Origin of the sequence: Burkholderia lata (assembly GCF_902499025.1) — a bacterium.
Classification (GTDB): Bacteria; Pseudomonadota; Gammaproteobacteria; order Burkholderiales; family Burkholderiaceae; genus Burkholderia; species Burkholderia lata_C.
The window spans coordinates 1-57,671 of the sequence record NZ_CABVPW010000004.1 but is presented as its reverse complement, the minus strand read 5'-3'; the positions used below and the strand labels follow the sequence as shown (position 1 = coordinate 57,671).

Annotated in this window: 46 protein-coding genes (1 of these 46 running past the window's edge); 23 read left to right on the top strand and 23 right to left on the bottom strand. The window is 67.3% G+C overall.

Translation table 11 applies throughout. The features are described 5' to 3' along the window. On the bottom strand, positions 1–452 hold the beginning of the coding sequence (locus BDI24065_RS05075) for an SDR family oxidoreductase (RefSeq protein ID WP_175030283.1). Its footprint begins 760 nt before the window's first position; only the first 452 of its 1,212 coding nucleotides appear in the window; it begins with the start codon at positions 450–452; its stop codon lies off the left edge, out of view. A 650-nt stretch (positions 453–1,102) separates the two neighbouring features. Here BDI24065_RS05075 and BDI24065_RS05070 point away from each other — a divergent pair. From BDI24065_RS05070 to BDI24065_RS05055, 4 genes are all read left to right on the top strand, one after another. Continuing rightward, on the top strand, positions 1,103–1,447 hold the full coding sequence (locus BDI24065_RS05070; protein WP_011355389.1) for a DUF3564 family protein: 345 nt from the start codon (positions 1,103–1,105) through the stop codon (positions 1,445–1,447). A gap of 418 nt (positions 1,448–1,865) precedes the next feature. Next, positions 1,866–3,764: a peptidoglycan D,D-transpeptidase FtsI family protein gene (locus tag BDI24065_RS05065; RefSeq protein WP_175030282.1), complete on the top strand. Its 1,899-nt coding sequence runs from the start codon at positions 1,866–1,868 to the stop codon at positions 3,762–3,764. Between the two features lie 198 nt (positions 3,765–3,962). After that, on the top strand, positions 3,963–4,958 hold the full coding sequence (locus BDI24065_RS05060) for an arabinose ABC transporter substrate-binding protein (RefSeq protein ID WP_175030281.1): 996 nt from the start codon (positions 3,963–3,965) through the stop codon (positions 4,956–4,958). Between the two features lie 19 nt (positions 4,959–4,977). Next, a complete protein-coding gene (locus tag BDI24065_RS05055) occupies positions 4,978–5,742 on the top strand; it encodes an SDR family oxidoreductase (RefSeq protein ID WP_175030280.1) in 765 nt (254 codons plus the stop codon). Positions 5,743–5,817: 75 nt separating this feature from the next. Here the strand turns inward: BDI24065_RS05055 and BDI24065_RS05050 are convergent, their stop codons facing one another. Both BDI24065_RS05050 and BDI24065_RS05045 read right to left on the bottom strand, forming a co-directional pair. Next, positions 5,818–7,533 carry a cation:proton antiporter domain-containing protein gene (locus BDI24065_RS05050; RefSeq protein WP_175030279.1) on the bottom strand — a complete coding sequence of 572 codons (1,716 nt, stop codon included), beginning with the start codon at positions 7,531–7,533 and terminating at the stop codon, positions 5,818–5,820. Between the two features lie 208 nt (positions 7,534–7,741). Continuing rightward, positions 7,742–9,154 (bottom strand): c-type cytochrome, encoded by a 1,413-nt coding sequence (locus BDI24065_RS05045; protein ID WP_175030278.1) that lies wholly within the window; start codon positions 9,152–9,154, stop codon positions 7,742–7,744. A gap of 92 nt (positions 9,155–9,246) precedes the next feature. Here BDI24065_RS05045 and BDI24065_RS05040 point away from each other — a divergent pair, with 92 nt between their 5' ends. After that, positions 9,247–10,299 (top strand): RNA-guided endonuclease InsQ/TnpB family protein, encoded by a 1,053-nt coding sequence (locus tag BDI24065_RS05040; protein ID WP_175030277.1) that lies wholly within the window; start codon positions 9,247–9,249, stop codon positions 10,297–10,299. 17 nt (positions 10,300–10,316) lie between these two features. On the opposite strand, the gene BDI24065_RS05035 is transcribed toward BDI24065_RS05040, so the two are convergent. After that, positions 10,317–12,095, bottom strand: a complete 1,779-nt coding sequence (locus BDI24065_RS05035) for a GMC family oxidoreductase (RefSeq protein ID WP_021163240.1) — start codon at positions 12,093–12,095, stop codon at positions 10,317–10,319. Further along, positions 12,095–12,832 (bottom strand): gluconate 2-dehydrogenase subunit 3 family protein, encoded by a 738-nt coding sequence (locus BDI24065_RS05030; protein ID WP_175030276.1) that lies wholly within the window; start codon positions 12,830–12,832, stop codon positions 12,095–12,097. Before BDI24065_RS05030 ends, BDI24065_RS05035 begins: the two co-directional genes overlap by 1 nt. 601 nt (positions 12,833–13,433) lie before the next feature. Here BDI24065_RS05030 and BDI24065_RS05025 point away from each other — a divergent pair. Further along, entirely contained in the window at positions 13,434–14,018 is a 585-nt protein-coding gene (locus BDI24065_RS05025; RefSeq protein WP_175030275.1) for an RNA 2'-phosphotransferase, read from the top strand. 9 nt (positions 14,019–14,027) lie between these two features. Here the strand turns inward: BDI24065_RS05025 and BDI24065_RS05020 are convergent, their stop codons facing one another. After that, on the bottom strand, positions 14,028–14,444 hold the full coding sequence (locus BDI24065_RS05020) for a DUF3995 domain-containing protein (protein ID WP_175030483.1): 417 nt from the start codon (positions 14,442–14,444) through the stop codon (positions 14,028–14,030). 332 nt (positions 14,445–14,776) lie between these two features. Between BDI24065_RS05020 and ald the strand changes: the two genes are divergently transcribed. Next, a complete protein-coding gene (ald, locus tag BDI24065_RS05015; RefSeq protein WP_175030274.1) occupies positions 14,777–15,892 on the top strand; it encodes an alanine dehydrogenase in 1,116 nt (371 codons plus the stop codon). Between the two features lie 54 nt (positions 15,893–15,946). Here ald and polX read toward each other — a convergent pair whose 3' ends face one another. The 5 genes from polX to BDI24065_RS04990 form a co-directional block, all read right to left on the bottom strand. Further along, a complete protein-coding gene (polX, locus tag BDI24065_RS05010; protein WP_175030273.1) occupies positions 15,947–17,716 on the bottom strand; it encodes a DNA polymerase/3'-5' exonuclease PolX in 1,770 nt (589 codons plus the stop codon). A 153-nt stretch (positions 17,717–17,869) separates the two neighbouring features. After that, positions 17,870–18,262 carry a TraR/DksA family transcriptional regulator gene (locus BDI24065_RS05005; RefSeq protein WP_175030482.1) on the bottom strand — a complete coding sequence of 131 codons (393 nt, stop codon included), beginning with the start codon at positions 18,260–18,262 and terminating at the stop codon, positions 17,870–17,872. 315 nt (positions 18,263–18,577) lie between these two features. Further along, positions 18,578–19,750 carry a glycosyltransferase family 4 protein gene (locus BDI24065_RS05000; protein ID WP_175030272.1) on the bottom strand — a complete coding sequence of 391 codons (1,173 nt, stop codon included), beginning with the start codon at positions 19,748–19,750 and terminating at the stop codon, positions 18,578–18,580. A gap of 153 nt (positions 19,751–19,903) precedes the next feature. Next, the gene (locus tag BDI24065_RS04995; protein WP_254609683.1) at positions 19,904–21,319 is read right to left on the bottom strand and encodes an undecaprenyl-phosphate glucose phosphotransferase; all 1,416 of its coding nucleotides are present in this window, start codon (positions 21,317–21,319) and stop codon (positions 19,904–19,906) included. A gap of 2 nt (positions 21,320–21,321) precedes the next feature. Next, a complete protein-coding gene (locus BDI24065_RS04990; protein ID WP_175030271.1) occupies positions 21,322–22,104 on the bottom strand; it encodes a Crp/Fnr family transcriptional regulator in 783 nt (260 codons plus the stop codon). Positions 22,105–23,026: 922 nt separating this feature from the next. On the opposite strand from BDI24065_RS04990, the gene BDI24065_RS04985 reads away from it, so the two are divergent. The 6 genes from BDI24065_RS04985 (at position 23,027) to BDI24065_RS04960 (ending at position 29,931) form a co-directional block, all read left to right on the top strand. Next, positions 23,027–23,809: a Crp/Fnr family transcriptional regulator gene (locus BDI24065_RS04985; protein ID WP_175030270.1), complete on the top strand. Its 783-nt coding sequence runs from the start codon at positions 23,027–23,029 to the stop codon at positions 23,807–23,809. 171 nt (positions 23,810–23,980) lie between these two features. Then, positions 23,981–24,232 (top strand): acyl carrier protein, encoded by a 252-nt coding sequence (locus BDI24065_RS04980; protein WP_089427658.1) that lies wholly within the window; start codon positions 23,981–23,983, stop codon positions 24,230–24,232. After that, the gene (locus BDI24065_RS04975; protein ID WP_175030269.1) at positions 24,229–25,425 is read left to right on the top strand and encodes an acyl-CoA dehydrogenase family protein; all 1,197 of its coding nucleotides are present in this window, start codon (positions 24,229–24,231) and stop codon (positions 25,423–25,425) included. The genes BDI24065_RS04980 and BDI24065_RS04975 overlap by 4 nt, the downstream gene beginning before the upstream one ends. Further along, positions 25,422–26,396: an amino acid--[acyl-carrier-protein] ligase gene (locus tag BDI24065_RS04970; RefSeq protein ID WP_175030268.1), complete on the top strand. Its 975-nt coding sequence runs from the start codon at positions 25,422–25,424 to the stop codon at positions 26,394–26,396. Before BDI24065_RS04975 ends, BDI24065_RS04970 begins: the two co-directional genes overlap by 4 nt. Continuing rightward, a complete protein-coding gene (locus BDI24065_RS04965; RefSeq protein ID WP_175030267.1) occupies positions 26,393–27,451 on the top strand; it encodes a DUF1839 family protein in 1,059 nt (352 codons plus the stop codon). Before BDI24065_RS04970 ends, BDI24065_RS04965 begins: the two co-directional genes overlap by 4 nt. Continuing rightward, positions 27,448–29,931, top strand: coding sequence for a glycoside hydrolase family 2 protein (locus BDI24065_RS04960; protein WP_175030266.1), 2,484 nt, complete (start codon positions 27,448–27,450; stop codon positions 29,929–29,931). Before BDI24065_RS04965 ends, BDI24065_RS04960 begins: the two co-directional genes overlap by 4 nt. Positions 29,932–29,975: 44 nt before the next feature. Here the strand turns inward: BDI24065_RS04960 and BDI24065_RS04955 are convergent, their stop codons facing one another. Beyond that, entirely contained in the window at positions 29,976–31,367 is a 1,392-nt protein-coding gene (locus BDI24065_RS04955; RefSeq protein ID WP_175030265.1) for a sigma-54 dependent transcriptional regulator, read from the bottom strand. 691 nt (positions 31,368–32,058) lie between these two features. Then, a complete protein-coding gene (locus tag BDI24065_RS04950; RefSeq protein ID WP_254609682.1) occupies positions 32,059–33,282 on the bottom strand; it encodes a glycosyltransferase family 4 protein in 1,224 nt (407 codons plus the stop codon). Positions 33,283–33,486: 204 nt separating this feature from the next. Between BDI24065_RS04950 and BDI24065_RS04945 the strand changes: the two genes are divergently transcribed. Then, a complete protein-coding gene (locus BDI24065_RS04945; protein ID WP_175030263.1) occupies positions 33,487–34,149 on the top strand; it encodes a GNAT family N-acetyltransferase in 663 nt (220 codons plus the stop codon). Continuing rightward, a complete protein-coding gene (locus BDI24065_RS04940) occupies positions 34,146–35,726 on the top strand; it encodes a mannose-1-phosphate guanylyltransferase/mannose-6-phosphate isomerase (protein WP_175030262.1) in 1,581 nt (526 codons plus the stop codon). The genes BDI24065_RS04945 and BDI24065_RS04940 overlap by 4 nt, the downstream gene beginning before the upstream one ends. A gap of 36 nt (positions 35,727–35,762) precedes the next feature. Here BDI24065_RS04940 and BDI24065_RS04935 read toward each other — a convergent pair whose 3' ends face one another. The 5 genes from BDI24065_RS04935 to BDI24065_RS04915 all read right to left on the bottom strand — a co-directional run bounded on the left by BDI24065_RS04935 (position 35,763) and on the right by BDI24065_RS04915 (position 43,160). Beyond that, the gene (locus BDI24065_RS04935) at positions 35,763–37,028 is read right to left on the bottom strand and encodes a right-handed parallel beta-helix repeat-containing protein (protein ID WP_175030261.1); all 1,266 of its coding nucleotides are present in this window, start codon (positions 37,026–37,028) and stop codon (positions 35,763–35,765) included. 20 nt (positions 37,029–37,048) lie between these two features. Then, positions 37,049–38,107 carry an acyltransferase family protein gene (locus BDI24065_RS04930; protein WP_175030260.1) on the bottom strand — a complete coding sequence of 353 codons (1,059 nt, stop codon included), beginning with the start codon at positions 38,105–38,107 and terminating at the stop codon, positions 37,049–37,051. A 108-nt stretch (positions 38,108–38,215) separates the two neighbouring features. After that, on the bottom strand, positions 38,216–39,568 hold the full coding sequence (locus tag BDI24065_RS04925) for an oligosaccharide repeat unit polymerase (RefSeq protein ID WP_175030259.1): 1,353 nt from the start codon (positions 39,566–39,568) through the stop codon (positions 38,216–38,218). 61 nt (positions 39,569–39,629) lie between these two features. Continuing rightward, entirely contained in the window at positions 39,630–41,897 is a 2,268-nt protein-coding gene (locus BDI24065_RS04920; RefSeq protein ID WP_175030258.1) for a polysaccharide biosynthesis tyrosine autokinase, read from the bottom strand. Positions 41,898–41,951: 54 nt separating this feature from the next. Continuing rightward, positions 41,952–43,160, bottom strand: a complete 1,209-nt coding sequence (locus tag BDI24065_RS04915) for a polysaccharide biosynthesis/export family protein (RefSeq protein ID WP_175030257.1) — start codon at positions 43,158–43,160, stop codon at positions 41,952–41,954. A gap of 127 nt (positions 43,161–43,287) precedes the next feature. On the opposite strand from BDI24065_RS04915, the gene BDI24065_RS04910 reads away from it, so the two are divergent. Further along, on the top strand, positions 43,288–43,704 hold the full coding sequence (locus BDI24065_RS04910; RefSeq protein ID WP_175030256.1) for a hypothetical protein: 417 nt from the start codon (positions 43,288–43,290) through the stop codon (positions 43,702–43,704). A 163-nt stretch (positions 43,705–43,867) separates the two neighbouring features. Here BDI24065_RS04910 and BDI24065_RS04905 read toward each other — a convergent pair whose 3' ends face one another. After that, positions 43,868–45,727 carry a serine aminopeptidase domain-containing protein gene (locus BDI24065_RS04905; protein WP_175030255.1) on the bottom strand — a complete coding sequence of 620 codons (1,860 nt, stop codon included), beginning with the start codon at positions 45,725–45,727 and terminating at the stop codon, positions 43,868–43,870. 492 nt (positions 45,728–46,219) lie between these two features. Here BDI24065_RS04905 and BDI24065_RS04900 point away from each other — a divergent pair, with 492 nt between their 5' ends. The 3 genes from BDI24065_RS04900 to BDI24065_RS04890 all read left to right on the top strand — a co-directional run bounded on the left by BDI24065_RS04900 (position 46,220) and on the right by BDI24065_RS04890 (position 51,276). After that, positions 46,220–47,476: an oligosaccharide flippase family protein gene (locus BDI24065_RS04900; protein ID WP_175030254.1), complete on the top strand. Its 1,257-nt coding sequence runs from the start codon at positions 46,220–46,222 to the stop codon at positions 47,474–47,476. Between the two features lie 75 nt (positions 47,477–47,551). Beyond that, positions 47,552–48,619 carry a glycosyltransferase family 2 protein gene (locus tag BDI24065_RS04895; protein WP_175030253.1) on the top strand — a complete coding sequence of 356 codons (1,068 nt, stop codon included), beginning with the start codon at positions 47,552–47,554 and terminating at the stop codon, positions 48,617–48,619. Positions 48,620–49,074: 455 nt separating this feature from the next. Continuing rightward, the gene (locus tag BDI24065_RS04890; protein ID WP_175030252.1) at positions 49,075–51,276 is read left to right on the top strand and encodes a glycoside hydrolase family 3 C-terminal domain-containing protein; all 2,202 of its coding nucleotides are present in this window, start codon (positions 49,075–49,077) and stop codon (positions 51,274–51,276) included. A gap of 79 nt (positions 51,277–51,355) precedes the next feature. Here the strand turns inward: BDI24065_RS04890 and BDI24065_RS04885 are convergent, their stop codons facing one another. Together BDI24065_RS04885 and BDI24065_RS04880 are read right to left on the bottom strand one after the other, a co-directional pair. Continuing rightward, a complete protein-coding gene (locus BDI24065_RS04885) occupies positions 51,356–51,517 on the bottom strand; it encodes a hypothetical protein (protein WP_175030251.1) in 162 nt (53 codons plus the stop codon). Beyond that, a complete protein-coding gene (locus BDI24065_RS04880) occupies positions 51,517–52,095 on the bottom strand; it encodes a DUF4865 family protein (protein WP_175030250.1) in 579 nt (192 codons plus the stop codon). The genes BDI24065_RS04885 and BDI24065_RS04880 overlap by 1 nt, the downstream gene beginning before the upstream one ends. A gap of 126 nt (positions 52,096–52,221) precedes the next feature. On the opposite strand from BDI24065_RS04880, the gene BDI24065_RS04875 reads away from it, so the two are divergent. The 4 genes from BDI24065_RS04875 to BDI24065_RS04860 all read left to right on the top strand — a co-directional run bounded on the left by BDI24065_RS04875 (position 52,222) and on the right by BDI24065_RS04860 (position 55,300). After that, the gene (locus BDI24065_RS04875) at positions 52,222–53,079 is read left to right on the top strand and encodes a LysR family transcriptional regulator (RefSeq protein ID WP_175030249.1); all 858 of its coding nucleotides are present in this window, start codon (positions 52,222–52,224) and stop codon (positions 53,077–53,079) included. Positions 53,080–53,110: 31 nt separating this feature from the next. Then, the gene (locus tag BDI24065_RS04870; RefSeq protein ID WP_175030248.1) at positions 53,111–53,761 is read left to right on the top strand and encodes a DUF2625 domain-containing protein; all 651 of its coding nucleotides are present in this window, start codon (positions 53,111–53,113) and stop codon (positions 53,759–53,761) included. Between the two features lie 393 nt (positions 53,762–54,154). Further along, positions 54,155–54,742, top strand: coding sequence for an IMPACT family protein (locus tag BDI24065_RS04865; protein ID WP_175030247.1), 588 nt, complete (start codon positions 54,155–54,157; stop codon positions 54,740–54,742). Between the two features lie 267 nt (positions 54,743–55,009). Then, complete coding sequence (locus tag BDI24065_RS04860) at positions 55,010–55,300, top strand: H-NS histone family protein (protein ID WP_175030246.1); 291 nt, start codon at positions 55,010–55,012, stop codon at positions 55,298–55,300. Between the two features lie 55 nt (positions 55,301–55,355). Here the strand turns inward: BDI24065_RS04860 and ppk2 are convergent, their stop codons facing one another. Together ppk2 and BDI24065_RS04850 are read right to left on the bottom strand one after the other, a co-directional pair. Continuing rightward, positions 55,356–56,315 carry a polyphosphate kinase 2 gene (ppk2, locus tag BDI24065_RS04855; RefSeq protein WP_175030245.1) on the bottom strand — a complete coding sequence of 320 codons (960 nt, stop codon included), beginning with the start codon at positions 56,313–56,315 and terminating at the stop codon, positions 55,356–55,358. A gap of 90 nt (positions 56,316–56,405) precedes the next feature. Beyond that, positions 56,406–57,671: OmpW/AlkL family protein (locus BDI24065_RS04850; protein WP_175030244.1), on the bottom strand; the 1,266-nt coding region annotated here is incomplete at its 5' end.

The following is a 57,671-nucleotide window of genomic DNA, read 5'->3' as shown; positions in this document are numbered from 1 at the left end:
GCCCGAGCAAAGCGTTCGGCGAAGCGCACCGCATCGGCGATGTCGGCCTGCAGGTGCGCGCCGTCGGCCGGCGACGCATGGCCCGCGCAATGAATCACGTGCGTCGCGGCGGCGAGGCGCGGCGCCTCGGCGCCCTGCCACACGTCGCCGAGCGCACCGACGATCACGTTCGCATCGGTCAGGCGCGACGCCCAGTACGGCGCAAGCCCCGCGCGCAGCGCCGCTTCGCGCAGCCGCGCGACGGCGTGGCCGCGGTTCTGCGCGCGCACGACGCAAACGATGCGGTCGAGCAGCCCCGCATTGACGAGCGCCGTCAGCACGGTACTGCCGATGAAGCCGGTTGCGCCGGTCAGCACCAGCCGCCCGACGTTCGCCGCCGCGACCGGTGCGCTGGCCGGCGACACGAGGCTCGTCCGCCAGTTGAGCGACAACGCGGTTTTCCAGATCAGCACGATAGTCTCCTTCGAAGAGTCGGCCGGGCGGCGCGGCGCCCGCGGTTGCGGGCTGCGCACGGCTCACCGGCCGGGCCGGGGCCTGACGCGCGCCCCGGCAGTCCCGATCGGGCGTGCGGCCCGCGATCGCGTCGATCGCGTCTCTGGCACGAGGCGGCGGCAGCCGCCGAGGACGGGCGTCCGCGGCACTGGATCGGGAAGATCCCAGTGTGGGGCCCGACCGCAGGCAAGTCTGTCCCGAAAGTTTCGTGAAAGTGTGCCGATTTGTATGGGATTGTCGGAGTCTGTCGTACCGGGCGCGCCGTCAAAACGCCGCAACATCCGGTCGGGCCGCTTTCCGACGATGCGGTGCCGCCCCGGTCGGCCCGGTTTCCGCCGCCGGTCGCACGCGACAGATCGACGCGCCTCGCCGGCATGTCATCCCATGTCTCGACGATCGGCCCGCCTCCCATCGGCACCGCGATCGCCAGTACGCGCGGGTTTGCGCGCGCCGTCGGAATAACCATGAATCGTCAGACATCGTTCCATCAGAAACCGCAATGTACTCAATACGGATTTATTGCGGTTTATCACTTGCGTTTCACACCAGTCTATCTAGACTGTTCAAGTCTAAACGGTCGAATGTGTCAATTTTTTAGGAGACGATCACAATGCGCCTCACCATTCGGATTAATGGCAGCGAATCGGCAACCCGGCATTCCTTTGCGGTACTGTGGGTCGATACCGACGAGGGGCTGTGGTCGCGCGAGGCACATCAAGGCATGGATCTTCCGACCTGGGGCAAGGTCCGCGATGTCGAGGGCGCAATGGCGCTCTGCGCGGCCGACGGCGGGAATGCCGTGTGCCAGCTGAAGGGACTGTCGTTCGATGCAACGCAGCGCGAACAGGGCCCGGCCGTCCTCGCCGGCGATCATCCCGGCGCGTGGCGGCTGCAGGCTGTCGATCGTTGCACGAGCGAGCCGGAATATCGGGAATTCATTTCCGTCGCCCGATAGAAACTATCGATGTAATTCGTCTGCGGTTTTCGGGTTTATTCTGGTTTCAGCGATATTCATTTCGATATTCAGCATTAACGGCGCCCCAATTCGGGGCGCTTTTCATTTTCCGGCTTAAAGAAATAACCGCAGGCCGGTCAATTGATCGCACACCGGGGACGGTCGGCATCGGCCGTCCCCGGGATCGCGTGCCCGGGATCGACACGCAGCGAATCGCCCGACATCCGTCGCCGGCTGCGACGGTGAAATCGGTTTCCGCCCCGCCTTTCCTTCCCCTTTTCCGCGCCGTGCCAGAGGGCCCACACCTGCTTTTTCTCGGGGCCGGAACATACTTTCCCCACACGGCGTTTACTCATTTATTACAATCGCATTATTCAGACTGACTCGCCGCCCTTCGGCGGCCCGACCCGGCCATTGCATGAGCGTGAAAAAGAAGACCCACCCCGCCGATCCGTACGCGGCCGCGACCAAGAACCCCATGCTCGCGTCGCGCCTGCCGATGTGGCGCTCGAAGCTGATCGTGATCATCGTGTTCCTCGCGTTCGCCGCGCTGATCGGCCGCGCGTTCTGGGTGCAGGTGGCGAACAAGGAGTTCTACGTCGGCCAGGGCCAGAAACGCTACCAGCGCACGATCGAGCTCGACGCGACGCGCGGCAGCATCGTCGACCGCAACGGCGCGATGCTCGCCGTCAGCCTGTCGACCTATGAAATCTGGGCGAACCCGAAGCAGGTTGCCGACACCGACTACCCGCAGATCTCGAAACTGCTCGACATGCCGCTCGTCGAGGTCAAGCGGCGCCTCGGCAACGACAAGACGTTCGTGCTGCTCAAGCGGCAGGTCGACGCGGACACCGCGGGCAAGCTCGACAAGCTCGCGATCGACGGCATCACGCAGATCGCCGATTCGAAGCGCTTCTACCCGGAAGGCGAATCGGCCGCCCACGTGGTCGGCTTCACGAACATCGAGGACAAGGGCCAGGAAGGCGTCGAGCTTGCGGCGAATGCACGCCTGGTGGGCACCTCCGGGCAGCGCGAGGTGATTCGCGACCGGCTCGGCCGCATCGTGTCGGACACGCGCCCGCTCGTCCCGGCGCAGCACGGTGCGACGATCGAACTGACGATCGACCGCCGCATCCAGCAGCTCGCGTTCAGCCAGCTCAAGGCGGCCGTGGTCGAGAACAACGCGATGGCCGGCAGTGTCGTCGTGCTCGACGCGCAGAACGGCGAGATCCTCGCGCTCGCGAACTACCCGACCTTCGACCCGAACGACCGCGCGCGCCTCACCGGCCAGCAGTTGCGCAACCGTGCAGTGATCGACACGTTCGAACCGGGCTCGACGATCAAGCCGCTCGTCGTCGCGCTGTCGATCGACGAGCGCAAGGTCACGCCGAACACGATCATCAACACGTCGCCGGGCACCTACAAGATCGGCCCGGCCGTGATCCACGACACGTCGAACCACGGCTCGCTGACGGTATCGCAGGCGCTGCAGAAGTCGAGCAACGTCGCGCTCGCGAAGCTCGCGCTGAACCTGCCTGCCGAAACGATCTGGAACAAATACCAGGAATACGGGATCGGCCGCGCGCCGGAACTGACGTTCCCGGGCGTCGCGTCGGGCCGGCTGCGCGGCTACAAGCGCTGGCGGCCGATCGAGCAGGCGACGATGGCATACGGCTACGGCCTGTCGATGTCGCTGCTGCAGATCGCGCAAACCTACACGGCCTATGCCGGCGACGGCACGCTGCACCCTGTGTCGCTGCTGAAGAACGGTACCGACCAGCAGACGATCGACGCGCATCGCGGCCACCGCGTGACGTCGGCGCAGACGGCCGCGTCGATCCGCTCGATGCTCGAGATGGCGGTCGGCGAAGGCGGCACGGGGCGCCGCGCGCGCGTCGACGGCTACCGGATCGGCGGCAAGACGGGTACCGCGCGCAAGCAGGTCGGCGCGACCTATGCGAAGGGCAAGTACCGTGCGCTGTTCGCGGGGATGGCGCCGATGAGCAACCCGCGCCTGATCGTCGCGGTGATGATCGACGAGCCGCGCGGCAAGGGCTACTACGGCGGCACGGTGGCCGGCCCGGTGTTCGCGTCGGTCACGAGCGGCTCGCTGCAGCTGCTCGGCGTGCCGCCCGACGCACCGATCGAGCCCGAGAAGACGCCGCCGGCGAAGGCCGTTGCGCCGCAGAAGACGGTGGCTGCACCGAAAGCGGCGGCGACGCATGCAAAGACGGCCGCTGCGCCGAAAACCGCCGCACCGCTGAAGACAGCCGCGCCGTCGAGAGCGCCGGCGCAGGCAAACACGGCGGCGGGCTGATCGACGCGCCGCCCTCCGGCGCGCGCGTCACGCCCCGACAGCCTCGTCGCCTCTTCACACTTCCCCGCCATCGGGCACCGTCCCACTTTCTAGGAACGCCGCGCATCATTTGAGCGTTCCCGCTGCCTGCTCCTACAATTTTTCCGCGCGCCGGGCAGCCCTGCCCGCGTGCGCGACTACAACAAAGGAGAGAGACGCATGCGATTCCACTGGAAGACGCTCGCACTGGCCATGGCGAGCGCGGCGCTGGTCGGCGGGGTGCCCGCCCATGCCGCCGACCCCGCCGACGTGAAAATCGGCTTCCTCGTCAAACAGCCGGACGATCCGTGGTTCCAGGACGAATGGCGCTTCGCCGACCAGGCGGCGAAGGAAAAGCATTTCACGCTGATCAAGATCGCGACGCCGAGCGGCGAAAAGGTATCGACCGCGCTCGACAGCCTCGCCGCGCAAAAGGCGCAAGGCGTGATCATCTGCGCACCGGACGTGAAGCTCGGCCCCGGCATCGCGGCAAAGGCGAAGCGCGCGGGCATCAAGCTGATGTCGGTCGACGACCAGCTCGTCGACGGCCACGGCGCGCCGCTCCCGGGCGTGCCGCACATGGGCATCTCCGCGTACAAGATCGGCCAGCAGGTCGGCCAGGCGATCGCGGACGAGACGAAGCGGCGCGGCTGGAACCCGGCCGAGGTCGGCATCATCCGAATCGCGTACGACCAGTTGCCGACCGCGAAAGAGCGCACGACGGGCGCGGTCGACGCGCTCAAGGCGGCCGGCTTCCCGGCCGCGAACGTGATCGACGCACCCGAAATGACGGCCGACACCGAAGGCGCGTTCAACGCGGCGAACATCGCGCTCACCAAGCATGCGAATTTCAAGCGCTGGGTCGCATTCGGCTCGAACGACGACACGACGGTCGGCGCGGTACGCGCCGCCGAGGGGCGCGGCATCGGCGCCGACGCGATGGTCGCGGTCGGCATCAACGGCAGCCAGGTCGCGCTCAACGAATTCGCGAAACCGAAGCCGACGGGCTTCTACGGCTCGATCCTGCTGAATCCGCGCCAGCACGGCTACCAGACGAGCATCAACATGTATGACTGGATCACGAAGAACCAGGCGCCGCCGCCGCTCGTGCTGACGTCCGGCACGCTGATCACGCGCGACAACGAGAAGCAGGCGCGCGCCGCGCTCGGTCTGTGAACCAGCACAAGGAGCCGACATGACACGCACCACCCTCGTCACGGGCGCCGCCGGCGGCATCGGCCAGGCGCTGTGCCGCACCTTCCTTGCAGCGGGCGACCGCGTGCTCGCGCTCGATCGCGACCGCGCGGCGCTCGACCGCTTCCTCGACACGCTCGGCGACGCGCGCGTCACGCCGGTCGTCGACGACCTGACCGACGCCGAGCGGCTGCATTCGATGCTCGAATCGCATCCGCCAGTCGACGTGCTCGTCGCGAACGCGGGCACCGCTGCATCGACCACGCTGCGCGACACGACGCCCACCACGTGGCGCACGGATCTCGACGCGAACCTGACCGCTACCTACGTGAGCGTCGAAGCCGTGCTGCCCGGCATGCGCGCACGCGGGCGCGGCGCGATCGCGATCATCGGTTCGGTCAACGGCGTACATGCGCTCGGGCATCCGGCATACAGCGCCGCAAAGGCCGGGCTGATCAGCTACACGAAATCGCTCGCGATCGAATACGGCCGCGACGGCGTGCGCGCGAACATCGTGCTGCCGGGCACCGTGAAGACACCCGCGTGGGAAGCACGCGTGGAGCGCAACCCGCAGGTGTTCGAACAATTGAGGAAGTGGTATCCGCTCGACGATTTCGCGACGCCCGACGACGTCGCGCAGGCCGCGCTGTTCCTGTGCTCGCCGGCCGCGCGGATCATCACCGGTGTGGCGCTGCCCGTCGATGGCGGCCTGCTGGCCGGCAATCGCGTGATGGCGCAGGAACTGACGCTCGAGACGTTCTACTGAAACTGAAGCACGCAGGGCCGGCGGCCGCCCGGGCCGCCGCGCCCTGCCCGGTGCGCAGCGCGATGCCGCGCGCCCTTAATGCGCGGCCGCGGCCGGCTTCGTCATCCTGCCGAGCACGTGCTCGGTCATTCCGCGCGCGAGTTCGGACTCGCCCATGAACACCGTGCCGATGCCCTCGTTCGACAGCAGCGCAGCCTCGTCGCCGCTGTTCGTGCACAGCACGACCTCGAGCGCCGGGTTGAGCGTGCGCGAGATCTCGACGATTTGCCGCACGTCGAACACGTCGGGCAGCGTGACGACCAGCATCCCGGCGCGCGCGATATGCGCCTGCACGAGCACGATCGGCTCGATCGCGTCGCCCGACACGGCCGCGACGCCGTCCGCGCGCAGCTTCTCGACGAGCTCGCGATTCTGCTCGACGACGACATACGCAATGCCGCGCTCGTCCAGCGCATGCGCGATCCGCGTACCGACCTTGCCGTAGCCGACGATCACGACCTGCCCGGTCAGGTGCGTCTGCGGCGTCGACATCGGCAGCGCGGCGAGCGGATCGTCGCGCGCCTCGAGCTTGCGCGCGAACGCCGAATGCTTGCGGATCCACGCGAGCGCCGGATCGATCATCGCGAACAGCAGCGTGTTCATCGCGATCGAGATCAGCGCGACTGCCAGAATCAGGCTCTGCCCTTCGGCCGACAGCAACCCGAGCGCACGGCCGAGCCCCGCGAGGATGAACGAGAATTCGCCGATCTGTGCGAGCCCCGCGCCGACCGTCAGCGCGGTGTTCAGCGGATAGCGGAACGCGATCACGAGTGCGACCGCCGCGAGCGTCTTGCCGATCACCACGATCGCCGCGACCTCGATCACGTGCAGCGGCTCCGCGAGCAGGATCTTCGGGTCGAACAGCATCCCGACCGAAATGAAGAACAGCACCGAGAACGCGTCGCGCAGCGGCAGCGTCTCGTCGGCCGCGCGCCGGCTGAATTCCGACTCGCGCATCATCATCCCGGCGAAGAACGCGCCGAGCGCGAACGACACGTCGAACAGCTTCGCCGCGCCGAACGCGATGCCGACCGCGGCCGCGATCATGCACAGCGTGAACAGCTCGCGCGAGCCCGTGCGCGCGACGAGCCACAGAATGCGCGGAAACACGCGCTTGCCGACCACCAGCATCAAGGCGATGAACGCCGCGACCTTCAGCATCGTGACGCCGAGCGTGCCCCACACGCTGCCGCCGGCCGCGTGCGCGTCGCCGGGCGGCGTGCCGCCGAGCAGCCCCGCGACGGGCGGCAGCAGCACCAGCACGAGCACCATCACGAGATCCTCGACGACGAGCCAGCCGACCGCGATGCGCCCGTTGACCGTCTCGACCAGCCCGCGCCCTTCGAGCGCACGCAGCAGCACGACGGTACTCGCGACCGACAGCGCCAGCCCGAACACGAGCGCCGCCCCGACGCTCCAGCCCCAGGTGAGCGCGAGCCCGCCGCCGAGCAGCGTGGCCACCGTAATCTGGACGATCGCGCCCGGCAGCGCGATCTTGCGCACCGCGAGCAGATCGCCGAGCGAGAAATGCAGGCCGACGCCGAACATCAGCAGCATCACGCCGACTTCGGCGAGCTGCTGCGCGAGCGACAGGTCGCCGACGAAGCCGGGCGTGCCGGGGCCGATCACGATCCCGGCGAGCAGATAGCCGACGAGCGGCGGCATTTTCAACAGCGACGCGAAATAACCGAAGACCATCGCGAGACCGAAACCGGCCGCGAGCAACGCAATCAGGCTGACGTCATGAGGCATCCCCCCTCCCGAAGTTCTTGTAACTATTTAGTAAGGTTCAAGAACGAAAGGATAAGGGATGAGGCGGAAAAATGGCGCGCCGCCGCGAAAATTTCACCTGTTGGCGCGCCTTGGCGGGGTGCAACCCCGGCGAAACGAAAGGCGCCGCGCGGGTGCGGCGGCGCCTCGAAGCACATCGGACAGGCGGGGCTGGCGCCCCGCCGCCCCGTCAGCGTGACGCTTGCGGGAACCGTGCGCCCGGCGGCGGTTCGGGTCGCGTCGACGGCACGCTCTTGCGCACCTTCGCGACCTGCGCGGCCGTCACCGGCGCGCCCGTGTTGCCCCAGCTCGTGCGCACGAAGTTCGACACGTCCGCGACTTCCTGGTCCGACAGGCGCCAGCCGAACGGCGGCATCGTGAACGTCGACGGCGCGGTGCGCGTGCCCTCCAGCGCGCTGCCTTCCAGCACCACGTGGATCAGCGAGGTCGGATCGTCGCCCTGCACGACCGGGTTGCCGGCGAGCGCCGGGAACACGCGCGTGTAGCCGTGGCCGTCGCTGCGGTGGCACGCCGTACAGTTGTCGCGATAGACGGCCGCGCCGGGCTTGCTCGCGTCGCCCGCCTGCAGCGCCTTCGCGGCAGCCGCGTCGTACACGTGCGGCTGCTCGCCCTGCACGCGCGGCGGCAGCGTCTTCAGGTAACGCGCGATCGCGTTCAGGTCGTCGTCGGTCATGTGCTGCATGCTGTGGCCGACCACGTCCGTCATCCCGCCGAACGCAGCCGTGCGCAGCGTGCGGCCCGTCTTCAGGAACTGCACGATCTCGGTTTCCGTCCACGTGCCGAGGCCCGTGCGCGGCTCGCCGCGCAGGCTCGTCGGCACCCAGCCGTCGATGGCCGCGCCGCCGGCCAGGAAGTCCGGGCCGTCCGCGTCGGTCAGCCCGCGCTCCTGCATGGTCGGCGCGCGCGGCGTATGGCACGCGCCGCAGTGGCCGAGACCCTGCACGAGATACGCACCGCGCGCGACCACCGGATCGGTGTACGGCGCCGCGTCGAACGGCTTCGGTTTCGGCGCGAACATCTTGCGCCAGATCTCGAGCGGCCAGCGCATCGACAGCGGCCACACGATGTCGACCGCGCGGTTCTCGTGCTCGACGGGCGCGACACCGTGCATGAAGTACGCGTACAGCGCCTTCATGTCGTCGTCGGTCAGGCGCGCGTAGGACGGGAACGGCATGGCCGGATACATCGTGTCGCCGTTCTTGCGCACGCCTTCGCGCACCGCGCGCGTGAAGTCCTCGACGGTCCAGCCGCCCAGGCCCGTTTTCGGATCCGGCGTGATGTTCGTCGAGTAGATCGCGCCGATCGGCGTGTCGAATTTCAGCCCGCCCGCGAACGGCTTGCCGCCGCTCGCGGTGTGGCACGCGATGCAATCGCCTGCCCGCGCGAGGTATTCGCCGCGCTTGATCAGGGCCGCGTCGGCGGATTGGGCCGCGGGCGCAGCCGCCGGGCCGGAAGCCGCCGCGGGCGCTGCGGGCTGCGCGAACGCCGATCCGCCGACGAGACCGAACGCCCCCCATACCGTGCCGATCGCCAGTGCGCGTCGCAGCTGGGCAATGCGGTGCGCGGCGTTGTGGTGGTTCATCACGAATTGCTCCGAGAAACCCCGCCATTGATGGCGGGAAGGAAATGAATGCTGTTGACAGGCAGCTTCTTCCGCGGGTTAGGCTCAACGGTATGATTCTTGTCTACCGCTACCGGGTGAAATCGCTCAACGGACTGCTTAACAAGCAAAGCCGTGCGGTGAACTACGTCTGGAACTTTTGCAACGACACGCAGAAGCACGCGCTTAAATGGAACAAGAGGTGGCCGACCGGCTTCGACCTGAACGTGCTGACGACCGGCACTAGCAAGGAGCTCGGCATCCACTCCGGCACGGTCAACGCAACTTGCGAGCAATTCGCGAAGTCGCGCAGTCAGCACCGACGCCGTTACCTGCGCTATCGCGGCAGGAAATCTCTTGGCTGGGTACCGCTGAAAGGCCGCGACCTGAAGCGCGAAGGCGACGCGTTTCGCTTTGGTGGCAACACCTTTCGCGTGTTCAATAGCCGCCCCCTTCCCGAAGGCAAGATCAAGGACGGAACCAACTTCGCGCAGGATGCGCGCGGCAATTGGTTCTTGAACATCGTGATCGAGATACCCGATATTCAGGCCCGACCGATCCGTTCCGGCGTCGGCATCGATCTCGGTCTGAAAGACTTCGCCACACTTTCGACCGGTGAAAAGCTGCCTAACGACCGGTTTGGTCAACGTGCGGCTGAAAAGCTGGCGAAAGCTCAACGCGCGCGAAAGCACAAGCGGTGTATCGCGAAACTGCACGCCAAGGTGGCGAATGCCCGCGCCGATTTCCAGCACAAGCTCGCGCTCGATCTGGTGCGACGCTTTGATTACATCGCGGTCGGCAACGTGTCGGCCGCCAAACTCGCCAAGACTAGGATGGCGCAAAGCGTCTACGACGCATCCTGGTCCTCCTTCCGGGACAAGCTCCGTTACAAGGCGATGGCGCACGGGGCCACATTCGAGGAAGTCGACGAAAGCGGTTCTACCCAGTCCTGTTCGGCGTGTGGGTCGAGAGACAGCACGACGCGGCCGAAAGGTATCGCGGGACTGCGAATAAGAGAGTGGACCTGCAGTGTGTGCGGTGTCTTGCATGATCGAGATACCAACGCTGCGCTGAACATTCTCCGATGCGGACGTGCATCGCCAGGTGTGGGAATCCTCCCCCTTTAGGCAGGCGGAGGAGGACGTCAAACGGTCACCAGCGGGGCGGGATTTTTCAGGTATTGCTCGCGGATCGCACGTGCCGACCAGTAGGCCAGCGCCGCGATGATCCCGGTCGGGTTGTAGCCGATGCCCTGCGGCAGCGCCGATGCGCCCATCACGAACACGTTGTGCACGTCCCAGCACTGCAGGTAGCGGTTCAGCACGCTCGTCTTCGGGTCGGTGCCCATGATCGCGCCGCCGACGAGGTGGGTCGTCTGGTATGCGCGCGAATCGAAGTGCTTGCCGAATTCGCGCGTCGACACGCCGATCGCCTTCGGGCCCATCGCCTCCGCGATCTTCTTCATCTGCCCGGTCACGTACTGCGCCATCTTGATGTCGTTGTCCTTCCAGTCGAAGGTCATCCGCAACAGCGGCTGGCCGTACGAATCGCGATAGGTCGGATCGAGGTCGAGATACACGTCGCGGTACGACATGTTGGTGCCGTGCGCGTCCATCGAGATCGTGTGCGCGTAGTTGTCCTTGACCGCCTTCTTCCATGCCGAGCCCCACTGCGGCGTGCCGGGCGGCGTCGCGATGCCGCTGATCGGCTTCACGCCGGCCTGGTTCACCCACAGCGGCGAGCCGCCGACGAAGCCGAGCGGGCCGTGGTCGAAGTTGTCCGCGTTGAAATCGTCCACCGCGACGCCGTTGCCGCCCGCGCCGATGAACGGATTCGTGTAGGTGTCCTTGTCGAAGAACGCCTTGATCGTCGACAGGTTCTGGTACGCGAAATTGCGGCCCACGACACCTTCGCCCGAGATCGGGTCGTACGGCTTGCCGATGCCCGACAGCAGCAGCAGGTGCACGTTGTGGTACTGGAACGCGGCCACGATCACGAGATCGGCCGGCTGGTGCACTTCACGACCGGCCGGGTCGACGTAGGTCACGCCCGTCGCGCGCTTCTTCGTATCGTCGAGGTCCACGCGCAGCACGTGGCACTTCGAGCGCAGCTCGAAGTTCGGCGCCTGCTTCAGCGCAGGCAGGATGTTCAGGTTCGGCGACGCCTTCGAGTACATGTAGCACGCGTAGCCGCTGCAGTAGCCGCAGAAGTTGCACGGGCCCATCTGCACGCCGTACGGGTTCGTGTACGGGCCCGACGTGTTCGCCGACGGTAGCCGGTACGGATGCAGGCCGAGCGATTTCGCCGCGTCGGAGAAGCGCTGCGCCGAATAGGTGTTGAGCTGCGCGGGCAACGGGAAGTTGTCGCTGCGGTTCGCTTCGAACACGTTGCCGTCGCCGACCACCTTGCCGCCGACCTTGTACGCCTGCCCCGACGTGCCGAACACCTTCTCGGCGAAGTCGAAATGCGGCTCGAGCTCGTCGTAGGTCACGCCCGTGTCCTGGATCGTCATCCCTTCGGGGATGAACTTCTTGCCGTAGCGCTCTTCATAGTGGCTGCGCAGGCGCAGCTCTTCCGGCGTGATCCGGAAATGCACGCCCGACCAGTGCAGCCCCGCGCCGCCGACGCCTTCGCCCGGCAGGAACGCGGCGAGCTGCCGGTACGGCAGCGCGGTGTCCTGCAGGCCGTGGCGGATCGACACGGTCGTCTTCGACAGGTCGAGGAACAGCTTCTTGCGGATGTTGTAGGTCAGCTCGTCGATCGTGTTCGGATACGCGCCGTCCGGATAGGTGTCGCGATACTCGCCGCGCTCGAGCGCGACCACGTTCAGGCCCGCTTCGGTCAGTTCCTTCGCGAGAATCGCGCCGGTCCAGCCGAAGCCGACGATCACCGCATCGACATGCGGCTTTTTCTCTGCGGCCATCAGCTGCGCTCCCCGTTGATCGAGACGGGGCCGTACGGATAGGGCTTGCCGCTCTGGTTGACGAAATCCATGAAGTCCGCGCGCGCGCCCGGAAAGCCGATCATCTTCCACGCGGCCATGTCGTGATTGCCGCCATGCACCGGATCGCAGAAGTAGCCTTCGCGCGTGTTCTGCAGCAACTGGCCGAAGAACACGCCGGGCGGCACGTCGTCGATCTGCGCACCGCCCTTCTCCAGCGCGCCGAGCACCGTGTCGCGCGTCGGCGCGTCGAGATCCGCGAACGCCTTGCCGTGGGTCTTCTCGCAATAGCGGTTGACCGCCGCGATGCCGAGCCGGTAGATGTCGCGCGGCACCAGCTTCAGCTGGTAGCCGAGCTCGGGCACGCCCTGCTGGAACGGCCCCTGCATGTACCAGGTGGCGCCGTGCGCATACGGCGTCTCCATCTGGCGGTCGATGAATTCGGGCACGCCCGATTCGAGCGCGCCGGGGCCTTCTGCATCGGCCGGAATCAAGCGGTCGACGGCGGCCTGGACGAACGCCCACTCCTTCGCATCGAAGAAGGTCGGCTTGTACGGGGCGCGTTCGGCGTTGGCCGATGCACCGGGCGCGTTGCCGGTCGTCGCGGAAGGCGACGACGAGCGCAGGTCGCAGCCGGCGACCGACGCGATCGGCACGAGCGCGACCGACGTGCGCAGGAAACGGCGGCGCGAGTTGGGTTTGTCAGGTGGCGTGGACATGGTCGGATGTTGATCGTTGGGGATCGGGGCCCGGACGCGCGCATTCCGCATGCGGCGTGTCCGGCATGGCAGCCATGCCGCACGCGGCTGGCCGTCCTGTTCTTTCGTCTGTTGCGAACAACCTCGCTGCAGGCGCCGCCCGTGCCACGCACGGCAGCGCCTTCATGCAGCCGCGCATCGCGCCGGTTCAGGCTGCGCCGCACGGATCGGCTTCTTTGTGAGCCTTATCGTCTGACAAATGCCGACATCTGCCCGCATCTGCCCCTCATCGCTCATGACCCTCATTCAACTTAGACGCCGCGTTTGCCGACAGCAAGCGCGACGTGCACGACCCTCTTTCGGGTCCGACGACAAGTGCCGCGAATTATATATGGAACCGGTTCCATTAAAAGTTGCTCCAATGCAATTCAATGCATCGAAAATCGCAACAATTGAAAAATCCGGGAGCCGGAACGCACAAGGATCGTGCGATTACCGGTCGAGGCGGGTGTCAGGGAGAGGATTGTTGTGTGGCGCGCCGCGTCGAAGGCTGTCTCTTTCCAGCCACGCGGCGCACGCGCGCGTGCCGGTTTGCATGGCGGTCTGGTAGCCTCCGCGTCTCATGAGCACACAGAAGAATGAACTGCCGGCGCCCGACGCGACCCGCATCAGCCGATATCTCAACTACCTGCTGCGGCACGCGCCGCAGACGATCGGGCTGCAACTCGACCCGGAAGGCTGGGCCGACATCGACGAACTGATCGCCGGTGCCGCCCGCGACGGGCACCCACTCGATCGCGCGACGCTCGAAACCGTCTGCTCGACCAACGACAAGCAGCGCTTCGCCCTTTCCGACGACGGCCGTCGTATCCGTGCGGTACAAGGGCATTCGACGCCCGTCGTGCAGCGCAGCTATCCGGCCGCGCAGCCGCCCGAGCGCCTCTATCACGGTACCGCGACCCGCTTCCTGGATTCGATTCGGGCGCAAGGACTGAAACCCGGCACCCGTCATCACGTCCATCTGTCGCCGGACATCCGGACGGCGCAGGCAGTCGGCACGCGCTACGGCGTGCCCGTGATACTCGAGGTCGATGCGCGGCGCATGCATCGGCAAGGCCACACGTTCTTCGTTGCCGAAAACGGCGTATGGCTGACCGACGCTGTGCCGACAGAATTCCTTACCGGGATCGACAGTCCCGCGCGCTGAGACGCGCGCTCACCACGGCCAGAACATCGACGCGATGGACAGCGCCAGCGCCGCGCAAAGCGGCGAGTAATACAGCGTGTCCATCCGCGCGAAACGCGACCCGCGAATCCGCTTGAAAAAGCCGACGTAACGGAAATCGCCGACGGCCCGCACCGCGAAGATCAGTGCGAGCGCAACGACCGCAAACGAGATCGAGCCGTGATACGCGTTCGGCCCCAGCCAGCCGGCTCGCGCGGCCACCACGCACGCGCCGCCCAGCAACGCCACCGCGACGGCAAACGTGCCGATGGCGGTCGGCCGCAGCAGCGGCTCGCCGTCCTGCTCCGGAATGGCCGCTCCTTTGCCGCGCCGCCCGCCCAACGCCCAGTAGACGTGAATGAGCGCGATTGCGCAAAGCGTCGGCACGCTGAAATACGCTCCGGTCATGTCGGTCAATACCCTCGTCTCGTTGTGTCGTTATCTCGATGTGTTGCCGGCAAGGTGCCGGCACGCGGCCCAGGCCCGCGACACACGTGACGATACCGAAACCCGGCAACACGTGCATTGCGACGTCCGGTCGCAACCCGTCACCACGCATGGTGCGATGCAATGCGCGCGCCGGCGTGCGCGGGCCGGCCGCTTGACTTCCCTCCGCGCACTACTACCCTGTTATTCCAGTACTGCGGTCGATACGCCCCTGTGCGATCGGCACGCACGTGCATCGTGCGCCGCATCGCGCACCTGCACGACAACGATGACGAAGGCCATGGAGGCGACTCATGCTGATCGGTGTGCCGAAAGAGATCAAGAACCACGAATATCGCGTGGGCCTCACGCCGGCCGGCGCGCACGAACTGACGCGGCACGGCCATCGCGTGCTGGTGCAGCGCGGCGCGGGCACCGCGATCGGCCTGCTCGACAACGACTACACGGCCGCGGGCGCATCGCTCTGCGACGGCGCCGACGAAGTCTTCGCGCGCGCCGACATGATCATCAAGGTCAAGGAGCCGCAACCGGCAGAATGCGCGATGTTGCGGCGCGGGCAGATCCTCTACACGTACCTGCATCTCGCGCCCGATCCCGACCAGGCGGCCGCGCTCGTGAAGTCCGGCGCCGTCTGCATCGCATACGAAACCGTGACCGGCCCGGGCGGTGGCCTGCCGCTGCTCGCGCCGATGAGCGAGGTGGCCGGGCGCATGTCGATCCAGGTCGCGGCAACCCACCTCGAAAGCCCGCGCGGCGGGCGCGGCCTGCTGATGGCCGGGGTGCCCGGCGTGCCGGCCGCGCATGTCGTCGTGCTCGGCGCGGGCGTGGTGGGCACCGGTGCGCTGCAGATGGCGGTCGGCCTCGGCGCACGCGTCACCGTGCTCGACACCAACGTGAACCGGCTGCGCCAGCTCGACCTCGTCTTCGCCAACCGGATCACGACCGTCTGCTCGAATGCGCACACGATCGACGAAGCCGTGCGCGATGCCGATGTCGTGATCGGCGCCGTGCTCGTGCCGGGCGCATCGGCGCCGCGGCTCGTCACGCGCGACATGATCGCGACGATGCGGACGGGGGCCGTCGTCGTCGACGTCGCAATCGACCAGGGCGGCTGTTTCGAGACCTCGCATGCGACGACTCACGCCGATCCGACCTTCGTCGTCGACGGCGTCGTGCACTACTGCGTCGCGAACATGCCCGGCGCAGTCGCACGCACGTCGACCTTCGCGCTGAACAACGCGACGCTTGGGGCTGCGCTCGCGCTCGCCGACAAGGGCTGGAAGCAGGCGATGACCGACGACCCGCATCTGCGCGCGGGGCTGAACGTATGCGACGGACACATCACGTACGAAGCGGTCGCGCTCGCACTCGGCCTGCCGTATGTGCCGGCGACGAGCGTGCTGGCATGACGTGAGCGCATTCACGCACGGTCGGCGGCTGGCGGCCCGTGCCGCCGGCCGCGTTCACGCGCCCTTCGCGCCGCCGCTGCGCTTCGACGCGCCATCCGCTCCCATCGTGCGCGCCAGCAGCGGCTTCAATTGCGCAAGCGTGCGTGTGTTCAGCACATCGGACCGCGTGAGCCAGCCGCGTCGCGCCTGATCGACGCCGTACGCGAGATTGTCGAGTTCATCCGCACCGCACGCATCCGAGCCGATCGCCACCGGCACGCCGGCCTTCGCGGCCTCGCGACACCAGATGTCCGGCAGGTCGAGCCGCCTCGGCTGCGCATCGAGTTCGACGAAGCAGCCGCGCGCCGCGGCGTGCGCGATCACGCGCGGCACGTCGAGTTCGCATGCGTCGCGCTCGCCGAGCACGCGCCCCGTCGGGTGCGCGAGAATCGTGAAATGCGGGTGGTCCATCGCGCGCAGCATGCGCGTGGTCTGCGCGTCGCGTGACAGCTCGAAGCCATCGCGTACCGCACCGACCACGAGATCGAGCCGGCCAAGCATCGCGTCGGGCACGTCGAGACTGCCGTCCTCGCGAATCCCGGCCTCCACGCCCTTGAGCAGCACGAAATCGTCGAACGACGCGTTGAGGCAATCGATCTCGTCGAGCTGTCGGGCAAGCCAGTCGAAGCCGTTGCGGCCGCCGCCGGCTTGCGGTGCCCGGTCGGTGATGGCCAGGTACGCGAACCCGCGTGCGCGCGCCGCATCGGCCATCGCGCGCAGGCTGTCGCGGCCAGCCGATGCGTCGGTATGCGCATGCAGGTCGCCGTGGACGTGCTTGCGCTCGACCAGCGCCGGCAGCGTGCCTGCGCGCGCTGCGTCGATCTCGCCGCGGTCCTCGCGCAACTCGGGCGGCACGTCGTGCAGCCCGATCGCCGCATAGATCGACGCCTCGGTCTCACCGGCAATCCGTTCGTCGCCGCGAAACACGCCGTATTCGTTGATCTTCAGCCCGCCGGCCTGCGCGATCCTGCGCAACGCGATGTTGTGCGCCTTCGATCCCGTGAAGTAGACGAGCGCCGCGCCGAACGCGTCGGCATCGACGACGCGCAAGTCGACCTGCAATCCGCTGGCGAGCACGACGCTCGACTTCGTCTTGCCGTGCGCAAGCACGCGCGCCACCTCGGCATAGCCGACGAATGCTTCGGCGACGGCCACCGGATCGCGCGCGGTGACGAGGATGTCGAGATCGCCGACCGTCTCGCGGCGGCGGCGGAAACTGCCGGCCGGCACGGCCTTGCCGACGCCCGCGATCGCGCGCAGGCGTTCGAGCAGCGGCAACAGCGAGTGCGCCGCATCCGGCAACAGGAAGCGTTGGGGTTCGCGTTTCAGCCGGTCGTCGATCGCTTCGAGCAGATGCGCTTCGGTTTTCGCGCCGAAGCCCGGCAGCTCGCGCACGTGCCCGCTCTTCGCTTCCGCGCGCAGCTGCTCGAGCGAATCGACGTGCAGCGCGTCATGCAGCGCCTTCACGCGTTTCGCGCCGAGCCCCGGCACGTCGAGCAGCTCGACGATCGCGCCCGGCAGCGCGTGACGCAGCGTTTGCTGCAGTTCGCAGGTGCCGGTCGCGGCAATCTCGCGCAGCTTCGACGCGAGATCCGGCCCGATCGATGGAATCTTCCCGAGATCGTCACCGTTCGCGATCATCGTCGGGATATCGCGTCCGTAATCGGCAATCGTCCGTGCGGCGTTGCGGTAGGCACGCACACGGAACGGATTGGCGCCCTGGATCTCGAGCATGTCGGCGATCTCGGCGAACACGGCCGCGCACCCGGCATTGTGGATCGGCATGATCGGCGTGGCTCCCTTCCACGTGGATGGCGCCGCGCGCGTGCGACGGCGTCTGCCTGCCCGGCGCAGCATGCTGATGCCGCCAGGCGCCCGTTCATCATCGTACGCCGGCTGCGCCGCGCGTGCGGCGCCGTCGGCGCGACGACGTCGGAGTCAGAGGGAAGCGCGCGGCGTCGTGGCGTATTGCCGCTCGTAGATCGACTGGCAATGCGTGCAGCGTTCAGCGGCCGGGCGTGCCAGCAGGCGCTCGTAGCCGACCGAGCCGTCGCAGTCGATGCATTCTCCGTAGCTGCCGTCGCGCATCCGCTGCTGGGCGCGGGCGATCGCGCGCAATTCGGTCAGCTTCATGCCGATCAACGCATGATCGACATCGACGAACAGATCCGCATTCGCTTCGTCGCCCTCGTCCGGCGCCGCGCCGGCGAGGTCCGCATAGGATTCCGACGCCCGCTGGTCTTCGCTCGTGCGGATCTCCGCACGCAACGTCTGCTCGCTCTCGTTCAGCCGCTGTTTCAGCGTCTGCCGTTGTTGTTGGTCGAGCGCCATGGCCGTCTCTCCTGTTCCGGGTTCCGCGCGGAGCGTTGCGGCGCGCGGTGTCGCGCCGGTGCGCGGCGGGCAGGCATGGTCGCCGCCACCGTGTCCGGATGTGCGCCCGGAGACAAGAAACACCGGACGCATGCGACGCAGGATAAACCCAATGAACGCGCATGTGTTGACTGGAATCAGCGTGGCGTCCGGCGCGCGCGAAAGGTAGGCGGAAAATGGGGACGGACGTGAAAGAAATCGCAACGTCGTCGAATGGGGTTATCGCAGACACCGCCGGGATCGCCCGACCCGTGCGCAACGCTGCGTCATCGCGCGTCAGGCATCGCCCCGGACGATGTCGATCAACGTGCGCGCCGAGCGCTGCCAGCTGTACCGCTGCGCGTGCTCGCGGCCCAGAGTGCGCAGGCGTGCCCGCAGTTCGGGATCGTCCATGACGCGAGCGATCGATACGGCGATATCCGGCGGTGAATACGCATCGCAGAACAGCGCTGCACCGCCGCAGACTTCCGGAAGCGCCCCTTCGTGCGACACGATGACCGGGCAGCCACACCGCATCGCCTCGAGCGGCGGCAACCCGAATCCTTCGTAAAGCGACGGAAACACGAAACAGCCCGCATGCGCGTACAGCGCCTTCAGCTCGCCGTCGGTCACGTAACCGGCCCATGTGACGTACGGATCGTCTTCGCGCAGGCCCGCCGCCCGTGTGCCGAAGACCTTCGCATTGGCGCCCCCCGCGATCACGAAGCGCAACGTCGGGTGCGACTCGCGCATCAGTGCCACCGCAGCCAGCGCACGCACGAGATTCTTGCCGGGCGCGAGCGACCCGACGAACAACACGTAGCGATCCGTCTCGAGATTCAGGCGCGACAGCACGCCGGGATCGGCATCGATGCGGTCGATATGATCGACCGCACCCGGCACGACCGACAGGCGTGCAGGCGGCACGCCCAGCCGCGCGGCCAGCCGCGCCCGCGAAAAATGCGAGACCGTCACGATATGGCGCGCACGTCGCTTCATGATCGAGAACGCGAAGCGGTACCAGAGGCGAAACGCCATCGAATAGCCGTCCGGCAGATCGAAAATCGCCGCGTCATGAATCATCAGCAATTGATCGCGCTTGACCAGCGGGCCAATGTTGCACAGGCTCAGCAAGGTCCGGCCGCGCGTCGTGCGCGGCAGCGTCCATTGTTCCCACAGCGTGCCGTGCCGGCGCCCGGACGTCAGCGACCGCGCGCCGGCCGGCATGGCCGCCGGATCGTGATCGGACGGCACGACGAGCGACGGTGCATCGTCGGCACTCGCGATCCGCGCGAGTTCGGCCGTCAGTTCGTATGCCGCGCGCTGAACGCCCGTCATGCGCTGCGCGGTGAATTTCCCGTTGATTGCGAGCCGGCACGGCCGCGCGGTATACGCGGCCGCGTCGACGCCCCGCTCCGCGCGCGCTTCCTGCAGTACCGGTGCGCTCCGCTCTCGAATCGACGTTGACATGATCGTGACCATTCCGATGGCTGCGGCGCACCTTTGCGCCGCCGGACACCCCGTTGCGCGGGATGCTGCTGTGCCGTCAGTGTGTCCGTCACCTGCGCTCCGGTCGGTACGTTCGACCGCACAACGCGCCGCTTTCCGGATGATTCGCGATCCTTAGAATGCATTGCGCCCGATGAACCCGCGCACGACCGTCAACAGGATGATCTTCATGTCGAACCAGAAGCTCCAGTTCTGCATGTAAAACAGATCGAACTTCACGCGCGCTTCCATCGCCTCGACCTTGCGCGTCTCGCCGCGATAGCCGTTCACCTGCGCCCATCCGGTGATGCCCGGCCGCACGCGGTAGCGGTACATGTAGCAGTCGATCAGTTGCCGGTAGAAGTCGTCGTGCTCGATCGCATGCGGGCGCGGGCCGACGACCGACATCTGCCCGAACAGCACGTTGAAGAACTGCGGCAGCTCGTCGAGCGACGTGCGCCGCAGGAACGCGCCGACGCGCGTGATCCGCGCATCGTTGCGCGACGCCTGCCGCACGACACCCGGCTGGTCGCGATGCACGCGCATCGTCCTGAACTTGAGAATGTCGAACTCCCGGCCGTCGACACCCTTGCGGCGCTGCCTGAACAGCACCGGCCCCGGCGACGACAGCTTGACCGCGATCGCCAGCATCGACAGCAGCGGCAGCAACGGAATCAGCACGCCGAATGCGAACAGCCGGTCGAACGCGAACTTCGCCCACAGCTCCGGCGCCGAGCGCGGCGTCGTCGCGAGATTGATCGCCGGCATGCCGAGCACGTCGGTCGCCGAACGATCGACCACCGCCATCTGCCGCACGTCCGGCAACAGCCGCAATTCCACGAACTCGTCGCGCAACTCGCGGACGATGCGCTGGATCCGCCACTCGTGCGACATCGGCAGCGTGAGCCATACCTCGTCGACCTCGCCGCCGCGAATCAGGTCGCGCAACGCGTCCCAGTCGTCGATCACCGGCACGCCGCCAATGCCGCCGGAGGCAGCCGCTGCATCGTCATCGAATACGCACGCCGCCACGAATGGGCCGTGCGGCGCGAGCTGCATCCGCTCGACCGCGACTCGCCCGTACGCCGTTGCGCCGACCACCGCGACGCGGCGCTGCCGCGCACGCGGGTCGTCGCGCGTCAGCACGAGCGCCAGCAGCGCGGTACGGCCGAGCAGCAGCGCGGCGTCGCCGGCCAGCACCGTGCGCACGATCCAGCGGGTCGTGACCGTGCCGCCGCGGTTCATGATCCACATCGCGGCGGCCACCGTCAGCACGCTTGCGCAGACGAGCGCCACCCCCGTTTGCGTCAGCACGTGCGTGCCACCTTGCGGCGCCACGCTGCCGCGCACGGTGCGCAGGTAGCGCGGCAGCAAGGCCACGGTCAGCACGCACAGCAGCGCGATCGCGCCGCGCTGCGCGTCGGACAGCTCGCGCCACGCGAGGCCCGACGCCGCCTGCGCCGCGAGCGCGCCGGCCAGCACGAGCACGACATCGGTCGCCGCGATCGCGGCACGCCGCATCGCATTCGTTCCACCGGACCTCGACTGCATCGTCACGCACCGTGTGCCGGGAACCCGCGATGCGCGTCCGGCATGCGAGGACGAACCGGCGTGGGCCGGGCGGTCCCGCGTGTGCCGAGCAACCTGCGATAGTCAGCGCGAATCAGGTCGTAGCATTCACATGCGTGATGTTCGAGGCCGTCGCGGTCGATCACCGTGATTCGGCCGCGGCGCTGCCGGATCAGCCCGGCTTCCTGCAGGTTGCCTGCCGCTTCCGTCACGCCTTCGCGCCGCACGCCGAGCATGTTCGCGATCGTCTGCTGCGTCACGGCCAGTTCGTCACCGTCGATGCGGTCGTGCGCAAGCAGCAGCCAGCGGCTGAGCTGCTCGCTGACCGAGTGATGCCGGTTGCACAGCGCGCTGCGCGAGATCTGCGCCATCGTCGCCTGGCAGTAGTTGAGCAGCAGCCGGTAAGTCGCCGGCGATCGCTCGAATTCGGCGCGCATCACGCAGCTCGGCACGCGATAGGCCATCCCGCCGATGCGGACCTCGACCCGGTGCGACGCCGCGGCGCCACCGACCATCGTCGCCAGTCCGACCACCCCCTCGCGGCCAACCTGCGCCACCTCGACCATCGCACCGTCCTCCATCAGGTGCTGCACCGACATCATCGACGTCGTCGGGAAATGCACGTGACGCATCGGCTCGCCGACCCGGTCGAGCATCCCGGCCTTGATCCTGACCAGTTCGAGATGCGGTGCGATGGTGCGGATGCTGTCCTCGGGGAGGGCATCGAGGATGGCATTCGCCGAGTAGCTCGAGTGAAGATGAAGCATGTCTGTATCCCTTTTATCGTCCGCGCCGCCTGCAGCCGCGTGCACGGAACTCGTTATCGCGATGCGCGCCTGGACGTTGACAGGGGTTGCGGCCACAACCCTGATTCCGACCGACCGTCGGCTTGTCGCCGCCGGATCGCGTCGGCCGTCCCGTTTCGACACGCCAGCCCGAATAAGCGATTTACGTGCCAATACATGCCCATCCTTAATATATGAATCACGCCGGATTTAGATCGACCGAATAACCGGCCAAAAAACAAAAAAAACGTCTCATTTCCGGACACCCTTCCCTGCGATGGACACTGCATGCGATTTGACTGATCATTTCACCCGCATCGCGCCGAAGCAGTCGCGCCGAGGCCGCGAGGCTTGTCGTTCAAATACTTACAGGCGATTTTCAATTGTTTCCATGATGGTCCGCGCAGCACTTCGCTGCGGCTTTACGCCTCACACGGTTGTTTGAAACTGTCTCAAACTTGAATCGACACACTAATTTCCGGCTTTGTCACCTACCGCACACTTCCCCGGCAAGGCGTTGATTTGCATGACAAATCTTGCGCGCACCATTAATTTGTCAAAGAATGTTCAATGCCTGCCAGCCACTTTCGTTACACGACGCACATTGCCGCCGGATTGATTCCCGGTTGACATCGAATGAATGCGGGGCACCGTATTCAGTTTACGGATGATTAATTCCACGGATATGAATCATTAAATCCGGATAACGTTTGCACCCGACGAAAATCGTCAAACTTTGTGAAATGACACAATATGCAATTGATCGAATTCAATGGCGTGCTAGCCTTTTTGCCAGTATCGTCACTCCATTTTTGACGAACACTAGTCCGCACGATCGTGCGAATTCCCCACTTCCGGGGTATCGCAACGACGACGCGCGACCGCCACCCTACGAGGATGTGCCGTGACTCACCAGGCCCCTGACGCCGTCGCGTACGCGAACGGCATGATCGAGCTTTCCCACAGCTTCGATGCGAACCGGTTTCTCGCGGCCATCGACCGCGACGAACTCGCGACGCTGGTCCCCCACCTTCAACTCGTCCACCTGAAATCGGGGCAAGTGCTCTGCGAGCCCGGTGAAATGCTCACCGCGGTCTACCTGCCCGTCACAACCGCGATTTCGCTGCAATACGTGTCGTCCGGCGGCATGACGCTGGAGGTCGCGGAGATCGGCAGCGAGAGCGTGGTGTGCGACGACGTGATCGGCGGCAGCGGCCGGATGCCCTGCCGGGCCGTCGCCTGCCGCGACGGTTTCGTCTACCGGCTCGACCGGCGCGTGTTCGCCGCCGCGTTCGACGCGTCGCCGGTGATCCGGCATCTCGTGTTCGTCTGCGTGCGGCTGCTGATGGCGCAGGTCTCGCAGATCACGTTCTGCAGCCGTCATCACGTGCTCAAACATCAGTTATGCAGATGGTTCCTGCTCGCGTACGACCGGACGCGCAGCATCGAGATCCAGGTGACGCACAGCATGCTCGCGCAGATGCTCGGCGTGCGACGCGAAACGGTCACCGATGCCGCGGGAGAAATCCAGAAACTCGGCCTGATCCGGCAATACCGGAGCTCGATCGAGCTCGCCGACCTCGGCGGCCTCGAAAAAATGTCGTGCGGCTGCCGCGCGATCGTGCGCGACGAGATGAAGCGCATCCTGTCGGCCGATTCGGGCGTGCCGGCCGCGTCGCGCGCCTGATCGGCCTGCCCGCCCCGTGTGACACTTCGATACGCGGGGTCAGCTGTTTGTAGGGTGGCGAACAGAACGCCGTGCCTGCCGATGGTCTACTGATGCCGGACTGCCGGGGGGACGTCAGCGCGTTTCGCGCGTCTGCCCGAGCGGACGACACCACGCACGCCGGAGCAGCACGTGAAAAACGAAATCAGAACCATCCTGAAGCATGTCGCCCATCTCGAAGCCGCGATCGACTCGATCGGCGACGGGGACGACCTCTACGACGCGGGCCTCTCCTCGCTCGACACGATCCAGCTGATGCTCGCGATCGAGAAACAATTCAACATCGAGATTCCCGACGAGATGCTGAACCGCAACCTGTTCCGCAGCATCGACGCGCTCGCGGACACGATCACCACGCTGCAACGCACCGAGCATTCCGCATGAGCGCGCTGCTTCCGGAACTCGCGGCCGACAGCGATACGCGTCGGCTCGACGAGGCCGCGCATGCCGTCGCCCAGATCGCCGCGCAGCATGCGGATGCGGTCGATCGCGACGCGCGCTGCCCCGTCGAGGCGATCGAGGCGATGCGTGCGCGCCGGCTGCTCGGCGCAATGGTGCCGACGCACCTCGGCGGCGCGGGCGCGTCGCTGGAGGAGATCGCGTCGGCCTGCTCGATCCTCGGCAAGGCGTGCGCATCGTCCGCCATGGTGTTCGCGATGCACCAGATCCAGGTCGCCTGCATCGTCAATCACGCCGCCGACCAGGGCTGGCACCGACTGTTCCTGCAGCAGCTCGCGCGCCACCAGTGGCTTCTGGCGTCGGCCACGTCGGAAAACGGCGTCGGCGGCAACCTGCGCGCGAGCCAGTGCGCGCTCGAAACCGACGGCGGCGAGTTCCGGCTGCGCAAATCCGCGCCGACGATCTCGTACGGCGACTATGCGGACGGCATCCTCGCGACCGCACGACGCGATGCGGACGCACCCGCTTCCGAGCAGGTGCTCGTGACGCTGCTGCGCGACGGCTACACGCTCACGCGCCACGGCGAATGGGACACGCTCGGGATGCGCGGCACCTGCAGCAACGGTTTCGAGCTCGACGCGCAAGGCGCCGCCGTCCAGTGCCTGCCGGTGCCGTTCGCGACGATCGCCGAGGAAACGATGGTGCCGGTGTCGCACATCCTGTGGGCCGCGGTATGGATCGGCGTGGCCGGCGACGCGTTCCATCGCGCGCACCAGTTCTTCCGTGCGCAGGCACGCCAGACCGACGGCGCGCCATCGCCCGCGTCGCGGCGCATCGCCGAATCGCTCGCGCTGATGCAGGCGATGCAGGCCCGCGTCGACAGCGTGCTGCGCCTTCAGGCGAACGGGACGGCGCGCTCGTGGTCGGCAGGCATGGCCTGGGCCGCCGAGATCAACACGCTGAAGACCTACGTGTCGACGACCGCACTGGAAGTCGCGCACCAGGCCATGATGATCTGCGGGATGGCCGGCTACAAGCAAGGCACGCCGTTCAGCATCGGCCGCCACATTCGCGACCTGCACGCGGCGCCGCTGATGATCAGCAACGACCGCATTGCCGCCAACACTGCGAGCCTGCTGCTCGCGCTGCGTCCTGCGACGCTGGAGAAACATACGTGAACGATCGCCTCGCCGTGCCCTCCGCCGCCTCCGCTCCCGCCGATGCACCGCTCGACCGCGCGGGCGTCAACCCGTTGCGCGACGAACTGATCGACGCGGGCCTGCTGGTCTCGACCGGCATTCAGGGCCTGTTCGGCCGCAGCGAACGGTTCGAGCGCGTCGTCGAAGCGCTCGACGCGTTCGTCACGCGTCTCGGTGCCGACCAGCAGGCGGAAGTGCTGCGCTTCCCGCCGGCGATGAGCCGCACCGAGTTCGAGCGCAGCGAATACATGAAGAGCTTCCCGCAGCTCGCAGGCAGCGTGCATGCGTTCTGCGGCGACGAACACCAGCACCAGCGCGTACTGCAGTGCCTGGATCGCGGCGACGACTGGACGGAAAGCCAGAAACCAACCTACGTCGTGATGACGCCGGCCGCGTGCTACCCCGTCTACCCTGTCGTGGCACGCGCGGGCGCGCTGCCGGCCGACGGCCGGATCGTCGACGTCTTCTCGTACTGCTTCCGCCACGAGCCGTCGCTCGATCCGACCCGCATGCAGCTGTTCCGGATGCGCGAGTACGTGCGGATCGGCACGCCCGAGCAGATCGTGTCGTTCCGCGAAACCTGGATCGAACGCGGCACGCGGATGATCGAGGCGCTGCGCCTGCCCAATGCGATCGATCTCGCGAACGATCCGTTCTTCGGGCGCGGCGGCAAGATCGTCGCGAACAGCCAGCGCGAGCAGAACCTGAAGTTCGAGCTGCTGATCCCGATCGAGCACGACAATCGACAGACCGCGTGCCTGAGCTTCAACTACCACATGGACCATTTCGGGCTGCTGTGGGACATCCGCACCGCGACGGGCGACGTCGCGCACACGGGCTGCGTCGGCTTCGGCCTCGAACGGCTCACGCTCGCGCTGTTCCGCCATCACGGCTTCGACATCGACGCATGGCCGCGCGACGTCCGCGACGTGCTGTGGGGCACGCCATGAGATTCGTGTCCCGCGGCGGCGAAGAAGCGTCGTTCGAGGATGTGCGCCACCGCGCGCGCCACTACCGGCCGCACCCGCTGCACAGCCAGGAGATGGTCTGGAAGCAGACCAACTGCTACGTCGACATGTGGCTCGAGGTGCTCCGGTGGTGGGGCTTCAATCCGTACGCGGCGCTGCCGTTCACGATCGCGCTCGATTTCGAGGGTGACCAGTTCACGTTCTTCAAGTTTCCGCACGACGAACTGGAGCGGCTGTACGGCATCGTCGTGCAGGAGCATTCGATCTACGAGCCGCTCGACCAGCACATCGAGACGCAGGTCGCGCGCGGCCACCTGATGATCGTCGAGGTCGACGCGTGGTTCCTGCCCGATACGCGCGGCAGCAGCTACCGCACGCAGCACACGAAGACGACGATCGGCATCGACGCGATCGACCGCGCGAAACGCCAGATCGGCTACTTCCACAACAGCGGCTATTACGTGGCCGAGGATTTCGACTACAACGGGCTCGTCGGCGGCAGCTCGCCGATGACGCTGCCGCCGTACGTCGAATGCGCGAAGCGGCGCTTTGCGCCGCTCGACGAGCGCGCACTGTGCGAAACGTCGCTCGCCGCGCTGCAGCGCCACCTCCGGCGCCTGCCGGTCGTCAACCCGATCGCCGCGTTCCGGCGGCAGTTGCAGACCGACGCGCGGACGCTCGCCGATTCGCCGCTCGAGCATTTCCATGCTTATTCGTTCAATTCGGTGCGGCAGCTCGGCGCGAATTTCGAGCTGTTCGGCCATTACGCGCGCTGGCTGCAGGCCAGCGGCTGCGTCGGGCCGTTCGCCGAGATCCGCGCCGCCTGCGATCGCATCGCATCCGAAGCGATGGTGCTGGAATTCCGGCTCGCGCGCGCCTGCGCACGCGGCAAGGAGGAGCGCGGCGACTCGACGCTCGAAGCCATCGAGGCCGCGTACGCGGATGTGGTCGCCTGCGCGCGGCAGATCGGCTCGCCGCTGCGGCACGTGACGCCCGTGCGCAGCGACATCGCGGCACCCGTGCCGGTCATGCGGTGACGCGCACGCGTGCCCTGCCCGCGTGGTCGATGCGGGCGACGGCCGCGGGTGCCGTACAGGAGCCGCGCGAGCTCCCGGCCGGCAGCGACGGCTGGATTCCGGCCATCGTGCCCGGCACGGTCGCGCAGTCGCTCGCGCGCGCCGGCCGCCTCGACGAAGCCGAATCGCTCGACGAGCGCGACCACTGGTACCGGATCGAGCTGCGCGGACACGGGCCGCGTGTATTGCGCTTTCACGGCCTCGCGACGCTCGCGCAAGCGTGGCTCGACGACACGCCGATCCTTCGCTCCGACAGCATGTTCGTCACGCACGACCTATCCGTGTCGCTCGACGGCACGCACCGGCTGACCCTCTGTTTCCGCGCACTCGCCCCGCACCTGCGCGACACGCGCGCACCGCGCCGGGCGCGCTGGCGCACGCGGCTGGCCGAGCCGGCGGCACTGCGCACGATCCGCACGTCGCTGTTCGGGCACATGCCGGGCTGGTTTCCGCCCTACGTGCCAACCGGCCCATGGCGGCCCGTGGTCGTGCTCGATCCGGCCGACGGGCCCGTTCTCGTCGATTGCGACCTGCGCGCACGCATCGAAGGCGACACGGGCTGGCTCGACGCGGCGCTGACGTTCGCCGCCCCGCTGCCCGACACGCTCGCGGCGCGGCTGTCGTGCGGCAAGCACCACGCCACGCTCGAACGTGCCGGTGCCGACCGTCTGCGCGCGAGCGTCGCGGTGCCCAACGTGTGCCGCTGGTGGCCGCATACACACGGCGAGCCGGTGCTGTACGACGTTGCGCTGCATCTCGGCGACGAGCAGCGACCGCTCGGCGCAACGGGCTTCCGCACGATCGAGGTCGACGCCGGCGCCGACGGCAAGGGCTTCGGCCTGCGCATCAACGGCGTGCCCGTATTCGCGCGCGGCGCGTGCTGGAGCAGCGCAGCGCCGCTTTCATTGCACGCGGACGACGCCACCTACGCCCGCCTGCTCGGGCTCGCGCGCGACGCCGGTTTCAACATGATCCGCGTCGGCGGCACGATGACCTACGAGGCCGATGCGTTTCACGCGTGGTGCGACCGGCTCGGGCTGCTGGTCTGGCAGGATTTCATGTTCGCGAACTTCGACTATGCGCTCGACGATCCCGCGTTCGCGGACAACGTCGATCGCGAAGCCCGGCAATTCCTGTCGCGTCACAGCGCCTCGCCGTCGCTCGCCGTACTGTGCGGCGGCAGCGAGATCGCGCAACAGGCCGCGATGTCCGGGCTCGGGCCGAAGCAGCGCTTCCTCGAGCTGACCGCCGACCGGCTGGCCGGCCATGCGGCCGCGTGCCGGCCCGACGTCCCGTATGTGCCCGATTCGCCCGACGGCGGCGTGCTGCCGTTCGCGCCACGCGAACGCGTGTCGCACTACTACGGTGTCGGTGCGTACCTGCGCCCGCTCGACGACGCGCGCCGCGCGGACGTCCGCTTCGCGAGCGAGTGCCTCGCGTTCTCGAACGTACCGTGCGACGCGACGCTCGCCGAACTCGGCTGGCCCGGCGTGCACGAGCCGCGCTGGAAGGCCGCCGTGCCGCGCGACCCCGGCACGTCCTGGGATTTCGAGGACATTCGCGACCACTATCTGCAGGCGCTCTACGACGTCGTACCCGACCGGTTGCGGCGCGAGGATCCGGCGCGCTACTTCGAGCTGTCGCGCGCGGTGATCGCGGACCTGATGCGCGAAACGTTTTCGGAATGGCGGCGCACCGGCTCGCGCTGCGCCGGCGCGCTCGTCTGGCAGTTCCTGGACGTGATGCCGGGCGCCGGCTGGGGGGTGATCGACGCCGCGCACCGGCCGAAATCGGCGTGGCATGCGCTGCGCCAGATCCTGCAGCCCGTGCAGGTGCTGCTCGTCGACGAAGGCTTGAACGGGCTCGACGTGCACGTCGTCAACGAACGCCCCGCGCCGCTGGCGGCGGCGCTCGAACTGGTCGCGCTGCGCGACGGCCGCACGCCTGTCGCGCGTGCCGGCTGCCCGGTGCGGATCGCGGCGCACGATACGGTGCGGATCGGCTCGGCCGAGCTGCTCGGCCGGTTCTTCGACTGGACCTACGCGTACCGCTTCGGCCCCTGCGAGCACGACACCGTTGTCGCGACATTGCGCGCCGACGACGGCACGTTGCTGTCGCAGGCGTTCCATTTCCCGTCGCGCACGCATCCGGCCGTGCTGGCACGTCGTGAACTCGGGCTGGAGGCGTGCGTGTCGCGCACCGGCGACACGTGGCACGTCGACATCGACACGCGGCACGTCGCGCGCCATGTGCAGATCGATGCGCCGGGCTATATGCCGCGCGACGACTGGTTCCATCTTGCGCCCGGCACGCCGGCGCGTGTCGCGCTCGTTCCGCTTGAAATGACCGGGAAGAACGGGGCCGCGACCGACGAGCCGCCGGCCGTGGAAATCCGGGCAGTGAACGCCGCGCGCACGGTGCGCGCCACGCAGGCCGGTTGACGCGACGCTCGCGGCTGAAAGCCGCGAGCGCCGCTTGTCGAATCTCAGTCGGACGAGCCCGTCCCGCGTGGCCGCTCGATCCCGTATGCCTCCATCCAGCGATACAGCGTCGCGCGCGACACGCCGAGTTCGCGTGCCGACGCCGCGACGCGCCCGCGCGTGCGCAGCAGCGCGGTTTCGATCGCCTCGCGCTCGATCGACTTGCGGATGTCGGCCACCGACGGTGACGCGGCATCGAGACAGTATTCGAGTTCGAGATCCTGCGCGGTAATCAGGCGCCCTTCCGTCATCACGACCGCGCGGCGCACGCGGTTGATCAGCTCGCGGACATTACCGGGCCAGTCGTGCTTGTAGAGTGCCGTGATCGCATCCGTCGAGAAGCCGCGCACGCGATGGCGCGCGTCGCCGCGGAAGCGTTCGAGCATGTGATGCGCGAGCAGTTCGATGTCCTTGCCGCGCGCGCGCAGCGGCGGCTGGTCGATGCGCATCACGCACAGACGGTGGAACAGGTCTGCCCGGAAGCGCCCTTCCGCCATCGCGTCGCGCAGGTCGACGTGCGTCGCCGATACGATCCGGACATCGACCGGCACCGGATCGCTGCCGCCCAGGCGATGAATGGCGCGCTCCTGCAGAAAACGCAGCAGGCTCGCCTGGCTCTCGTGCGGCAGATCGCCGATCTCGTCGAGCAGCAGCGTGCCGCCGTTTGCCGCTTCGACATAGCCGATCTTGCGCGCGTTCGCGCCGGTAAACGCGCCGCGCTCATAGCCGAACAGTTCGGATTGCAGCAGATGCGGCGGAATGGCACCGCAGTTGACCGCGACGAACGGGCCGTTGCGGCGCTCCGAATGGCGATGGATCGCGACAGCCGTCAATTCCTTGCCGGTTCCCGTTTCGCCGAACACGAACACCGGTGCATCCGTGCGCGCGAAGCGCCGCACCGTATCGAACAGCCGCAGCATCGCGCTGCAGGTGCCGACGATGCCTTTCTCCTCCGATTCGAGCCGCTCGCGGTCGCGCGCGAACAGGCATTCCATGCCGTACGCGTGGCCGACCGTATCGGCAATCCGCTGGTGCGATGCGGGCAACGTGACGTAATCGAAGCAATAGTCGCGCAACAGCGCGCGCACGTTCGGCGAAGCGGTCTGGCCGACGTCGACGAGTGCGACCCAGACGACGTCGCGCATCGACGCGCAGGTCGACGCGATGCTGCCGATCGCATCGGCATGGCCGCCGCTCAGGTCGAGGATGCCGCAGGTGATTTCGCCGGACGTGTCGCGCAGCTCGCTTGCCTGCGCAACGATCGACACTTTCCAGTCGCGTCGCGCCAGTTCCTTTCGCAGCATGACGGACGGCGACTGCGTCCAGTAAATCAGCGGACGCTGCCCGTTCCCGCTCCCCGCGCCGGCGCTCTTATCGCGCGTTATTGGCATATTCATAACGAACCATCACTTTCTCCACTCCGCGAACCGTTCGCGTGCGCTGCGGCCGGCGGCGCATGGCCGCCTTTCCGCGCTGCGTTTCCGCAGCCTTGGCGAAGATCGAAACTGCACACGGCGAGAGCCCCCGGAGGTCGAGCCGGATGTCATCCGGCCTCGTTGTCATCGAACTCGAAGGGAACGCGCGGCTGCGGGAGCCACGACGTTCCCGCTTTGACGCGATCCGCCGTCAAGGCGGAGCGCGTCGGCAGACGGGAATGCCGTCGGCATGTGCGTCACGTCGTACACGACCGTTGCGCCCGATGCTGAACCGGATGGCCGCCAACCCGCTCCCGGAATGACAGCCGCATTTCATCCGTTCCTGAATTTACACCTCGTTTCGAGATGGTCTTGTTACCAAAAGATAAACCTGAATCAACCGGTTACGCGACCCGTCGCCCCGCACCACGAACGTTTGACTACTGAGATTTGATTATCTATGAGCATTGCAGTCAATCGGTGGCAAATACTACTTTTCCGCAAAATAGCGGCGGTCGATTGCCTGTGAATTCCTCCGAAATGCCCGGGAAAGGCCGGCACCGCATTCCACTCGCCGCATAATCGGGCGTACCGCCGGGCGGCCGCATGGAATCGACACCGTGCACGGGTCGCTCGGCCGTTACACGCCGTAATCAACCGGCGCGATCGCCGCTCAGGTTCGCAGCGCCGTCTCGCCATCCCGGACCGGCCGATCGTGCATGCCGTCCTCGGTCGCGGCATCGCCGTCCGCCATGAAACCGGCGGGACAGGCCATCTCCTCCTGCAACGCAGCATAGCCCTCCATCACGAAGCGCATGAACTCGTCCCGAAAGCGCGCCGCGCTGAAGAACTCCGCATTCGCGCGACACGCGTGCGGATCGATCGTCCCGCGCGGCAGCGCTTCGAATCTGGCGAGCGCATCGACCAGTGCGTCGACGGTCTGTGCGCGGTAGAACAGGCCCGTTGCACGGGCGCACGGCCACGCACGCACCGACTCGCGCACGCCGCCCTTCCCGTATGCGATCACGGGCGTGCCGCACGCCTGCGCCTCGACCGGAGAAATGCCGAAGTCCTCTTCCGCAGCGAACACGAATGCGCGCGCACGCTGCAGGTGGTCGTGCAGCACGTCGAACGGCTGGTAGCCGAGCAGCGTGACGTTCGGACCGGCCAGCGCGCGGATCTTCGCCATCTCCGGCCCGTCGCCGATCACGACGAGGCGGCGTTCCGGCGTACGCGAGAACGCGTCGACGATCAGGTCGATCCGCTTGTACGGCACGAGCCGCGACGCGGTCAGGTAGAACGCCTCCTTGTCCGGGCGTAGCGACAGGTGGTCGACGTCGACCGGCGGATAGATCACGGTCGCATCGCGCCGGTAGGTCTTGCGGATGCGGCGTGCGATGAAGTGCGAATTGGCGGCCACGCGATCGACGCCGTTCGCCGAACGCGCATCCCAGTTGCGGATGTAATGCAGCAGCGCGCGCGCGATGGCCGATTTCGGCCCGCGTGCGAGCCCGGCCTCGTTCAGGTACTGGTGTTGCAGGTCCCACGCGTAGCGCACCGGCGAATGCACGTAGCTGGCGTGGAACTGGTCCGGGCCGCTGAGCACGCCCTTCGCAACCGCATACGAGCTCGACAGCACGACGTCGTATGCCGACAGGTCGAACTGTTCGATGGCCAGCGGAAACAACGGCAGGTAGCTGCGGTAGCGCGTGCGCGCGAACGGCAGCTTCTGGATGAAGGACGTGCGCACCGCGCGGCCGCGCAGGCAGTCCCGATCCTCGAGGAAATCGACGAGGCTGTAGACATCGGCCTGCGGAAAGCAGTCGATCATGTGCGCCAGCACGCGTTCGGCGCCGCCAGGCACGACCAGCCAGTCGTGAACGATTGCAATCTTCAAGTACCGCTCCCGATTCTCCATTGATGTTCGATAGGGCTGAGCCGCGCAACGCGGCCGCCATGCCGTGGCAATTATCGGAAAGCACCGGCCCTGCCGATGTGTGCTAGCGGACACTACGGCGCTGTTGGCACACGACGCCTCGCTCGTGCGAACCCCGAGCGTGGGTAAGCTTTCGAACAGACCGGCGCGCGCAGCATCCGCATCATGATCATCGCCGCTTCGCACCGGACGAACGTGTTCGTGCGGCACGGCGTGCTGAAGGTTTCACGCGAGGACCGCATCATGGAATGGCATTGTTGTGAATTCGAACATCTGAGCGCCGTCGATCTCTATGCAATCCTGCGCGCGCGCAACGCCGTGCTGGTCGTCGAGGATGCGCATACCCATCTCGACATCGACGGCAAGGACGCGGGCGCATTGCACGTCTATGCAACCGTGCGCAACGGCGACGCGGCGGAAGTCGCGGCTTACGCACGGCTCCTGCCCGGCGACGACATCGATCCGGACGTCGTGATCGACAAGGTACTGACGAGCGAAGCGTGCCGCGACGGCGATACGCTCGAACACCTGCTCCAACGTGCACTGACCGCCGCGCTGGCCGCATGGCCGGACGCCGCGCTGCGCATGCACGTTCCCGCGCCGCGCCAGGCGTTCTACAAACGTTTCGGATTCCGCAAGGCATACGGACCGTATCTCGAACAGGGTGCGCCTTTCGTCGGCATGATCCGGCCCGCAGACCGCACCGCCGGCGCGCTGCGCCAGCTGCTGTCCCGGACCGTTTCGACGACCCGGCCCCGCAACGAAGACGCGCGTGCCGACGGACGCGTACACAACCGGCTGCCCGCCGATACCGGAGCCAACCGATGACACGCACCCTACGCCCGGTTCCCGCACCCGACCTTCCACGCATCCTGCCGGTCATCCTCGCCGGTGGTTCCGGTACGCGTCTCTGGCCGCTGTCGCGCGAACAGTTTCCGAAGCAGCTGATCGAGCTGACCTCGAACGAATCCCCGTTGTCCGCGACGGCGCGCCGCCTGAACGGCATCGCGAACGCGGTGCTGGGCGACAAGCTGTTGCTGGTGTGCGGCGAACAGCATCGCATCATGAGCGCCGCGCAAGTGATCGACCGTGCCGCGCCCGCCCGCATCCTGCTCGAACCCGCTGCGCGCAACACGGCTCCGGCGCTCACGCTTGCTGCGCTCGACGCCGGCGTGTTCGACGACGACCCCGTGCTCGCAGTGATGCCGGCCGATCACGTGATCGCCGATGTCGGCGCGTTCCAGGACGCGATTGCGCGCGCGGCACGCTATGCTCAGGAAGGCGCGATCGTGACGCTCGGTGTGCTGCCGCGCCGTGCGGAAACGGGCTACGGCTATATCCGGGTCGGCGAGCCGCGTACGAGCCGCCACGGCGGGCAAGGCGGCTATTCGATCGGACGCTTCGTCGAGAAACCCGACGCGGCGCTCGCCGAGCGCTACCTGCAGTCGGGCGACTACTGGTGGAACAGCGGCATTTTCGTCACGCGCGCCTCGGTCTGGCTCAAGGCAATTCGCGCACTGGCGCCCGAGATCCATGAAGCCTGCGAGTCGGCGTGGCGCGCGGGCGTCGCCGACGAGCCGTTCTTCCGGATCGACGCCGCGGCCTTCGACGCCTGCCCGTCCGACTCGATCGACTATGCGGTCATGGAGCGCCTTGCCGACAGCAGCGAACTCGGCATCGAAGGCATCGTGGTGCCGCTCTCGGCCGGCTGGTCGGACGTCGGCACGTGGGATGCGATCTGGGAAATCATGCCGAAGGACGACCACGGCAACGTGGCCCGCGGCCCGATCGTGCTCGAGGATACGCAGGACAGCCTCGTGCGTTCGGAAGGCCGTCTCGTCGCGTGCGTCGGCATGAAGGATGTCGTCGTGATCGAAACGCCCGACGCGGTACTCGTCGCGAACAAGCACGACGTGCAGCGCGTGAAGAACATCGTCACGCGCCTGAAGAGCGACCAGCGCCCCCAGGCGAGCGAACACCGCAAGGTGCAGCGTCCGTGGGGGCATTACGACTCGATCGATCTCGGCGAGCGGTTTCAGGTGAAGCGGATCGTCGTTGAACCGGGCAAGCGGCTGTCGCTGCAGATGCACTATCACCGCGCCGAGCACTGGATCGTCGTGAGCGGCACCGCGAAGGTGACGCGCGGCAACGAGATCTTCCTGCTCAGCGAGAACGAGTCGACCTATATCGCCGTCGGCGAAGTCCATCGCCTCGAGAATCCCGGCCGCATTCCGCTCGAAATCATCGAAGTGCAATCGGGCAACTATCTCGGCGAAGACGATATCGTGCGCTTCGACGACCAGTACGGGCGCCCGGTCGTCGACACGCTGCCGGAACAGCACGCAGTGCCGCTCGGTGCACGGGAACCGCACGCGCAGGTCGTAGAGGGAAACGTCGCGCGGTAATCGCGTGCTGCGCACGCCGGCGCGTACATCGATTCGTCAATCGATGCCGCGCTGCGGCGGGCGCGCCTGCCTGAGCGCTTCGCGCACATGCGGCAACGCCGACGTGTCGGCCCCGACCGCGTCGATCGACGCGGGCTGCGCGACCGGCGCCCCGGACTGCGCGGCCTTCGCGCCGCCCGCGGTACAGCACCCGCCCCCACCCACCTGCACCGGCATCCCGCCGATCGCGGACAACCGGTTATCCGCGATCCGGTACTGCGACACGTTTCCCCACACGCGAATGCCGGCAAACCGCGCGCGCGACACGCGGTTGCCGATCACGACCACGCGCGTCACCGAGCCCGACCACGTACTGACGTCGATCGCGGCCTGCTGTGTCAGCGGGCGCGGATCGGTCCGGCCGGCCGCGTTCTGGATATCGGAAATCTCGTTGTTCTCGACCAGCACGCCGGACGCGCCGTAGGTCCGTGAACTGTCCTCCTGCGCGACGAGAATGCCCGCACTCACCTGCACGTTGCGCACGACATTGTTCGCGATCGTCACGTCTGCCCCACCGACCACCGTGATGCCACGCCCCCACGCGTTGCCCTCGAGCGAGTTGTCGGCGATCAGCACGTTGCGGCTGAGCACGCCGTCGCCCTGATAGCTCACCACGGCAATCATGTCGTCGCCGGTGCCGCGCACGACGTTGCCCCGCACGAGCACATTGCGCGCACCGTGCGTGATGTGGATGCCGTCCGCCAGCGTCGCCTGCACCTCGTTGCCGACGATCGCGACATCCGTTCCGCCGAACACGAAAATGCCGCCGCCACCGCCGACGATCGCGTTGTCGAGCACCTGCACGTCGCGCCCCGTCACTTCGATCTTGGTCGACCTGGGTGTGCCCATCCGCGTCGAGCCCGTTCCCGCCAGCCGGAATCCGGCGATCGTCGTGCCCGTGCCGCGCATTTCGATCGTCTGGTCGTCCGGCACTGTCGCACTCAGCGTCGCGCCATAGCCCGACAGCACGACCTGCGCTTGCCGGACGACGAGCGAACGGCCGACGAGGTAGCGCCCCGGCGCGAACACAAGTCGCTGGCCCGGCTGCAGCGCGTCCAGCGCGCGTTGCAGTGCGTCTGCCTGATCGGCGCCGTCGGAGGTCGGGGCGACATGGGCATCCGGCGCGCTCGCGTGGATCGTCGCCTGCGCCGCCTGAGGCGCGTGGGCCACCTTCTCGGCGGGTGTCGCGACGGCGGGACCGGCGCTCATCCACATGCCGAGCATCGCGCAGCAAAGACGGGAAAGGCATCGGCGTCCAGTCATGCGGGCTACGTCCACGCGTGTCATGCCGGTTGCGGCCGCACGGCCGCTCGGCGCCCCGGCCATGCCGGGAATCCGGCGACGCGCGCGGTGCCCGTGCGCAGCGCAATCCGGTAAGCCGCCATCGGCACCGCCACGCCGGCAAGCGTGCCGATCGCGAGGTGCGTCGCGAGACTGCCGACGCCGACGCGCATCAACACGATGCGCACGCCGGCCATCACCAGGATGTGCATCAGGTAGATCGGCATCGACGCGTACCCGATCGCCGCGAGCCAGCCGGCACGCGCGGGCGACGATGCATGGCGATAGGCCAGCTGCAGCATCAGCGCGATGCCGGCGAACGCAGCGGGAACGGCCCAGACGCTCGTTGCGCTCCCGACGCCGTGCGCGAAGGCCACCGCCACGACGAAGCCCGTCGCCGTCAGCGCGCACGCCGCACGATGACTGTGGCGCTCGAGCCAGCCCGGCAACGCACGCGACGCAACGACGCCGGCCACGAAGAACGGCCAGTTCATCAGCGTGGTCGACACGATGCCCCACTGCGTCGCCGCGCCGATCGCGAGTCCGAGCATCGCGCTTGCCACGAGCGCGCCGCGGACGCGCGGCGGTATCGGCGTCTGCAGGAAGGCAGGCACGCATCGCGCAAGCAGCCATGCACCGATCATGCAAAGCATCAGCGCGTACAGGAACCAGAACTGCGCGAACGGCCGCCAGCCAATCGCCAGCAGGTCGCCGACCGTGAACGGATGATTGGTACCGTGCGATGCCATCGCAATCTGCACGCCGCCTTGCAGGATCGACCACAGCAGGTACGGATAGACGATCGTGCGTACTTTCGCCCCCATGAACCGCTGCGGCGCGCCGCGCAACGAGCTGCACACGTGCAGCCCGGACAGGAAGAAGAACAGCGGCATGTGAAACGTGTAGATCACGTAGTCGACCCAGGCCAACACGGTCTCGGGTACGCCGGCCGGCACGAGGCCCGACGACACGGCGCCGCGCAATACGTGCCCGTAGACGACGAGAATGATCCCCGCGCCGCGGGCGACGTCGAGGCTGGTTTCGCGTGCAGTCGTAGTCATGTGGAGGTCGATGCGGCTGCCCCGTCAGGGCCCGCGTGCATGGCAAGTGGTCGTGAGAGGCTCCACTTTATGCATCCCGGCCACGGAAGACTGTGGGCTGGGCGACAGTTAGCCGATGTCGGGCGTATGCCGGATCGCGACGCCGCTCGCGGCGGCGGTCGACGCCCGTTCCGGCCGCTTCACGAACCCTCTGAACACGACGATCAGCAGCACGACCGGCACGAAGTCCCGGCCGCTGAACAGGTTCGGAATTCGCAGGATTTCCATCAGCGACACATAAAGCACCGCGTGCGCACAGCACCAGAAGCCGCTTCCTCTGCGCCACCCCGCATAGCCGCGCCCGAACACCCAGCCGGCAAACGCCGCGTTCAGCAGACCGAACCAGCCCCATTCGTAGAAATGGACGAAGATGCCCGACGGGTTGTTGAACTCGGGATCGGCATAGCTTTTCAGGAACAGGTCGACACTGTCGCCCGAGTCGAGCCACGGCTGGAGCGTCGAGCCGATCACCGGGAAGTGCAGCAGCCAGTCGAACGTGAACATCGGATGCCCGTTGCCCCAGCCGAGCACGTTGAGGATCCCGGCGCCATTGTTCAGCGATGTCGAGTAGTACAGGCCCAGGCGTTCGAGCGCGAAATCGAAGATGTTGTCGTAGATGTTGATGTAGTAGGTTTCCCACGACCGGTTGTATTCGTTCACGATGAACAGGCCGAGCAGCAGCGGGATCGCCGCATACGGCCCGAGCGCCAGCAGCCGCAGCCGCTTGCGGCCGAGCCGGAACCGCACGACCATCAATGCGAACGGCAATGCGATCTCGATGACCGCGAGCCGCTCCGCGAAGATGAAGCTGCGCAACAACGTCAGCACGACCAGTACGGCCAGGTATGCCTTGTAGCGATTGAAGCCCTTGACCGGCGTCCTGAACACGTAGAAATACAGTGCGACGAACGGCGCCGTCGCCTGCGTGAACGAACTCAGGCCCGTGACGCGTCCTTTCAGTTCGATCAGCTCGAACGTGTTCGCCGTGCCGGTCAGGAACTGCAGCAGGACGGCCGGATGCGCGAGCACGCCGCTCATCATCACGAGATAGCCGAACAGCGCGAGCGCGAACACGAAATCGAGCACGCGCGGCGACAGCTCGGCCGGCCCGTCGTCCGCCACCCGCCGGACCTGCGCGTCGGTCGTCGCGAACCACGCGGCGGCCGTCAGCACCAGCAGGAACAGGCCGCCCGCGAACGCCGAATATCCGTCGAAATAGAGGCGCGCAATCGACTTCTGGTCGCCGAGCAGGCTCATGGACAGCAGCCCGTACAACGGCAGGATGAAGAGCAGCACGAGCCGTGCCGGATCTTCCCACCAGTAACCCGCGTAACCGTCCGCGCGGCCCGCGCGAACCGCCCGGCGGCGCATCGCCGGCTGCCGCAGCCGCATGCGCGAGCGGGCCGCCACTCGATTGTTCATGATGTCCGTTCCATTGCTTCGCCTGTGCGTACCTTGTCGCGTGGCGCCACGCGCTCGCCGCTCAGCCGGCCGGGCCGCGCGCACCCATCACGCCTGCGTAGCCGGATGCCGCCTGATGGGTGTTCGCCTCCGTGTAACCGTAGTCGTAGCGCCCCGGCGCGCCCTTGAAGTCGTTCAGGATCACGCCGCGTACGTCGATGTGCGCGTGCTCGAGCCGCCGCGCGCTTTCGTCGAGTTCCGTCAGCGTCGTCACGCCGCTGCGCGCGACGAGGAACACGGTTCCGGCCAGGCGCCCGAGCACCAGCGCGTCGGCCACCGGCAGCAGCGGCGGACTGTCGATCACGACCATGTCGTAGCGCGCCGCGACGCGCTCGATCAGTTCGGCGAACGCGGGCTGCAGCAGCAATTCGCCCGGATCTGGCACGACGTTGCCCATCGGCATGAAATCGAGGCCGGGCATCACATCGCGCTTGATCGCCTGGTCGAACCCGTGCGAGCCGCCCACGACGTCCGACAGGCCCGGCGCGCGGGTGAAGCGAAACCGCTCGTGCAGCGAGCCCTTGCGCAGGTCCGCGTCGATCAGCAGCACGCGGCGCTTCGCTGCGCCCACCAGCGACGCGAGATTCGCCGCGACGAACGACTTGCCGACGCCCGTCGTCGGCCCCGAGATCAGCACGACGCGGTTCGGCGCGTCGGGCATCGCCAGTTGCAGCGCCGTGCGGAAATTGCGCAGGCTTTCGAGCGCCGCGCCCTCCGGTGCCACCGGCAGCGCCGGCTTGCGTCCGGCACGGCGCCGCGCGGCCTCCGACGGCGACACGCTCTGTTCAGACGGCGGGCTGTGCGGCACCGCCGCGAACACCGGCAATCCCGTCGACCATTCGATTTCCTCGGCGTCGCCGACCGTGCCGGCAAGCCGCTGTCGCACGATCACGACCGCGACGCCAGCCAGCAGGCCGAGGAGCAGCGACGCGATCACCGCCATCCCGCGATGCGGCCCGGTGGGCGTCTCCGCGATCTTCGCCGCGTCGACGATCCGCACGGTACCGGTCTTGCTGGCCCGCGCGAGGATCATCTGCTGACGTGTGTTGAGCAGGTTCGTGTAGAGCGCGGTATCGACGGCCACGTCGCGCTGCAGTTGCAGCACGCCCTGCTCGACGGTCGGCAGCTGCTGGATCTGCTTGCGCACGGTGTCGAGCGAATGCTGCGCATCGGCGAGCTGCGCGTCGACCGCCACGACGGCCGGATGCTTGGGCATGAACCGCGTCAGCAGTTCCTCGCGGCGCTGCTGCAGCGTCTGCACGCGCGTCTCGATGTCGACCGACTGCTGACGCAGCGCGAGCCCTTCGTCGCTCGTATTGACCGTGCCGTGCGATGCACGGAACGCATTGAAGCGGCTTTCGGCCTTTTCGAGCTGCGCCTTCAGTTGCGGCAGCTGCGCATCCATGAAGCGGATCAGCTTGTCGGCCGCTTCGGACTTGCGCTGCGTGTTCTGCGCCAGATATGCGTCGCCAACCGCGTTCAGCACGCGGCTGTCGTGCACGGGATCGGGGCCGTCGAGCGTCACGCCGATCATGTTCGACTGCTTGCCGCGTTCCGAGATCAGCGCGTTCTTCTGCAGCCACGCGGTCGCCTCTTCGTCGCCGTAGCGCGTCAGGTCGAAGCGTGCGCCGGGCTCGCCAGCCACGTCGCGCACGAATACGTCGAGCGGCCCCTGCGGCGTCTCGACGTGCAGCGGCTGGCCGATCCTGCCTTGCCAGACGGGCCCGGTCCTGCCGAGCAACCCCGTGCGTTGCAGCGTATAGGTGCCGCCGTTGCCCACGACGAGCGCGAAATGCTTGCCGACGAAACGCTTCGGCACGTCGAAGGTCGGGACGTCGATGCGCTCCGTGCCGTACACGTAACCGCCCGGCAGCGGCGACGACAACCCGTCGGCCGCGTTCACGAACCGCCAGCCGATGACCGGCAGGTAATGCGGCCGTGCATCGATGGCCAGGTTGGTATCGTCGACCGCGCGCGCCATCACCGCGCGCGATTTCAGCACCTCGATCTCGGTCGACGCATCCGTCTTCAGGTCGAATACCGACGACGGATCGCCCGGCGGCGAGTTCGTTTTCGACTCGGTCGGGCTCTGCTCGACCTGGAACAGGATATCGGTCCGGTAGACCGGGCGCGCGCAGAGCGCGTAGAGCGTCCCGGCCAGCGCGCCGGCGAGCGCCGCGCACAGGATCAGCCGCCGGCCGCCATGGAGCATGGCCCAGTAGCGGCGGTATGGATAGGACGGCCGCAGCGCGGGCCCGTCGTGCGGGTCAGGGAGAGTCTGGGCGTTCATACAGGTCGGTCCCGTAGACGCGACGCATCGCAATTGCGCGATCCGTCACGAGGTTCACGGCGAAATGGCCTTGGCCGTCAGCGCACCCTGCGCGGACGACGGAATCAGCAGGTTGACGACGCGGCTCCAGCGCACCAGCGACGACGCATCGACGAACACCACGTCGCGACGCTCGAGCGGAAACCGGTCGGCGAGCGCGAACGAAGCCGGCGAACGCCCGTCGAGGTGATAGACCTGCGGCCGGTTACCTGGCCCGCGCCGCACCACGAACACCTGACGCGCATCGGCCGTGTACTGGCTGACGCCGCCCGTATCGCCGAGGGCTTCGCCAAGGCTCATGCGGCCGTCGGTCAGCGTCAGCGTCGCCGGACGCGACACCTCGCCGAGCACGAACACCTTGCTGTCGCTCGCCGCGCGCACACGCACCAGATCGCCGTCGCGCAGCAGGATGCTCGTCGGGTTGATGCCCGCCCGCAGCATTGCCGGCAGGCTTACCATCACGGTCTTGTTGCCGCGCGTCACCGACACCTGCGAGCGGTCGGCCGTCGCGGTGAAACCACCTGCGCGGTCGATCGCCTCGGGCAGCGTCATCGGCAGGTCGTTGACGATCTGCAGCCCCGGGGTGCGCACTTCGCCGTCGAGATAGACGCGCTTGCTGCGGTATGCCTGGACGCGCACCGCGATCTGCGGCTTGCGCACGTATTCGCCGAGCCGCTTCGTCAGCACCGCGCGCGCCTGCGCCTCGGTCAGTCCCGCCACGTGCACGAGGCCCGCATACGCGAACTGCACGCTGCCGCTCGCGTCCACCGTGTAGCCGGTCGCGACCGAACTGGCACCCACACCATCGCCGCCGCCCGTCGTCTGGGTCGTCGGCAGGTTCAGCTCGGGGTGATCCCACACGACGATGTTCAGCACGTCGCCGGGACCGATCACGTAGGGCTTCGGCGTGCCGAACAACTGGCGGATCTCGGCGTCGACGTTCGCATGCTGTGCCGCATCATGCTGCTCGACGAACGCCGGCGTGATCTCGATCAGGTCTTCGCTCGACACGTTCTGCACGCCGTCGAGGCCGCCCGCGCCCGAAGCGTCGGCGCTCACGCGCGCATTCGCGTCGCGCTCGGCCGGCGGGTGATACGTCATGCCCGGTGAGAACGCACACGCGCTCAGCGTGCACACGGTCGCCGCCAGCGCCACGCGCGACAGCCAGCGCGTGCATGGCTGCCGCATCGCGCGTGTCGATTCCTTTTGCGTCGTCGTTGACATGATGTCCTTCCGATACTGTGCGGTAACCCGCCGAACGCGGCGGGCTCCGGCATTACGCTTGCCTGCGCGGCTCGCATTGCGGCGCCGCGCTTCCCTCGTCACCGCACGTCATTCCGTACGATTCGTCATGAACTGCTCCTTGTCGCTTTCGTCGCTCGTCTGCATCCTGTCGGCCGGCTTCGCCTGCACCGCCGATGCGCAAACGCTGCGCGCCGACCCGGCCGATACGCCGGCCTTCACCTCGCCGGCGGCGATCGTGCCGACCGTGCCGGTCCCGCGGCAGCGTTCGGCGCAGACCGCGACGGTCGGCGCCGCGACGCCGGCTTCCGATTCGGCCGCGCCGGGCCTTGCGTTTCCCGGCACCAGCGCCGACGCGGAACCGGAATCGCGTGCCCGCGGCGTGCTGCGCCGGCCGCTCGCGCCGAGCCGGCCGGGCCGCCCGAAAGCAGCCAGCGCATCCGGCGACGGTGCGTGGGATACCGGCACGCTGTACGCATCGCCGTACACCACGTCGCCCTACGCGCAGCCGGGTGACACGGACTGACGCCGCCGCCCGGTCCTGCGCCGGTGCAACCACGCATGCACCGATACGGGATTGGACACCGGGGCGACGGGCGCGTCTGTGAGCAATCCCACCGAACGCCGATCTTCATTTGAACGGAGATCGCACCCGGCCCTGCCAACCGCCGAACCTCGCGCGGCGCGCATCAGGAACTTCCGACCGACACGTTCGCGTAGGGCCGACCGGCCGCGTCCGGTGCCGACGGATCGGAAACACGTACGACGGTCCACCCCGAGTCGCCGCTCAACACCTGCGTGCAGAGATCGATCACGGCCGCGGTTCCCGCGATGCCGTATAGCGCGTGGTCGACCTGCGGCATCAGGTGCAGGCGCACATGGCGCGAGCGCCGGAACGCGTGTTCGACCGCACCGAAGTGACGCCGGACGTCGTCGATGCCTGGATCGAGCGCACCGTAGACGAGCATTGTCCGGACGTTGCGCTGCGCGAGTTCGCGCATCACGCCGCGCGGCGTATCGGCGCGCGGCTTCCAGCCGATACGCGCGGCCACCCGCTTCACGGGCACGCTGATCCGTGCGATCCCGTTCGCGGCCACCGCGCGCAGGATCGGGCGCACGTCGCGCCGTTCGAGGACGAGCCGCTTCCAGCGACGCCAGTCGCGCACCGACAGCCAGTAGCCGCGCACCGAGTTGATCCGCTGCTTCTGCGCCGCTTCGAGCGTGAGCCCGGCGGGCCACACAAAGCGTGCGAGGTTGATCGCGATCACGCCGCCGAGCGACGTCGTTTTCACCGCTGCATGCAACGCCGCGTAGGCACCCGAACAGATACCGGCCGCGACCACGTCCGGATGACCCAGCGCGCGCAACCAGTCGGCGGCCGCCGCGACGTCGTCGATTGCCTGCGGCGAATACACGACGCCCGACTGGTCGTCCGGTGCATCGGGCCCGCTGTCGCCCACGCCGTTCACGTCGATCCGCAACGTCGTCACGCCGGCCCGGGCCAGCGTGCGGGCCAGACGCACGCCGAAGCGCCCTTCGCCGCTGCGCGGATTCGTCGACGTATTCGCAATCACGAGCGCCGGACCGGCCGGCGTCGGCGGCCGTGTGTCGGCCGGGCGGCACAGCACGCCGACCAGCCGGTTCGGGCCGACCGCGACGATCTGCTCCGTCATGTCGCCCATGTCGAGCGCCGCCGCCGACTCGCCGCTCCATGCATGGACGGCGCGCGGCGGAACGCCGGCTGCTGCCGCGGCGGCGTCACGGCTCGGTGCGCGCGCGACGATCCAGTCCACCAGCGTGTCGATCGCCGCGTGCGGCAGGTGCGAACGCGTGCCGTCGAGCATCGTCGTCGGCCATTCGCGGAACGAATCGCACGTCACTTCCACGCCGCGCGCCACGAGTGCGTCGCGCAACGCCTGCCCGTCGCCCTGCTCCGGCTGGATCAGCAGCATCGCGCCGGGCAGCGCCGACGCATCGCGCACGACGTCGCACAGATCGACGGCCTTCAGCGCCTCGACGAATTCGGCCGGGAAGCGATGCCCGAGCACGTTCTTGCACGGTTCGTCGCGGTGCGCGGCGCGGGTCGCGGGCGGCATCGTGTCGAGCCACTGACGATGCACGAACGACAGCTCGCGCAGGTACGCACGGCCGCGCACGACCGGCGACAGCGCCACCATCGCATCGACACGCGGCGACGTGCGCCGACCTGCCGCTGCCAGCATCGCGAACAACGCGCCCGCACGGATGCCGACGAGCGTCAGCGCAGTCACGCCGGCCGCGTCGCGCAACAGGTCGATCGCATGATGAATGCTGTCGACGCTGGCGGCATACCGTCCGGCGTCGAGATCGTCGCCGGCCGAATCGCCGGCGCTTGGGTAGTTGAACCGCAACACCGTGATGCCCGCGTGGGCGAGGCGCTCCGCGACGGCCCGCAAGAGCTTGTGCGTCCATGCAGCCTCATGGCCAAGCGATTCGCACAGGATCACGCCCTGTTCCGTCTGTCCTTCGTGCAGCCACCCGACGCAGCTGCCGAACGTTATCGGCTTCACTCGGTACTCCTCGGATCGGTATTTGTTTTTCCGTGCACAACCGCGCCGGTGGCTCCGCCGGAATGTGCGATGGCGCACTTCCAGCCGCAGGCCGGCGCTGGCAGGAACCGGCTGCAGCCATCCGCCGCGCCCCTGCGCGGCCCGCTCGCCGTATTCCATGCGCCCAATTAAATCATCGGGCCCGACCGGCCTTCGGTGCGCCAGCTTACAAATGCATTCATCACCGACACGACACAACGCCGTGCCCCCTTTCGCGATTCATTCCGTCATGCGAACCGAATCCGCGAACGGTAGGCTCGCGAACAATGCCCCGTTGCCCGGCCCGTATCATGGCCGCCATACGATGTGGCCGTGCCGGCAACGCCGGTCGACACCGGCAGTGCCGGAACGGGGCGCGAATCCCCGCAGCCGGGTCAGCGCCGACCGGCCGCGCATCCGTACGGCAACACGTTACCCGCCGCCCTGCGATACCCAACGGCGCCGACCGAGCGAATGTCAAACCTCAAGAAAAACTTCCTGCTGCTGCTGACGTTGCAGATTTCGATGTATGCGGTGCCGCTGCTGATCGCGCCGCTGCTGACACACGCGCTGGGCCCGGAAGGCTACGGCCAGCTCGCGTTCTCGCTTGCGGTGATCGCGTACCTCACCAACTGCACGAGCTACAGCTTCGACCTGACCGCCACCCCGCGCATCGCGCTTGCACGCGACGACCGCGCCGAACGCTCCCGCATCTTCTGGGCGACGCTGTATGCGCAGATCGGGATCGCGCTCATCTGTTTCGTCGTGCTGGTGGTACTGACCCTGCTGATCGGGCGTTTCGGCGAGGATCGCGACCTGCTGCTGATCGGCTTCGGCATGGTGGCCGGCGTCGCCTTCACGCCCGGCTGGTATTTCCAGGGGATGGAAAAGCTGCGCGCACTCAGCGTGATCCTGTTCGTCGGCCGTGTACTGAGCCTGCCCGCGATGTTCGCGCTCGTGCACAGCCCGGAGGACATCGATCGAGCGATGATCGTCAACGCCGCGGTGCCCGTGCTGTCGGCGATCGCACTGGCCGTCTACCTGTACTTCCATCGCGAAATCGACTTCGTCCGCGTCGGCGTGGCCGACATCGCCGAATCGCTGAAAGGCGGCTGGCAGGTGTTTCTCGCGTCGACGTCGATTGCGTTCTATGCATCGACCAACACGGTGCTGCTCGGCTTCGTGTCGGGCAACGTCGCGGCCGGCTACTTCGCCGCCGGCGACAAGCTGATCCGCGCGGCGCTCAGCCTGCTCCAGCCGCTGAAGGCCGCCACCTATCCGCGCATCAGCTACCTGATGCGGCACGCGCGCAACGACGCGTTCTCGTTCCTGCGCAAGCTGTTCGTCGTGCAGGTCGTGATGGTACTCGGCATCTCGCTCGTGATCTTCTTCGGCGCCCCGCTGGCCGTGCGCGTCCTGTACGGCCCGTCGTACGAACCGACGGTTCACGTGCTGCGCTGGATGGCGTTCATCCCGTTCATGGCTGGCATGACCGACCTGTTCGGCGTGCAGACCATGCTACCGCTCGGCATGAAGACGGCTTTCACGCGCATCCTTATGTCATCCGGCATCCTGAACATCGTGCTGCTTCCCGTGCTCGCGAAGTACTTCGCGGAACTGGGTGCCGCGGCCGCCGTACTGCTCGCGGAGGCCGCGGTCGCCGCCGCGCTCGCGGCGGTCGTCTATCGCGCCGGCATTCCGCTGCCCGGCAGCTCCATTGCGCGCCGCTAGCATCCGGCCGCACGACGGCGCGCTGCCGGTTACCCGCGCCGAGAAGCCCGAACCCAGTTCATGCGGGAACCGCTCATGGCAGACCTGACCATCGCAATCTGCAACTACAACCACGGCGCCTATCTGCGCGCCGCGATCGACTCCGCGCTCACCCAGACCGCCGAAGATATCCGCGTCCTGGTGGTCGACGACGGTTCGACCGACGACTCCCGCGACATCGTCCGCTCGTACGGGGAGCGCATCGCAGCGGTCTTCCAGGAGAATCGCGGGCAGGTCGCTGCATACAACCGCGCGCTGGAGCACGTCGCGACCCGCTATGTGCTGCTGCTCGACGCGGACGACCGGCTTTACCCCGACGCGGCCGCCCGCGTGCTGACCGCGTTCGCCTCCGGCGACTTCGTGAAGGTGCATTACCGGCTCGACGTGATCACGCGGGAAGGTGTCGCGACGGGCGTCACGGTCCCGCAGTCGGGCGTGGCCACCGATTGCGGCCGCCTGCTGCGCGCGGGCTGGCTGTATCCGTCGCCGCCCGCGTCGGGCAACGCGTACCGGAGCGACGCGCTGCGGCGCATCTTCCCGGTGCCCGTCACACCCGACAACCTGCACGGCGCCGATTTCTATGCAATCTACGGGATCGCGCTGCTCGGCGCGGTTCACATGATCGATGCGACGCTCGGCGGCTATCGCGTTCACCCGCCGGCCGCCCCTGCCGCCGGCAACGCCGACCGCGGCACGGCCGATCTTGCGTTCGCCAATGCTGAGGATGCAGCCACCGGTGCGCTGAAGTCCGCGCGCCGATGGTCGACGCTGCGCATGATTGCCGGCACGCGGCTACACGAGGCGCTGCCGGCCGAACCGTTCGACTTCTCGATCGAAAAGGCGCGCTTCGCGAGCACGCTGTACCGCGCGCCGCTCGCGCGCCGCTGGCGCTGGTTCCTGTCCGATTCGGGCCGCTACTGGCATACCGTGCTGCGCAATCCGTTCTGGCGGCCGTTCAAGAAGCTGGCCGTCACCGGACTGTCGCTCGCGTGCCTGCTGCCGTCATCGACGCTCAGCGACCGCGCGATTCGCTACATCGCCAATCCGCTCGCGCGCGCCCGCCCGTCGACCGATCCAGGAACCGCGGCCCGCGCCGCCCGATAACGACGGGCGTACGCGAGCCATTTGATGCGTTCGCAACGAGCCGGGCTGCCCGCGTCACCGCAACTCCGCGCGAAACACCTGTATTCAGGTACTTCTTACGCTGCCGCACGATCGAGATCGGGAACGATGACCGCCTTTTCATCCCGCTGCGCGACCGTGCCGAAGAAAGATCCGACATATCGGTATAAACACCGATGCTGTAGTCAAACTACATTCATACCATTAGTCGCTGCAGAGAATCGCTACATCCGATTCGGCAGTGTCGGGCGGCCCGTGCGTCGCCGCCCGCGTGCGCCGGTCGGGCCCAACCGGCCGTAACGATTCCCCGCCTGACCTGGCATGCCGACGCGCAACCACCCAGCATTGCCAGCCGTATGCGTCCGGTGCGAATCCACCGGACGTGCGCAGCTCCAGACATCATCCGAACAACCGGCAATACGATCATGGAGAGCAACATGCGGGACACCCTCTGGCCGGCCGTCGTGCTGGCAGCGACCCTCTGCACCACCGCCTACGCGGGCGATGCCGATTTCAATGCGCAAGGCGACGCCACCGATGCGTTTGCGTCGGCCGCGGCGGTTCGGCGCGCCGACGTGCTCGTGCGCAAGATGACGCTCGACGAAAAACTTCAGTTCATTCATTCGCAATACGAAATGTCCAAAGTGCCGGGCGGCGGTGCCGGCTACATCCAGGGCGTGCCGCGGCTCGGCATCCCCGACCTGAACATGGTCGATTCGGCGACGGGTTCCGGCAGCACGTCGCAGGCCAGCACGACGTTCCCCGCGACGATCGCCGTCGCCGCGAGCTGGGATCGCCGCCTGTCGTACGACTACGGCAAGCAGGTCGCGATCCAGTTGCGCGCGCAAGGGTTCGGCATGGGTCTCGGCGGCGGCACCAATCTCGCACGCGAGCCGCGCGGCGGGCGCCTGTTCGAGTATCTCGGCGAGGATCCGCTGCTGGCCGGCGACCTGCTCGCCGAACGCACGCTCGCCACGCAGCGGCAGAAAGTCATCGCGACCATCAAGCACTACGCCGGCAACGAACAGGAGCACGGCCGGATGGGCGGCAACACGCAGATCGACGAGCGCACGCTGCGCGAGCTCTACCTGCTGCCGTTCGAGATCGCCGCGAAGCGCGGGCGGCCCGGCAGCGTGATGTGCAGCTACAACCGCCTGAACGGCGCGTATGCCTGCGAGAACCCTCACCTGCTGAACGACGTGCTGAAGAACGAATGGGGCTTCCAGGGCCAGGTGCAGTCCGACTGGGGCGCGACGCACAGCACCGCTGCCGCGATCAACGCCGGGCTCGACGAGGAAGAAGACGTCGGATCGACCGTGTACCTGACGCCGGCGGCCGTCAAGCAGGCCATCGCGAACGGCTCGGTGTCGACGACACGACTCGACGACATGGTGCGGCGCAAGCTCGCGGTGATGATCCGTGTCGGCGTGATGGACGATCCGGCCAAGGGCGGCGGCACGATCGATTTCGCGGCCGCGAACCGGTTCTCTCAGGCCGCTTCCGAGCAGTCGATCGTGCTGCTGAAGAACGACGGCAACCAGTTGCCGCTCGCCGCGTCGGCGCTGTCGCGCATCGCGGTGATCGGCGGCCATGCCGATGCGGCCGTGCTGTCGGGCGGCGGCTCGGGCAACACGCGCGACCCCGTATCGGGATCGTTCGCGGGTTGCGGCGGCCTGACGTTCGGGTCATCGACGGGATGCAGCTGGTGGCGCAATCCGTGGCTGAAGGTCGACGTGCCGATCGTCGCGGCAATCCGCGCGCTCGCGCCGGCCGCGCAGGTCACATATGCGGGCAACAGCGACCAGCAGTCGCCGTTCCGCGCGTACACGCAGCAGGAGATCGACCAGGCCGCGGCACTCGCGGGCCGTTCGGACGTCGCGATCGTCGTGGTCGCACAGCCGGCCGGCGAGGATTTCGGTGATCTCCAGAGCCTGAGCCTCGCGAACCCGTCGAACCAGGATGCGCTCGTCGAAGCCGTCGCACGCGCGAATCCGCACACGATCGTCGTGGTCCAGAGCGGCAACCCGGTGCTGATGCCGTGGAAGGACCAGGTCTCCGCGATCGTCGAGGCGTGGTACCCGGGCGAAGCCGGCGGCAAGGCGATCGCGAACGTGCTGTTCGGTGCAGTCAATCCGTCCGGCAAGCTGCCCGTCACGTTCCCCGCGCGCGATCAGGATTCGCCGACCTGGGGGCAAAACGGTGCGTTCGACAACGATCCCGTCTATGCGGAAAAGCTGAACATGGGCTATCGCTGGTATGACGCGCACAACATCAAGCCGATGTTCGAGTTCGGCTATGGGCTGTCGTACACGCACTTCGCGTATTCGGGGCTGTCGGTGTCAAAGCAATGGGACGGTGCGCTGAGCGTCGCATTCACGGTGCGTAACGACGGGCGCGTCGCCGGCGCGGAAACGCCGCAGGTCTATCTGGGCGTGCCGTACAAGGACGAACCGCCGAAGCGCCTGGTCGGCTGGGAGAAGATCCGGCTGAATCCGGGCGAGACGCGGCGCGTGCGCGTGACCGTATCGCCGCGGATGCAGAGCGTGTGGGATACGTCGCGTAACGGCTGGCGAGTGGTGCCGGGCGGGACGGTGTATGTCGGCGCGTCGTCGCGGGATATCCGGTTGCAGGGGAACTGAGCGGTAGTTACCCAATGGAAGAGCCGCGCGCGTCGTGCCCGGCTCTTCCGTATTCGCCCATCCGCATCACCGGCGATCGTTACCGGAAAAGCAGCGCCAGCAACGTCGCAAGCATGACGATCGCGGCGATTCCCGCCGCCATCCCGAACAGGTGCGCGGTGATCGCCAGGCCGGCCGGCAATCGCGCAGATGCCGCACCGCTCGCCGGCACGGCCCGCGATCGCGCCGCGACACCGGCCATCACCCCCCGCTCCCTTCGAGCGTATCGAGCAACGGCCTGGCCAGATGCAGGACCTGATACACCGTGCCCGCGCCGCCGTCGCCCGGTTCGTGTTCCGATACGAGCACGCGCGTCAGCCGCCAGCGCAGCGGATCGAGGCTGACGGCGGCCGCGACCGTACCCTGCCGCGCCGCCGCTTCGCGATTGCGCTCGACCTCTTGCGCCAGCGTCGCATCGAGGTCGGCGTCCGCCGGAATATCGACGGCTTCCAGACGCACGAAGCGCCCCGTCGACGCACTGCCCTTGCGCGCATCCAGCGCGACCTGCACGTCGATCGGCGCGCGTCCGAAACTGTCCGTCACGACCCGGTAGCGGCCGTCCGTGACGAACCCGGCGAACGCCTGTTCGTTGCGCCACAGATAAAGCGACGCGTAGCCGTTTTCCGTTGCACCGTAGCACCCCGCCTCGCGCAGCAGGAACCCCTTGAACACGAGATCCGGCGTGTCGTCCCAGAGCCTGCCGCGCTCACGCACGCGATTGCGGATGATGTCGAGGTCGTAGTCCGCCGGCAGGCGGTGCACGTAGTACGCGGTCAGCATGATCGACTCCTGGAAAAGAAAAGGGAGATTCCGAACGGCTGAGAACAGCGTAGAAGACCTTGAATCATTTGAAAAGACGATGGCAGAATATTTCAATGATTCGATTCATAAATGGATGAGTGCGCGATGAAAACGCTCGACATCGAAGCCGTGCAGGCATTCGTGCTGACCGCCGACCTCAAGAGCTTCACACGGGCCGCCGAGGCGATGGACACGACGCAGTCCGCGGTGAGCCTGAAGATCAAGCGGCTTGAAGACGGCCTCGGCCGCCGCCTGCTGGAACGCACGCCGCGGCAGGTTCGCCTGTCGGCCGACGGCACCGCGTTCCTGGAACCGGCGCGCGAGCTCGTGGCGGCTCACCAGGGTGCGGTCGGCGCATTCGGCGCCGGCCAGCGGCGGCTCGTGATCGGCGTGAGCCATCATGTCGTCGGCGCCGATCTTCCGATGCTGCTTCGGCGCATGAGCGAAGCGGAACCGGGGCTCGTGCTGGAGATCCGGGTCGCCGCGTCGCGCGACGTGCTCGAGGCGTTCGACCGCGGCCAGCTCGACGCCGCCGTCGCGCTCCAGCACGACAGCCGGCGGCTCGACGGGGAACCCCTTCTGTCGGAATCGTTCGGCTGGATGGCCGCGACCGACTTCGAGTACCATCCGCCGCAACCGCTGCGGCTCGCGACGCAGGCCGAGCCGTGCAGCGTGCGACGCATGGCGATCGGTGCGCTGGACGAAGCCGGTGTCGCGTGGACGGAAGTGTTCGTCGGCGGCGGCGTGGCGACGATCGGCGCGGCGGTGTCCGCCGGGCTGGCCGTCGCCGCGCTCGGGCATCGCGTGGCGCCCGTCGGGACGGTCGACGTGGGCGCGCGATACGGGCTGCCGCCCTTGCCGACACGCGACGTGGTGCTCTACTCGAACTTGACCGATGCGCGGGCCCGGCAGGCACTGCGCACGCTGGGCGCGGCGCTGCGGTCGTCGGTCGGCGTGCGGTGATGCCGCGCTTGAACCACCCCGGAGAAAAACCATGCGCCCGCTGGACGAACTGGTAAACGAACGCGAGTCCGCGCTCCCCGCTTTGATCGAATGGGCCGCCGCAGCCCGTCACCGTTGCGAAATACTGCCCGCGTCCGACCGGTGTGGCGAAGTTCTGTCAGCGCTTCAGGTATCGACCCGATCGACCTTGGGAACAATCGCTTATTCGACCGGCGGCATCCTCGTGGACGGCGGCTACCTTCGTTTGCTCGGGTCCGGCCATCCCAGGCTGCCCAGAGACATCGTCGGCTGGAATAGCGGGCGATCGTCCGGTTTTCTGTTGATCGCGGATGACGCTGTCGGCGGATTCTTCGCGTTGAACGGAGGCGCACTCGGGGACGACACGGGGTCGGTGTACTACTTTGCACCCGACACCTTGGAATGGGAGCCCCTCGAGATCGGGTATGGCGACTTCGTGCGCTGGTCGCTCGGCGAGAAGCTGCATGACTTCTATGCGAACTTGCGTTGGCCGGGCTGGCAAGCTGAGGTCCGGCATATGACGACGGAGCAATGCTTCAGCTTTTATCCGTTCCTGTGGACGACAGAAGGATCGGTCGAACACAGCAGCCGCAAGGCGGCAAGCGTGTCCGAGCTGTATGCGCTTCATGTCAGTCCGGGATCCACGGCGGCACGGCAACCGTGATCGGGCGCCAGCCATCGAATAGCCGCCACCCGCTAATTCGGCAGTTGCCATAAATTCCTGTCGCGCAGACAGCGCCCCTTGGCATGATGGCGCGCCCGACGGGCTCGAGGCGAGGCCCACGATCCAGGCGCGCCATCCGGCAGGCGCCGCAAATCGGTGGGTATCTCGTGCTCGCCACCACCGCACCGTTCACGTCGAAGCACCTTGTCACGCTGTTTCCGGGACATCGCCCGGATCGTGTCCTGGCGGCATTGAAAGGCATCGACGCGCGCCACGGTAAAATTCTGTCTTCATCCCGCCCATGCAGTTGACCCACGCCTGCACGGGTGAGCATCAAAAGAACCGACACGCCATCATCATCTTGATTTCCCTACACTTTTCCCGTCGCGACGCATGATGTACTCGCTCGCCACCACCTACATCCGCGAACTCGAGATCCGCAAGAGCCGCTTCATCGCGTACGCGATTCCCGTCGACGACCGCGACGCCGCGATGCAGGCGCTGCAGCGCCTGCGCGACGAACATCCGACCGCCACGCATGTGTGCTGGGCACTGCTGGCGGGCGGTCAATCGGGGATGTCGGACGACGGCGAGCCGTCGGGCACGGCGGGACGCCCGATCCTGGAAGTGCTGCGCCATCACGATCTCGATGGCGTGCTCGGCGCGGTCGTGCGCTACTACGGTGGCGTGAAGCTCGGCGCGGGCGGCCTGGTGCGTGCGTATACCGATGCAATCGCGTCGGCGCTGCTCGATGCCGAGCGCATCGAGCGCATCCGCTACACGCGGCTCGCGATCGAGATCGGCTATCCCGAGGAGGCGCGCGTGCGCCGCTGGATCGAACAGGCCGGTTACGAGCTGGTGGACAGTGCGTACGGGATGACGGTCAAGCTCGTGATCAAGCTGCCCGAGACCGCCGACGCGAATGCGCGCGCCGAGTTGTTCGACCTGACGCAAGGGCGATCGGGCTTTCCCGATCTGTGACGAACGGCAACCATCTTCCCTGTCCCGTCATCCCGGCTGCCGGCAAACTCCGCCGAAAAATCAGATACGTCCGATAGAAAAACCGCACACCGCCACTTAATCTCATCGGGTTCCCGGCGACTCGCGCCGCATACGTTCTACCTGCAGGCCGGCACCGGCAGCACGCAACCGCCACCGGCCGAGGCGGCACGCCAGGGCCAGGCGTGCTGACGTGCGGCTCACCACGCGTCGCCAATAATCAAAACTCGACTTCGGGATAACGGACGCATGCATCAAGTGAAGACACTGCAAGCCCAGCTTGCGGAACTCGATCGGCGCATCAAGACGGCACGGAGCCGTGAACGCAACGCGGTGCTGGCGCAGGTACGCGAGCTCGTCACCAGCTACGCGCTGACCGCGCGGGAAATCTTCGGGCAGGGTTACAGCGATCGCGCGAAGCTGTTCACCGTCGGCGTGAAGTATCGCGACCCGGCAACCGGCGCGACATGGAGCGGGCGCGGCCGCGCACCCGCATGGATCGTCGGGCGCGACCGCACCGCGTTCCTGATCCGGGAGTAACGCGCGCCGCGTTGCACGGCGCGCCCTTTCACCGGATCGAACCCACCTTGGCCACTTAGTAAGTGTCCGGCACGATCATGGTGTCCGGCACCTGCCGGCGGATGTAATCCTCGTGATGCTCGCGCGGCGGCAGGTCGATCGGCGCGTGCGGCACCTCGTGATACGGCACCTGCTGCAACAGATGGTGAATGCAGTTCAGCCGCGCGCGCTTCTTGTCGACGGCCTGCACGACCCACCACGGCGCTTCCGGAATGTGCGTGCGCTGGAGCATTTCTTCCTTCGCGGCCGTATAGGCTTCCCAGCGGCGGCGGCTCTCGAGATCCATCGGGCTCAGCTTCCACTGCTTGAGCGGATCGTCGATCCGGCTCTGGAAACGCACTTCCTGCTCGTGATCGGTGATCGAGAACCAGTACTTGACGATCTGGATCCCGCTGCGCACCAGCATCTTCTCGAACTCGGGCACCGAACGGAAAAACTCCTCGTATTCCTCGTCGGTACAGAAGTTCATCACGCGCTCGACGCCCGCGCGGTTGTACCAGCTGCGATCGAACAGCACGATCTCGCCGCCGGCCGGCAGGTGCGCGACATAGCGCTGGAAATACCATTGCGTGCGCTCGCGGTTGCTCGGTGCGGGCAGCGCGGCAACCCGGCAGACACGCGGGTTCAGCCGCTGCGTGATGCGCTTGATCGCGCCGCCCTTGCCGGCCGCGTCGCGCCCCTCGAAAATGACGACGAGCCGGTGCCCGGTGCTCACGACCCAGTCCTGCAGCTTGACGAGCTCGCCCTGCAGCCGGAACAGCTCGCGAAAATACTCCTTGCGCGCCTCGCGGCGCTCCTGCGAAAACAGCAGGTCGTCGTTGTCGTCGAAGCGGCGATCGTCGAGCTCCATCTCGAGCTCTTCGTCGTAGGCGTCGACCAGATCTTCCTCGAAGCGGCGCTGGCGCGCCTCCATCGATTCCATCGACTCCATATCGGTGCGGTTGTCGGTCTCGGTACGGGTATCGTTGTCGCCCATGGGGCCTCCTTCCATCAATGACGCAGCCAAACTCCGACATTATCCCAGTGTCGCGCGTCAAATTCATGAAAAAAGGGGCCGGCCTGCCAGTCAGAAGCGGAATGCAAGCAGCACGCTGGCCAGCACGGGGTTCGCGGATATATCGAACGTGTTCGACGCGAGCTGGCGGTTCGGCTGGTCGATGTCCAGCGTAATCTTCGTACGTAACGGGATGTAGGTCACCATGCCGGTGATCCAGAACTGGCGCGTGATCTGGTAGCTCGCGCCGACGGTGAACACCGGCTCCCACACGCTCTTCACCTTGGCCGACACGTTGGTCTTCCCCGACAGCAGCAGGTCGCCGCCGGCATCCCAGATGCGCTGGAACAGCGACGGGTCGAGCAGCAGCGACTGCAGGCTGCCGATGTCCGAGCCCGCCGCGAGCAGCCCGCCGAGCGACGCGAGCTTGCGCTGGAACACGGGATTCAGGTTCGTGTTCGTGAAGCGCGTATAGCTGATGCCGATGCCCGCGAACGGGCGGAATCGATCGTCGCGCTCGCCGAGGTAATACTTGAACACGACGGATCCGAGCCACGCGCGGGTGGTCGCGAGCGGGTTGCTTTGCGTGTTCGCGAGATCGATCAGCGGAAACCGCCCCTGGACGCCGGAAAAAATCCGGTCGAGCGGCAGCGCGATGCTGCCGTGCCCGCGCAGCGTCAGCACCGGCGGAATGCCCCCGCCGAGTTCGGCCGCCCAGTTCTCCGAGAAAAAGTGGGTAAACGTAAAGGCCAGCGTGTTGGTATTGCTGAGCGACAGGCTCGAACCCTGGTTCTGGAAGCTGTTCAGCCCGAGTGCATCCGTATGCGTCGTCACGGGCGTCGATCGGCCGGTCGTGCCGATGAAGTGCCAGCCGAGGGCGACCATGTTGCGGTCGTCGCCCATCAGCTGCGTCAGCAGCGGCGGCGCCTGGGCGGCCGGCAGATCGGGCAGCCGCGACGGGTCGATCGGATGCAGTTCGTACGGCATCCGGTCGGCGTGGACGACACCGCCGGCCGGTGCGTCATCCGCCGTTGCATCGCGTGTCGCGGCCGGATCGCAGCCGCCGGCGGCGCCGTTGTCGTCGAAGCCGATACCTTCCGTGCCGTCGTCGCGCGCTGCCGCGCAGGCGCGCCCCGCCCCACTGGTTCGCTGGCCGAGCGTGATCTTGCGCGCGGTGAACGGTACGGCGTCGGGTGGCGGCCCGTCGACCGAAGCGTCGCGCCCGCGGCGGGCCGGCCCCGCATCGGTCGCCCACGCGCTCGCATCGAACCCGTCTGCGTCGCCGCCCGGCCAGAAGCCGATCCCGTCCGCGCCGGCCTGCCAGCGTGGCTCGGCGTC

Coding starts and splice junctions, on each gene's coding strand:
- BDI24065_RS05070 (WP_011355389.1), top strand. CDS start 1,103: ATGCGCCTCACCATTCGGATTAATGGCAGCGAATCGGCAACCCGGCAT.
- BDI24065_RS05065 (WP_175030282.1), top strand. CDS start 1,866: ATGAGCGTGAAAAAGAAGACCCACCCCGCCGATCCGTACGCGGCCGCG.
- BDI24065_RS05060 (WP_175030281.1), top strand. CDS start 3,963: ATGCGATTCCACTGGAAGACGCTCGCACTGGCCATGGCGAGCGCGGCG.
- BDI24065_RS05055 (WP_175030280.1), top strand. CDS start 4,978: ATGACACGCACCACCCTCGTCACGGGCGCCGCCGGCGGCATCGGCCAG.
- BDI24065_RS05050 (WP_175030279.1), bottom strand. CDS start 7,533: ATGCCTCATGACGTCAGCCTGATTGCGTTGCTCGCGGCCGGTTTCGGT.
- BDI24065_RS05045 (WP_175030278.1), bottom strand. CDS start 9,154: ATGAACCACCACAACGCCGCGCACCGCATTGCCCAGCTGCGACGCGCA.
- BDI24065_RS05040 (WP_175030277.1), top strand. CDS start 9,247: ATGATTCTTGTCTACCGCTACCGGGTGAAATCGCTCAACGGACTGCTT.
- BDI24065_RS05035 (WP_021163240.1), bottom strand. CDS start 12,095: ATGGCCGCAGAGAAAAAGCCGCATGTCGATGCGGTGATCGTCGGCTTC.
- BDI24065_RS05030 (WP_175030276.1), bottom strand. CDS start 12,832: ATGTCCACGCCACCTGACAAACCCAACTCGCGCCGCCGTTTCCTGCGC.
- BDI24065_RS05025 (WP_175030275.1), top strand. CDS start 13,434: ATGAGCACACAGAAGAATGAACTGCCGGCGCCCGACGCGACCCGCATC.
- BDI24065_RS05020 (WP_175030483.1), bottom strand. CDS start 14,444: ATGACCGGAGCGTATTTCAGCGTGCCGACGCTTTGCGCAATCGCGCTC.
- ald (WP_175030274.1), top strand. CDS start 14,777: ATGCTGATCGGTGTGCCGAAAGAGATCAAGAACCACGAATATCGCGTG.
- polX (WP_175030273.1), bottom strand. CDS start 17,716: ATGCCGATCCACAATGCCGGGTGCGCGGCCGTGTTCGCCGAGATCGCC.
- BDI24065_RS05005 (WP_175030482.1), bottom strand. CDS start 18,262: ATGGCGCTCGACCAACAACAACGGCAGACGCTGAAACAGCGGCTGAAC.
- BDI24065_RS05000 (WP_175030272.1), bottom strand. CDS start 19,750: ATGTCAACGTCGATTCGAGAGCGGAGCGCACCGGTACTGCAGGAAGCG.
- BDI24065_RS04995 (WP_254609683.1), bottom strand. CDS start 21,319: ATGCAGTCGAGGTCCGGTGGAACGAATGCGATGCGGCGTGCCGCGATC.
- BDI24065_RS04990 (WP_175030271.1), bottom strand. CDS start 22,104: ATGCTTCATCTTCACTCGAGCTACTCGGCGAATGCCATCCTCGATGCC.
- BDI24065_RS04975 (WP_175030269.1), top strand. CDS start 24,229: ATGAGCGCGCTGCTTCCGGAACTCGCGGCCGACAGCGATACGCGTCGG.
- BDI24065_RS04965 (WP_175030267.1), top strand. CDS start 26,393: ATGAGATTCGTGTCCCGCGGCGGCGAAGAAGCGTCGTTCGAGGATGTG.
- BDI24065_RS04955 (WP_175030265.1), bottom strand. CDS start 31,367: ATGAATATGCCAATAACGCGCGATAAGAGCGCCGGCGCGGGGAGCGGG.
- BDI24065_RS04945 (WP_175030263.1), top strand. CDS start 33,487: ATGATCATCGCCGCTTCGCACCGGACGAACGTGTTCGTGCGGCACGGC.
- BDI24065_RS04940 (WP_175030262.1), top strand. CDS start 34,146: ATGACACGCACCCTACGCCCGGTTCCCGCACCCGACCTTCCACGCATC.
- BDI24065_RS04935 (WP_175030261.1), bottom strand. CDS start 37,028: ATGACTGGACGCCGATGCCTTTCCCGTCTTTGCTGCGCGATGCTCGGC.
- BDI24065_RS04930 (WP_175030260.1), bottom strand. CDS start 38,107: ATGACTACGACTGCACGCGAAACCAGCCTCGACGTCGCCCGCGGCGCG.
- BDI24065_RS04925 (WP_175030259.1), bottom strand. CDS start 39,568: ATGAACAATCGAGTGGCGGCCCGCTCGCGCATGCGGCTGCGGCAGCCG.
- BDI24065_RS04920 (WP_175030258.1), bottom strand. CDS start 41,897: ATGAACGCCCAGACTCTCCCTGACCCGCACGACGGGCCCGCGCTGCGG.
- BDI24065_RS04915 (WP_175030257.1), bottom strand. CDS start 43,160: ATGTCAACGACGACGCAAAAGGAATCGACACGCGCGATGCGGCAGCCA.
- BDI24065_RS04910 (WP_175030256.1), top strand. CDS start 43,288: ATGAACTGCTCCTTGTCGCTTTCGTCGCTCGTCTGCATCCTGTCGGCC.
- BDI24065_RS04900 (WP_175030254.1), top strand. CDS start 46,220: ATGTCAAACCTCAAGAAAAACTTCCTGCTGCTGCTGACGTTGCAGATT.
- BDI24065_RS04895 (WP_175030253.1), top strand. CDS start 47,552: ATGGCAGACCTGACCATCGCAATCTGCAACTACAACCACGGCGCCTAT.
- BDI24065_RS04890 (WP_175030252.1), top strand. CDS start 49,075: ATGCGGGACACCCTCTGGCCGGCCGTCGTGCTGGCAGCGACCCTCTGC.
- BDI24065_RS04885 (WP_175030251.1), bottom strand. CDS start 51,517: ATGGCCGGTGTCGCGGCGCGATCGCGGGCCGTGCCGGCGAGCGGTGCG.
- BDI24065_RS04880 (WP_175030250.1), bottom strand. CDS start 52,095: ATGCTGACCGCGTACTACGTGCACCGCCTGCCGGCGGACTACGACCTC.
- BDI24065_RS04875 (WP_175030249.1), top strand. CDS start 52,222: ATGAAAACGCTCGACATCGAAGCCGTGCAGGCATTCGTGCTGACCGCC.
- BDI24065_RS04870 (WP_175030248.1), top strand. CDS start 53,111: ATGCGCCCGCTGGACGAACTGGTAAACGAACGCGAGTCCGCGCTCCCC.
- BDI24065_RS04865 (WP_175030247.1), top strand. CDS start 54,155: ATGATGTACTCGCTCGCCACCACCTACATCCGCGAACTCGAGATCCGC.
- BDI24065_RS04860 (WP_175030246.1), top strand. CDS start 55,010: ATGCATCAAGTGAAGACACTGCAAGCCCAGCTTGCGGAACTCGATCGG.
- ppk2 (WP_175030245.1), bottom strand. CDS start 56,315: ATGGGCGACAACGATACCCGTACCGAGACCGACAACCGCACCGATATG.